Annotated in this window: 55 protein-coding genes (1 of these 55 cut by a window edge); 25 read left to right on the top strand and 30 right to left on the bottom strand. The window is 67.7% G+C overall.

The features are described 5' to 3' along the window. Nucleotides 1-216 carry the start of an NADPH-dependent 2,4-dienoyl-CoA reductase gene (locus tag QH276_RS12315; RefSeq protein WP_280398554.1) on the bottom strand. The gene continues 1,824 nt to the left of window position 1, outside the view, so 216 of the gene's 2,040 nt are visible here — the first part of the coding sequence; its start codon is at nt 214-216; its stop codon lies off the left edge, out of view. A 737-nt stretch (nt 217-953) separates the two neighbouring features. Here QH276_RS12315 and QH276_RS12310 point away from each other — a divergent pair. Continuing rightward, nucleotides 954-1,598, top strand: a complete 645-nt coding sequence (locus QH276_RS12310; RefSeq protein WP_280398555.1) for a transglycosylase SLT domain-containing protein — start codon at nt 954-956, stop codon at nt 1,596-1,598. Between the two features lie 304 nt (nt 1,599-1,902). Here the strand turns inward: QH276_RS12310 and QH276_RS12305 are convergent, their stop codons facing one another. From QH276_RS12305 to QH276_RS12280, 6 genes are all read right to left on the bottom strand, one after another. Further along, complete coding sequence (locus tag QH276_RS12305; RefSeq protein WP_280397175.1) at nt 1,903-2,328, bottom strand: GyrI-like domain-containing protein; 426 nt, start codon at nt 2,326-2,328, stop codon at nt 1,903-1,905. A gap of 7 nt (nt 2,329-2,335) precedes the next feature. Beyond that, nucleotides 2,336-2,797: a GyrI-like domain-containing protein gene (locus tag QH276_RS12300; protein WP_280397174.1), complete on the bottom strand. Its 462-nt coding sequence runs from the start codon at nt 2,795-2,797 to the stop codon at nt 2,336-2,338. Nucleotides 2,798-2,977: 180 nt separating this feature from the next. Continuing rightward, entirely contained in the window at nt 2,978-5,332 is a 2,355-nt protein-coding gene (locus QH276_RS12295; RefSeq protein ID WP_280397173.1) for a transglycosylase domain-containing protein, read from the bottom strand. Between the two features lie 62 nt (nt 5,333-5,394). Then, a complete protein-coding gene (locus tag QH276_RS12290; protein ID WP_280406732.1) occupies nt 5,395-6,282 on the bottom strand; it encodes a carbohydrate ABC transporter permease in 888 nt (295 codons plus the stop codon). Further along, complete coding sequence (locus QH276_RS12285) at nt 6,279-7,205, bottom strand: carbohydrate ABC transporter permease (protein ID WP_280397172.1); 927 nt, start codon at nt 7,203-7,205, stop codon at nt 6,279-6,281. The genes QH276_RS12290 and QH276_RS12285 overlap by 4 nt, the downstream gene beginning before the upstream one ends. A 148-nt stretch (nt 7,206-7,353) precedes the next feature. Next, nucleotides 7,354-8,637, bottom strand: coding sequence for an ABC transporter substrate-binding protein (locus tag QH276_RS12280; RefSeq protein ID WP_280397171.1), 1,284 nt, complete (start codon nt 8,635-8,637; stop codon nt 7,354-7,356). A gap of 260 nt (nt 8,638-8,897) precedes the next feature. Between QH276_RS12280 and QH276_RS12275 the strand changes: the two genes are divergently transcribed. Together QH276_RS12275 and QH276_RS12270 are read left to right on the top strand one after the other, a co-directional pair. Further along, nucleotides 8,898-9,767: a DUF2786 domain-containing protein gene (locus QH276_RS12275; RefSeq protein WP_280397170.1), complete on the top strand. Its 870-nt coding sequence runs from the start codon at nt 8,898-8,900 to the stop codon at nt 9,765-9,767. A gap of 268 nt (nt 9,768-10,035) precedes the next feature. After that, a complete protein-coding gene (locus tag QH276_RS12270; RefSeq protein WP_280397169.1) occupies nt 10,036-10,566 on the top strand; it encodes a TIGR04338 family metallohydrolase in 531 nt (176 codons plus the stop codon). Nucleotides 10,567-10,881: 315 nt separating this feature from the next. Here QH276_RS12270 and QH276_RS12265 read toward each other — a convergent pair whose 3' ends face one another. Continuing rightward, nucleotides 10,882-11,886, bottom strand: a complete 1,005-nt coding sequence (locus QH276_RS12265; RefSeq protein ID WP_432278558.1) for an o-succinylbenzoate synthase — start codon at nt 11,884-11,886, stop codon at nt 10,882-10,884. Nucleotides 11,887-12,011: 125 nt separating this feature from the next. Here QH276_RS12265 and QH276_RS12260 point away from each other — a divergent pair, with 125 nt between their 5' ends. Next, the gene (locus QH276_RS12260) at nt 12,012-13,283 is read left to right on the top strand and encodes an SGNH/GDSL hydrolase family protein (RefSeq protein WP_280397168.1); all 1,272 of its coding nucleotides are present in this window, start codon (nt 12,012-12,014) and stop codon (nt 13,281-13,283) included. Nucleotides 13,284-13,443: 160 nt separating this feature from the next. Here QH276_RS12260 and QH276_RS12255 read toward each other — a convergent pair whose 3' ends face one another. Beyond that, nucleotides 13,444-14,613, bottom strand: a complete 1,170-nt coding sequence (locus QH276_RS12255) for a thiolase family protein (protein WP_280397167.1) — start codon at nt 14,611-14,613, stop codon at nt 13,444-13,446. 105 nt (nt 14,614-14,718) lie between these two features. Between QH276_RS12255 and QH276_RS12250 the strand changes: the two genes are divergently transcribed. Next, on the top strand, nt 14,719-15,243 hold the full coding sequence (locus QH276_RS12250; RefSeq protein WP_280397166.1) for a winged helix-turn-helix transcriptional regulator: 525 nt from the start codon (nt 14,719-14,721) through the stop codon (nt 15,241-15,243). A gap of 100 nt (nt 15,244-15,343) precedes the next feature. Here QH276_RS12250 and QH276_RS12245 read toward each other — a convergent pair whose 3' ends face one another. Then, entirely contained in the window at nt 15,344-16,417 is a 1,074-nt protein-coding gene (locus tag QH276_RS12245) for an ABC transporter ATP-binding protein (protein ID WP_280397165.1), read from the bottom strand. 397 nt (nt 16,418-16,814) lie between these two features. Here QH276_RS12245 and QH276_RS12240 point away from each other — a divergent pair, with 397 nt between their 5' ends. Then, on the top strand, nt 16,815-17,882 hold the full coding sequence (locus tag QH276_RS12240) for an Rpn family recombination-promoting nuclease/putative transposase (protein WP_280397164.1): 1,068 nt from the start codon (nt 16,815-16,817) through the stop codon (nt 17,880-17,882). 177 nt (nt 17,883-18,059) lie between these two features. Then, the gene (locus tag QH276_RS12235) at nt 18,060-18,287 is read left to right on the top strand and encodes a DUF4351 domain-containing protein (RefSeq protein WP_280397163.1); all 228 of its coding nucleotides are present in this window, start codon (nt 18,060-18,062) and stop codon (nt 18,285-18,287) included. Here the strand turns inward: QH276_RS12235 and QH276_RS12230 are convergent. The 4 genes from QH276_RS12230 to QH276_RS12215 all read right to left on the bottom strand — a co-directional run bounded on the left by QH276_RS12230 (nt 18,259) and on the right by QH276_RS12215 (nt 20,565). Beyond that, nucleotides 18,259-18,582, bottom strand: a complete 324-nt coding sequence (locus QH276_RS12230) for a hypothetical protein (RefSeq protein ID WP_280397162.1) — start codon at nt 18,580-18,582, stop codon at nt 18,259-18,261. The genes QH276_RS12235 and QH276_RS12230 overlap by 29 nt on opposite strands. Next, complete coding sequence (locus tag QH276_RS12225; RefSeq protein ID WP_280397161.1) at nt 18,558-18,905, bottom strand: hypothetical protein; 348 nt, start codon at nt 18,903-18,905, stop codon at nt 18,558-18,560. The genes QH276_RS12230 and QH276_RS12225 overlap by 25 nt, the downstream gene beginning before the upstream one ends. A 116-nt stretch (nt 18,906-19,021) precedes the next feature. Next, on the bottom strand, nt 19,022-19,990 hold the full coding sequence (gene pip / locus QH276_RS12220; RefSeq protein ID WP_280397160.1) for a prolyl aminopeptidase: 969 nt from the start codon (nt 19,988-19,990) through the stop codon (nt 19,022-19,024). A 47-nt stretch (nt 19,991-20,037) separates the two neighbouring features. Continuing rightward, entirely contained in the window at nt 20,038-20,565 is a 528-nt protein-coding gene (locus QH276_RS12215) for a hypothetical protein (RefSeq protein ID WP_280397159.1), read from the bottom strand. Between the two features lie 756 nt (nt 20,566-21,321). Here QH276_RS12215 and QH276_RS12210 point away from each other — a divergent pair. Then, entirely contained in the window at nt 21,322-22,203 is an 882-nt protein-coding gene (locus tag QH276_RS12210; protein WP_280397158.1) for a hypothetical protein, read from the top strand. Nucleotides 22,204-22,324: 121 nt separating this feature from the next. On the opposite strand, the gene QH276_RS12205 is transcribed toward QH276_RS12210, so the two are convergent. The 4 genes from QH276_RS12205 to QH276_RS12190 are packed head-to-tail and all read right to left on the bottom strand — an operon-like array spanning nt 22,325 to nt 27,747. Further along, the gene (locus QH276_RS12205; RefSeq protein WP_280397157.1) at nt 22,325-23,629 is read right to left on the bottom strand and encodes an MFS transporter; all 1,305 of its coding nucleotides are present in this window, start codon (nt 23,627-23,629) and stop codon (nt 22,325-22,327) included. Nucleotides 23,630-23,660: 31 nt separating this feature from the next. Further along, entirely contained in the window at nt 23,661-24,869 is a 1,209-nt protein-coding gene (locus QH276_RS12200) for a CaiB/BaiF CoA transferase family protein (protein ID WP_348536595.1), read from the bottom strand. Nucleotides 24,870-24,880: 11 nt separating this feature from the next. Beyond that, entirely contained in the window at nt 24,881-26,341 is a 1,461-nt protein-coding gene (locus QH276_RS12195; RefSeq protein ID WP_280397155.1) for a dihydroorotase, read from the bottom strand. 38 nt (nt 26,342-26,379) lie between these two features. Beyond that, complete coding sequence (locus QH276_RS12190) at nt 26,380-27,747, bottom strand: FAD-dependent oxidoreductase (RefSeq protein ID WP_280397154.1); 1,368 nt, start codon at nt 27,745-27,747, stop codon at nt 26,380-26,382. A 272-nt stretch (nt 27,748-28,019) separates the two neighbouring features. Here QH276_RS12190 and QH276_RS12185 point away from each other — a divergent pair, with 272 nt between their 5' ends. The 4 genes from QH276_RS12185 (at nt 28,020) to QH276_RS12170 (ending at nt 32,232) form a co-directional block, all read left to right on the top strand. Beyond that, nucleotides 28,020-28,853 carry an IclR family transcriptional regulator gene (locus QH276_RS12185; protein ID WP_280397153.1) on the top strand — a complete coding sequence of 278 codons (834 nt, stop codon included), beginning with the start codon at nt 28,020-28,022 and terminating at the stop codon, nt 28,851-28,853. Then, nucleotides 28,850-29,689 (top strand): HpcH/HpaI aldolase/citrate lyase family protein, encoded by an 840-nt coding sequence (locus tag QH276_RS12180; protein WP_280397152.1) that lies wholly within the window; start codon nt 28,850-28,852, stop codon nt 29,687-29,689. The genes QH276_RS12185 and QH276_RS12180 overlap by 4 nt, the downstream gene beginning before the upstream one ends. Next, nucleotides 29,686-30,525 (top strand): cyclase family protein, encoded by an 840-nt coding sequence (locus QH276_RS12175; protein ID WP_280397151.1) that lies wholly within the window; start codon nt 29,686-29,688, stop codon nt 30,523-30,525. The genes QH276_RS12180 and QH276_RS12175 overlap by 4 nt, the downstream gene beginning before the upstream one ends. Nucleotides 30,526-30,795: 270 nt before the next feature. Further along, nucleotides 30,796-32,232, top strand: coding sequence for an MmgE/PrpD family protein (locus tag QH276_RS12170; RefSeq protein ID WP_280406731.1), 1,437 nt, complete (start codon nt 30,796-30,798; stop codon nt 32,230-32,232). An 88-nt stretch (nt 32,233-32,320) separates the two neighbouring features. On the opposite strand, the gene QH276_RS12165 is transcribed toward QH276_RS12170, so the two are convergent. From QH276_RS12165 to QH276_RS12150, 4 genes are all read right to left on the bottom strand, one after another. Next, entirely contained in the window at nt 32,321-33,850 is a 1,530-nt protein-coding gene (locus tag QH276_RS12165) for an ATP-binding protein (RefSeq protein ID WP_280399084.1), read from the bottom strand. A gap of 306 nt (nt 33,851-34,156) precedes the next feature. Then, entirely contained in the window at nt 34,157-34,984 is an 828-nt protein-coding gene (locus tag QH276_RS12160; RefSeq protein WP_280399085.1) for an alpha/beta fold hydrolase, read from the bottom strand. A 195-nt stretch (nt 34,985-35,179) separates the two neighbouring features. After that, a complete protein-coding gene (locus QH276_RS12155; RefSeq protein WP_280399086.1) occupies nt 35,180-35,392 on the bottom strand; it encodes a DUF397 domain-containing protein in 213 nt (70 codons plus the stop codon). After that, nucleotides 35,389-36,285, bottom strand: coding sequence for a helix-turn-helix domain-containing protein (locus QH276_RS12150; protein WP_280399087.1), 897 nt, complete (start codon nt 36,283-36,285; stop codon nt 35,389-35,391). Before QH276_RS12150 ends, QH276_RS12155 begins: the two co-directional genes overlap by 4 nt. A 368-nt stretch (nt 36,286-36,653) precedes the next feature. On the opposite strand from QH276_RS12150, the gene QH276_RS12145 reads away from it, so the two are divergent. The 3 genes from QH276_RS12145 (at nt 36,654) to QH276_RS12135 (ending at nt 38,310) form a co-directional block, all read left to right on the top strand. Next, a complete protein-coding gene (locus QH276_RS12145) occupies nt 36,654-37,013 on the top strand; it encodes a hypothetical protein (RefSeq protein ID WP_280399088.1) in 360 nt (119 codons plus the stop codon). Further along, nucleotides 37,010-37,390: a hypothetical protein gene (locus QH276_RS12140; protein ID WP_280399089.1), complete on the top strand. Its 381-nt coding sequence runs from the start codon at nt 37,010-37,012 to the stop codon at nt 37,388-37,390. Before QH276_RS12145 ends, QH276_RS12140 begins: the two co-directional genes overlap by 4 nt. A 125-nt stretch (nt 37,391-37,515) precedes the next feature. Then, the gene (locus tag QH276_RS12135; RefSeq protein ID WP_280399090.1) at nt 37,516-38,310 is read left to right on the top strand and encodes an LLM class F420-dependent oxidoreductase; all 795 of its coding nucleotides are present in this window, start codon (nt 37,516-37,518) and stop codon (nt 38,308-38,310) included. Between the two features lie 270 nt (nt 38,311-38,580). Here the strand turns inward: QH276_RS12135 and QH276_RS12130 are convergent, their stop codons facing one another. Further along, nucleotides 38,581-39,231, bottom strand: coding sequence for an ammonium transporter (locus QH276_RS12130; RefSeq protein ID WP_280399091.1), 651 nt, complete (start codon nt 39,229-39,231; stop codon nt 38,581-38,583). 471 nt (nt 39,232-39,702) lie between these two features. On the opposite strand from QH276_RS12130, the gene QH276_RS12125 reads away from it, so the two are divergent. Next, nucleotides 39,703-39,999 carry a hypothetical protein gene (locus QH276_RS12125; RefSeq protein ID WP_280399092.1) on the top strand — a complete coding sequence of 99 codons (297 nt, stop codon included), beginning with the start codon at nt 39,703-39,705 and terminating at the stop codon, nt 39,997-39,999. Nucleotides 40,000-40,242: 243 nt separating this feature from the next. On the opposite strand, the gene QH276_RS12120 is transcribed toward QH276_RS12125, so the two are convergent. Next, nucleotides 40,243-40,941 (bottom strand): SDR family oxidoreductase, encoded by a 699-nt coding sequence (locus QH276_RS12120; protein ID WP_280399093.1) that lies wholly within the window; start codon nt 40,939-40,941, stop codon nt 40,243-40,245. Nucleotides 40,942-41,196: 255 nt separating this feature from the next. Here QH276_RS12120 and ggh point away from each other — a divergent pair, with 255 nt between their 5' ends. Further along, nucleotides 41,197-42,537 (top strand): glucosylglycerate hydrolase, encoded by a 1,341-nt coding sequence (gene ggh, locus QH276_RS12115; RefSeq protein ID WP_280399094.1) that lies wholly within the window; start codon nt 41,197-41,199, stop codon nt 42,535-42,537. 4 nt (nt 42,538-42,541) lie between these two features. Here the strand turns inward: ggh and QH276_RS12110 are convergent, their stop codons facing one another. Next, the gene (locus tag QH276_RS12110) at nt 42,542-42,964 is read right to left on the bottom strand and encodes an SdpI family protein (protein WP_280399095.1); all 423 of its coding nucleotides are present in this window, start codon (nt 42,962-42,964) and stop codon (nt 42,542-42,544) included. Between the two features lie 115 nt (nt 42,965-43,079). Here QH276_RS12110 and leuS point away from each other — a divergent pair, with 115 nt between their 5' ends. From leuS to QH276_RS12095, 3 genes are all read left to right on the top strand, one after another. Further along, nucleotides 43,080-45,971 (top strand): leucine--tRNA ligase, encoded by a 2,892-nt coding sequence (gene leuS, locus QH276_RS12105; protein ID WP_280399096.1) that lies wholly within the window; start codon nt 43,080-43,082, stop codon nt 45,969-45,971. Between the two features lie 164 nt (nt 45,972-46,135). Further along, the gene (locus QH276_RS12100; protein ID WP_280399097.1) at nt 46,136-48,178 is read left to right on the top strand and encodes a PhoX family protein; all 2,043 of its coding nucleotides are present in this window, start codon (nt 46,136-46,138) and stop codon (nt 48,176-48,178) included. A gap of 157 nt (nt 48,179-48,335) precedes the next feature. Further along, on the top strand, nt 48,336-48,464 hold the full coding sequence (locus tag QH276_RS12095) for a hypothetical protein (protein ID WP_280401720.1): 129 nt from the start codon (nt 48,336-48,338) through the stop codon (nt 48,462-48,464). Between the two features lie 86 nt (nt 48,465-48,550). Here QH276_RS12095 and QH276_RS12090 read toward each other — a convergent pair whose 3' ends face one another. Then, nucleotides 48,551-49,243 (bottom strand): glycoside hydrolase family 25 protein, encoded by a 693-nt coding sequence (locus tag QH276_RS12090; RefSeq protein WP_280401721.1) that lies wholly within the window; start codon nt 49,241-49,243, stop codon nt 48,551-48,553. A 520-nt stretch (nt 49,244-49,763) separates the two neighbouring features. Between QH276_RS12090 and QH276_RS12085 the strand changes: the two genes are divergently transcribed. The 3 genes from QH276_RS12085 to QH276_RS12075 are packed head-to-tail and all read left to right on the top strand — an operon-like array spanning nt 49,764 to nt 51,913. Then, complete coding sequence (locus QH276_RS12085; protein ID WP_280399164.1) at nt 49,764-50,693, top strand: TIGR04222 domain-containing membrane protein; 930 nt, start codon at nt 49,764-49,766, stop codon at nt 50,691-50,693. A 3-nt stretch (nt 50,694-50,696) separates the two neighbouring features. Continuing rightward, on the top strand, nt 50,697-51,566 hold the full coding sequence (locus QH276_RS12080) for a DUF692 domain-containing protein (protein WP_280399165.1): 870 nt from the start codon (nt 50,697-50,699) through the stop codon (nt 51,564-51,566). Continuing rightward, on the top strand, nt 51,563-51,913 hold the full coding sequence (locus QH276_RS12075) for a hypothetical protein (RefSeq protein ID WP_280399166.1): 351 nt from the start codon (nt 51,563-51,565) through the stop codon (nt 51,911-51,913). Before QH276_RS12080 ends, QH276_RS12075 begins: the two co-directional genes overlap by 4 nt. Before the next feature lie 60 nt (nt 51,914-51,973). Here QH276_RS12075 and QH276_RS12070 read toward each other — a convergent pair whose 3' ends face one another. Beyond that, entirely contained in the window at nt 51,974-52,729 is a 756-nt protein-coding gene (locus QH276_RS12070; RefSeq protein WP_280399167.1) for an SDR family oxidoreductase, read from the bottom strand. 326 nt (nt 52,730-53,055) lie between these two features. Between QH276_RS12070 and QH276_RS12065 the strand changes: the two genes are divergently transcribed. After that, nucleotides 53,056-53,568, top strand: coding sequence for an EXLDI protein (locus QH276_RS12065; RefSeq protein WP_280399168.1), 513 nt, complete (start codon nt 53,056-53,058; stop codon nt 53,566-53,568). A 39-nt stretch (nt 53,569-53,607) separates the two neighbouring features. Here the strand turns inward: QH276_RS12065 and QH276_RS12060 are convergent, their stop codons facing one another. Beyond that, nucleotides 53,608-54,267, bottom strand: coding sequence for a YqgE/AlgH family protein (locus QH276_RS12060; RefSeq protein WP_280399169.1), 660 nt, complete (start codon nt 54,265-54,267; stop codon nt 53,608-53,610). A 180-nt stretch (nt 54,268-54,447) separates the two neighbouring features. Between QH276_RS12060 and QH276_RS12055 the strand changes: the two genes are divergently transcribed. Further along, on the top strand, nt 54,448-55,209 hold the full coding sequence (locus QH276_RS12055; protein WP_280399170.1) for a lysophospholipid acyltransferase family protein: 762 nt from the start codon (nt 54,448-54,450) through the stop codon (nt 55,207-55,209). Between the two features lie 55 nt (nt 55,210-55,264). Here QH276_RS12055 and QH276_RS12050 read toward each other — a convergent pair whose 3' ends face one another. Further along, nucleotides 55,265-55,576, bottom strand: coding sequence for a GNAT family N-acetyltransferase (locus QH276_RS12050; RefSeq protein WP_280399171.1), 312 nt, complete (start codon nt 55,574-55,576; stop codon nt 55,265-55,267). Nucleotides 55,577-55,659: 83 nt separating this feature from the next. After that, the gene (locus QH276_RS12045; protein WP_280399172.1) at nt 55,660-56,757 is read right to left on the bottom strand and encodes a zinc-binding dehydrogenase; all 1,098 of its coding nucleotides are present in this window, start codon (nt 56,755-56,757) and stop codon (nt 55,660-55,662) included. Nucleotides 56,758-57,025: the final 268 nt, after the last annotated feature.

Below are 57,025 nucleotides of genomic sequence, written 5' to 3'. Positions count from 1 at the left end.
TAACCACCCGGTACGGTTCGGCGCGTACCCGCCGGTGATGATCAGCCCGACCCCGCCGCGCGCTCGTTCGGCGAAGTAGGCGGCCAGCCGGTTCACATCCCAGGCCCGGTCCTCCAGGCCGGTATGCATCGATCCCATGACCACCCTGTTCCGCAGGGTGGTGCCCCCCACCTGGAGCGGGCTGAACAGCTGCGGATAACTCGTCGTCGAGTCCATCGCGGGCTCTCTTTCCGATATCGACCGGGCCCCGGCCCGGTCCTGGCCTGCAGGTCCTCATCTCACCATTCGGCGCAGGGCGATTTCCACCCCCGGTCACGGCCGGTGGAAACGGCCGGTCACGACCGCATTCGGGCGGCACCGCGAAAGGCCGGAAAACCCGCTCCCGCCATCACGGAACCGTCACGAAGAAGCTAAATCCAGGATTCGGCACGGAAAGTTTTGTGTCGTACACCACAGTAGGTTTAAAGGAATTTCCCCAGGTCATCGACATTATGGAACGCGTTCATTTCGGCGTTCAAGATCGCACTTAGGGTTTTCTCAGCCTTCGTTTACCTGCTGTTCACCTACTGTGACCATTCTGAGATCCGGTCGGAAACGACCTGAGGTTCGACTGCTCCGCGAGATTGTGAACGCCGGGTTGGAAACAACCGGCCGGAACAACCCGGCACAGCGCCGTAGATGAATACCGCACCAGGTATGGCGACGGCCGAACCCGAATTACAACTGTACTCCACCCGCGCGGTGGAGATCCGCCGGCGCGGCGGCCCGGGAAACCACCCGGCACCGCGGATGCGCCTTCCGGACCCGAACCGGCCTGCGTTCGGTGTCGACACAACAAAACCCGACAACAGCACAGCCATGTTTTCCGGTCGCGACCCACCGGTCGCCGCCGAAGATCCGTGCTGCCCGAACCGGGCCGGATCCCGAGACCGATCAAGGAACCGAATCCGCTCATGTCCAACCACCGTTTCTCCAGCCTGCGCCGTCGTACCAAGCGCGAAGCCATGGGCTTTGCACTGGCCACCGCCGGTATCGTCGCCGTCACCGCCTCCTCGGCGGTCTCCATGGCCGACGACAGCGCCCCCACCAAAATCGCCATGGTCGCCGAGCAGCAGCCCGCCGCGACCGTGAACACCGACGCGAAGGCCGCCGAAATCGCGGCCCCCGCCCCCGCGCCCGCCGCGGCGGCCCCGGCTCCCGCTCCGGCGCCTGCGCCCGCTCCGGCCCCGGCCCCGGCTCCTGCTCCGGCCCCCGCGCCGGCGCCCGCCCCCGCCTACCCCAACAACCTGGACGGCTGGATCCGCGAAGCGCTGGACATCATGCACAAGAACGGCATCCCCGGCAGCTACGAGGGCATCCACCGCAACATCCTGCGGGAATCCTCCGGCGACCCCGGCGCGATCAACCTGTGGGACTCCAACGCCATCATGGGCATCCCCTCCAAGGGCCTGCTGCAGGTGATCGACCCCACCTTCGCCGCATACCACGTGGCCGGCACCCCGTTCGACGTCTGGAACCCGGTCTCGAACATCGTCGCGGCCTGCAACTACGCCGCCCACCGGTACGGCTCCATGGACAACGTCAACAGCGCGTACTGAGTTTTTTTGGCGGCGCCTGCGGCGCCGCGGGTTTTGGCCCCCCTTGGTCCCGGCTGTCAGCACTCGACACTCGCGGCTGCGCCGCATCGCATCGAGCACTGACAGCCGGGACGGGCCAAAACCACTCAGGGCCTCGTAGGACTCGGCGCCGCCGCGGTTGCGTTCGGGTAGCTTCAGGGGCGCGTACGGCTCTCGGAGCCGGTGCCGGGTGCGCGTTCAGCCTGGGGTTACGTGCACCGGGGGCGTTGCTGACTCGGCGCTACGGCTGAACGCATCGGGCGGGAAGGGCGAACCGTTCCCGGCCTCAGTCGAGCGAGACGTAGACCTCGACCGAGGTCGGACCCGTGTAGCGTTCGAGTTCGGCGGTGTGCGAACGGGTTATCGTGCCCGCTTTTTCCGCTTCTCGGACTCGCGCCCAGGCGGTGCGGAGCAGATCGTAGGGCTTCTCGGTCACCACGAATTTCGCGTAGCGCCCGGCCGGGACCCGGGTGAGCACATCGCCGGGGTCGAGATCGGCCAGGCCGCCCACCTCGTAGCCGAGTACCGCCACCGCGTGATCGTCCTGTCCGATATAGGCGGCCACCCGGGGGACTTCCTTTTCCCGGCTCAGGTAGCGGTCCCAGGTGAAGTTGACCAGATCCAGATCGCGGGCGGTTACCTCACGGCCTGCCAGCGGTACGGTGAGCCCGGCGACCATACTCTCGTCGAGGGTGACAATTTCGAAATCCACAGCTTCCCTACCTGCCCGCCGAATCGTCTTCTGCCAGTGCCACGAATACCTCCACCGTGTGCTCGTCCGGATACCGTTCGTGGTCTCCGGTGTAGGAGCGCACCAACCGGCCGGCGGCTTCGGCGTCCCAGATGGCCCGCCACAGGGTGACGATCGTTTCGCCGAGATCCGCGCCGCTGAGAGTGAACCGGGCATAGCGCCCGGCCGGGATCCGGGCGAGCACATCGCCGGGTAGCAGGTCGTCGAGACTGCGGCAGCGGTAGCCGATGATATGGGTCAGGTAGGAATTGATCTCCGGGGCGTGGTCGACGAACGCGCTGGCCGGGGGGCCGGGTAAGGATCGCGACAGATTACGTTTCCAGGCCTGCTCCACCTTCCTGCGGCGCGGCCCTTCCACGGCAAGGGCCGGGCTGCGAAGCACCATTCCCGCCACCAGTGTTTCCGGGCGGTCAACGACATTGAATTCCACCGGCGTAGCCCCTATGTCTCGTCATCCGTCGTCGCTCCAGCGCATATCCTCCCGCACGCTCGTCCCGGCACGAGCGTGGGCCCGCTGCCGGTCGGTCGGATGGGCGACATCATCACTCTGGCCAACGATGCTGCCATGCCGGCCGTTCCTTCGGTGGGATCACGAGCGGAAATCCGTGGATCACGGCACCGGAACGGTAACGCCGGGCAGTATTTCGATTACCCGGGGCGGCGGCGGTGCCGGCGGAGGCGGCGGTGGCGCCGGAACCGGGGCCGGTCCCGGATCGTATTCGGGCTCGGGCTGGGGCACGTATTCCGGTTCCGGCTCGGGTACCGGTTCGGGCACATAGGGTTCGGAGGCCGGCGGGATCACGATGAACGGCTGCTGGGGTTGCGGCTGCGGCTGCGGCTGCGGTGGCGGGTTCAGAATGTCGTACGGCCCGCCGGAAGGCTGCTCGTTGCGTGCGGGAGGTGGTGGCGGTGCGGGGCCACCCGGCGGCGGGTTGCCGATCTGTTCCACGGGCGTATCGGCGAGGGCGCCGTCCATCGTCTGCTTCCAGATATCGGCGGGGAACCCGGACCCGTAGATGCGGCCGCCGCCGGCCGTCACGATCGGCAGGTTGAGTTCGGTGCCCACCCACACCGCGGTCGACAGCGAGGGCGTGAAACCGACCATCCAGGCGTCCTTGTTCTGGCCGGAATCACCCAGCTGGGTGGTGCCGGTTTTGGCGGCCGAGGGACGACCGCTCAGCCCGTGGCCGTTGGAGTAATCGGCGATCGGCAGCATCGCCTGGGCCGCGCGGGCCGCGATATCGGGCGATATGCGTTGCTCGGCGGGCGGCGGTTGCTCACCGACCTGCTGTTTCGGGTCGGCGGTGCGGTCCAGCAGCACCCGGCCGTCGCCGCGTACCACGCGCTGGACGAAATAGGGCTGATGGTAGCGGCCTTCGCCCGCGATGGTGGCGTAGGCGGAAGCCATATCCATGGGCCGGACCAGGTAGGTGCCGAGCACGATCGACGGCATCGGATCCTCGCCCATCTCGGTGAGCGACTTTCCCGGTACTCCCGGGATCTCGTGCGGTATCCCGGCCTGGTGGGCGGCGTCGGCAATCGCCTTCGGGCCGTTGTTCATGGCCAGGGTGAGCCGGTAGAAGCTGGTGTTGAGGGATCGTTTGAAAGCTTCCGAGATCGGGCAGGTGCCGCAGGACTCGTTCTCGACATTGCGTACCTCGACCCCGTTGACGTGCACCGGCGCACTGTCGAACGCCCGCGACAGCGGGATACCCTGCTGCAGCGCGGCGAGCACCGCGAAGGTTTTGAACGCCGACCCCGTCTGTACCGGGGCCTGCGCGAAATCGAAGCCGATACCGTCGGCGCCGCCGTAGTAGGCGCGTACCGCACCGGACCGCGGATCGATCGAAACCACCGCGGTCCGCAGTTCCGGCGGCTGCCCCTCCAACCGCTCGGTCGCGGCGGCCTGCGCCGCCTGCTGCGCCTTCGGGTCGATGGTGGTGACAATGTTCAGCGCGCCGGTGTCGATCTCCTTCTGTGAGATCCCGGCGGCGGACAACTCGCGCAGCACCTGGGCCTTGATATGACCTTCCGGTCCTCGTTCGACGATGTTCTCGTCGAATACCGGCGGCGGGATGGTGGCCGGGAAGGTCACCGCGTCGCGATCGCCGGGTGCCAGGTTGCCCATCGAGACCATGCCGTTGAGCACGTAGTTCCAGCGTTGCAGCAACTGCGGCAGCTGGTTCTGCGGGTCCAGGCCGGACGGGGTGCGGATGAGCGCGGCCAGCACCGCCCCCTCGGCCACGGTCAGCTGGTCGACCGGTTTGCCGAAATAGGCCTGCGCGGCGGCCTCGATCCCGTACGCGCCGCGGCCGAAGTAGATGGTGTTCAGGTAGGCGTGCAGGATCTCGTCTTTGTTCCATTCCCGCGACATCTTGGCCGAGATGATGAGTTCGTGCGCCTTACGGCTCACCGTGCGCTCGGATCCCAGGAAGGCGTTCTTGACGTACTGCTGGGTGATGGTGGACCCGCCGCCGGCGTCCGCCCGGCCCAGCGCGTTGTCCCGGAGCGCGCGCAGCAGGCCGGTGGGCGAGAAACCCGGGTTGGTGTAGAAGTTGCGGTCTTCGGCGGAGAGCACGGCCTCGCGAACGTGGACCGGCACCTTCTCCAGCGGGACAGGGGTGCGGTTGCCCTCGGGCGGGACCACCTTGGCCAGCACCGTGGTGCCGTCGGAGGCGGTGATGGTGGCGGTCTGATTCACCGGTACCGTGCCGGCCGCCGGGATCTCCGCGCTCCAGTACACCAGCGCCACCAGCAGCGCCGGGATGGCGATCAGGATGGTGAACAGCCACAGCAGCAGATGGCGGATGCGCTGGCCGCGGGTGCGGCGCGGGCGCGGGTAGCGCGGGGGCCGGGGCGGCCGGGGTCGCTCACCGGTGTCGAGCTGATTCCAACCGGCGAGCGAGGGATACTGCGGCGATCTGGGAGTGTGGCCACGCTGGGAACGGAACGAGCTCACGATCATCTCCTCCCGGAGCGTCGGAAAAACTCAGGCGCACCACCGCCAGACCACAGGATACCCAGTGATCAGCTTTTCACGCCGCCCGCCGTGAGTCCCGAGATGATGCGTCGCTGGAACACCAGTACCAGAATCACCAGCGGTACGGTCACCAGCGTGCCCGCCGCCATAATCGATGCATAGGGTTCTACCTGCGGATTGTTCCCGGAGAACCGGGCGATGGCGACGGTGACCGGTTCCGTGTCGCTCCCGGACAGCACCCGGGCGAGCAGGTACTCGTTGACCGCGGCGATGAACGCCAGGATCGCGGTGGTGAACACCGCCGGCGCCGCCAGCGGCAGCATCACGAGCCGGAACGCTTGCAGTTTGGTCGCGCCGTCGATCCGGGCCGCCTCCTCGAGTTCCCACGGGAGGTCGGCGAAGAACGACGCCAGGATGTAGACCGTCAGCGGCAGCACGAAGGAGATATTGGGCAGGATCAGCGCCTGGTATTTGCCGATCCAGCCGATATCGGTGAACAGCTGGAACAGCGGGGTCACCAGCACGACCACGGGGAACATCGAGGCGCTCAGGATCACCCCGGACACCAGATAGCGGCCCTTGAAGGTGAGGCGGGCCAGCGCGTACGCGGCCATCACGCCGATCACCAGCGCGATCGCGGTACTGGCCGCGCCGATGATCACACTGTTGAGCAGAGCCTTCCCGAAATCGTTACCGCGGCTCGTATCGAAGACATCGCGGAAGTTGTCGAGCGTCAGGTGCGTGGGCCACGGGGTGGTTTCGAAGGTGTAGGCGGGATCGCGGAACGCGGTCACCGCCATCCAATAGAACGGACCCATGCCCCAGAACAGCACGATCAGCGCGCCCACATAGATACGGGCCGAGCCGAGCCGGCGGCGCCAGGAGGTGCGGGGCCGGGGTGGGGTACCGGATTGCTGTGTTGTCACCGCGGTCATGCCTTCCGCTGCTCTTCCTGCGTACGCACCGCGTTCGCGCCCAAAACCTTCACGAGTACGAAGGCCGCCGCGAAGATCAGCAAGAAGGTGATCGTCGAGAGTGCCGCCGCGCTGTTGGGTCCCTGCCGGGTCTGCTCGACCACCAGCACCGACAAGGTCCGGGTGGCCGGCAGGTTATCGGTCATGATGGCGGGCAGGTCGTACATGCGCAGCGCGTCCATGGTGCGGAACAGCACCGCCACCAGCAGCGCCGGCTTCAGCAGCGGCATCGTCACCTGGGTGAACCGCTGCCAGGCCGAGGCCCCGTCCACGCGGGCCGCCTCGTACACATCGTTCGGGATCACCTGCAGACCCGCCAGCAGCAGCAGCGCGACGAACGGCGCCGTCTTCCACACATCGGCGGCGATCACCGCGAAGCGGGCGGGCCAGGCGTCGGAGGTCCACAGGATCTCGGTGCCGAAAATCGTGTTGACCAGGCCGTCGTACTGGAACATGAACTCCCAGAGCCGGGCCGTCACCGCGGTCGGGATGGCCCACGGGATCAGCACCGCCGCGCGTAGCAGCGCCCGGCCGCGGAAGGTTTTACCCATCACGATCGCCATCCCGAGCCCGATCACGACCTCGAGCGTCACCGTCACCACCGCGAAGAACAGGGTCACGCCCACGGCGCCCCAGAACTCGGCGCCCAGGTTGCCGGTGGGGCATTCGGTGACGCCGCCGGTGATCACCTGGCACTGGCCGGCCAGCCAGTGCAGGTAGTTGTAGAAGGTGCTTTCCCCGTTGTCGACGAACCGGCCGGTGACATCGTCGAGCTGGTCGTCGTAGTGGAACGACATCCACAGCGCCCGCAGCACCGGATAGCCGATCACCACGGCGAGCGCCAGCAGCACCGGCGCGACGAACAACCACGCCCTGCCCGACATGCGCAGATCATCGCGCAACCTGCCGAGCGTCCCGCCGGTACGCGCAGCGCCTGCGGGCTTATCTGTACGGACCGACGCCTGCGCGTGCGTTCCGGAAGGATCCGACACCGTTCTCTCTCCTGGCTCGCCGGGTCCGGTTGAACAGTAACTACGATCCGGCTGTCTCGATACCCTTCTGCATGCCGATGATCGCGTCGTTCACGGACTTGGTTCCGGTCAGGGCAGCATATGCGTTGTCCTGAATGGCTTTGGACACCGCCGGATAGAACGGGGTGACCGGTCGGGGCACCGCGTTGGCGATGGCTTCCTTGAGGGCGGGCAGGTACGGCATCTTGGCGATGAGCGCCGGATCGTCGTAGATGGAGGCCCGCACCGAAGGCAGTGCGCCGGAGGCGACGATATGCTGCGCCTCCTCGCTGATCAGGTACTTCAGGAAATCGAGTGCGGTGGCCTTGTTCTCGGAGTACGCGCTGATCGCGGCGTTGTAGCCGCCGAGTGTGGACGCCCCGACACCGGTGTCGCCGGGCAGGGGGGCCACGCCGAATTTGTCCTTCACGGCCGACGATTCCGAGGCGGCGTCACCGTAGGTGGAGGGCCAGCTGCGCAGGAACATGAGTCTGCCCTGGTTGAACGCGGCGCCGCTCTCCGGCTCCTGGAAGGTGACCGCTTCGCGCGGGATATCGCCGACTTTGTAGGCGTCCACCAACTGCTGGAGCCCCGCTCGTGATTCGGCACTGTTCACCGTCGGGGTGCGGCCGTCGGTGCCGACGAAGGTGCCGCCGAACGCGTTGATCACCTCGGCGGTGTTCACCGTCAAACCCTCGTACGGCGCGAACTGGCCCGCATAGCAACCGATCTGCTGCTCCCGCGCGATCGGGCAGCTGGCCAGCATCTCCGACCAGGTGCGCGGCGGGGTGGGAACCAGGTCTTTACGGTAGAACAGCAGGCCACCGTTGGTGTTACGGGGCGCGGCGTACAGGGTGCCGTTATAGGTGGCGCTGGCGACCGGCGGCGACAGCAGCGGTGCGGTATCGATCGCGAAGCTGCCCTCCAACGGCTGGATCCAGCCCTTGGCGGCGAACTCCGCGGTCCACGGGACGTCCAGGGCCACCACGTCGTAGTCCGGTGATTTCGCCCGCATATGTTCGACCAGGTCGTCGTATTGGGCGGAGGCGTCGTTGGACTGTTCCTTGTAGGTGACCTGCTCGTCGGGATGGGTGGCGTTCCAGCGGTCGATCAGCTGTTTCACCGCACCGGTTTCGGTGGTGTCCTTACCCTCCACGTAGGTGATCGGGCCGCGGCCGTCCTGGTTCTTGCTGAGCTGCTCATCGGTATCGCTGGTGTTGCACGCGGTGGCAAAGGTCGCGGTCAGCAGCGCGATCGGCGCAATAATGAGCGCGGCGCGTAGAGACGGCACCTTCTTGAAAGCCATCGCGGAACTCCAGGGTCGATACGTGAGCGGCAGCACAAGGCAACATACATGGTGTAACCGGCGCGTGTGGGGTACTCCTGTGGCGCATTGCAGCCCCGCCCGCTGTGCGGCGGCCGCCCGCCCGCTGCCCGGGGCGCGTAAGCACAGGTAGGCGACCCGCGCCAGGCTGGTGCGCTCCGGTTCACCCGGGTCGCACTTTTCCGCGGGCAACGACCCCGGCGCTGGGCTCCGGCCGCCCGGCCCGATTAGTCTGGGCCGCGATGTCCACCGCGAACGCCGTCTCCGATCGCCTGCTCACCAGGATCGGCGGACTCCTGCGCCAAGCGGAGTCCACCGATAACGAACACGAGGCCGAGGCGTTCATGGCCGCGGCCCAGCGGCTGGCCACCCGATCGTCGATCGATCTGGCGGTCGCCCGGACGCACACCCGGGACCGCGAACGGGGCGCGACGCTGATCCAGCGGATGATCCCGATCGGCGAACCGGGTCGCAAAGGACTGCGCACCTATGTCCAGCTGTTCGTGGCCATCGCCGACGCCAACGATGTGCGCTGCGATGTCGCCCGCACCTCCACCCAGGTCTACGCCTACGGCTTCGCCGCCGATATCGATGTCTGCGAGGCGCTGTACTCCAGCCTGCTGGTGCAGATGGTGCAAGCCTCGGACCGGTACATCAAATCCGGGGCCTACCGGTCGGCGACCATGGAGAGAGTCGTCGTCGAACGCCGCCGCGGCCGGCGGGTGCGCCGGGTGGTCCGGGTTCCGGTGGCCGGGGTGACGGCGCGGCTCAACTTCCAGATGGCGTTCGCGGCCCGTATCGGGGCGCGGCTGGCCGCGGCCAAGGCGGAGGTCCAGCGGGCGGCCACCACCCGCGACTTGCACGCGGCCGAGCCGATTTCCGAAGAACAGGCCGCCGGTACAGCACTCGCTTTGCGCGGCAAGGAGCTCGAGCTGGCCGATTTCTACAGCCGTAACTCCGAAGCCCGCGGCACTTGGCGGGGGCCCGGCACCTCCACCGGTTACGCGCCGGACGCGCGGCGCGCCGGTGATCGCGCCGGCCGGGTGGCGCGACTGGGCATGGCACCGGAACTGGATGCCGCGCGTGGCCGGCTCGACGGCCCGGGCGGATGAGAACGGTTCGAAGCCCTCGGCCCATCGGCAGCCGGTCGTGGGCATCGGCCGGTGATCGGGCCCAGCCGGGCGATGTTCATATCCGCCCGCCGATTACGTGCGTTGTGTACCGGGCAGGCGGCTTACCGGCTATCGGATGCCGCGCTGTTCGGGGCCGGTCCGGTGCTCCAGCTGCACGGGTCCCGCCCGGCCGCGTCGGCGAGCATGTCGCGGCGCAGACGGTCACCGTGCAGCTGTCCCGGCCCGGACCCGTCCCGCGAGGTGCGGGATGAGCCCGGTGCGGGACTCTCAGCGCGGAAAGGTGTATGACGCAGAACAATTGGTGCGCGCGGTGTTCGACCGGGCGGCCGAATTCGGGCAGCGTACGGTCGAGATACACGGTTCGCGGCTGACCCTGCCGCTCGAGCGGAAATTCGCCTCGGTGGAATCGGTGCAGGAGTATTGCGACCGGGTTCTCCACCTGAATTGGGTTGCCGCGAAGTGGGAACGGGCGGCGGCACCGATCCGGGTGCGGGCTCGCGCGGGAACAGTCGCGGCCCATTACGAATCCGGGCGCGATGTGCTTGCCGTCCCGGTCCACGGCAGGACTTCCGCACGAGGCGGTGCCCCATGGGCGTTGCGTGAACTGGTGCTGCTGCACGAAATCGCCCACCATCTCGAACCGCGGCCGGACGCCGTCGCCGCGCACGGCCCAGAATTCTGCGGGCGCTACGTGGATTTGGTCGAGGGGGTCATAGGTCCGGAAGCGGCTCTGCTGCTGCGAACAAGCCTCCACGATTGCGGCGCGCAACTGAGTTGACCGTGTACCGGTCCGCTGGCGACGTCGTGTCACCGATTGGTGGATGCCCTATCGGACCGGGTCCGGCCGAGGCGCGGCTTCGAACACGCGGATCAGTTGCCACCGGGCCTCTTCCCACCGGGCGATCCGTGCTGCGCTGCCCTTGTCCGGGTCGCCGGTGGCGGTCGCCGCGCGGTCGGCGGCGTTCGGCAAGGTCCGGCGGCAGGGCATCGGCACCGACCTCGAGCGCATGCGCACCGAAGTCGAGGGATGCATCCGCGGCCCAGCCCGGTCCGGCGGCTCTCAACAGTTCGGTGAGCACCGACGGAACAACGATCACGAGGCAGTCCACGGCGCCGGGCCCGGGGCCGCCAGGTGGGCGAGGACACGGTGGAATCGGTCGGTCCACCAGGCGGTGCGGGCGGGGTCGGGGTGGCGGTATTTCTCCAGTAGGACGGGGTCCGGTTCCGGGGCGGTGCGGGGGACCGGTAGATAGCCGTTCACGGGGCGTAGTGAATCCGCAACCAGATCGCCTTCGAACAGCGTCACCGTGCCCAGACCGCAGGCGTGGCCGAGTTCCGGTAGCGCGCCGGCCAGGGCGAGCTGGGCGGACAGGCCGATGCTGGTTTCCAGCGCCGAGGAGATCACGCACGGCAGCCCGGCCGCCTCCGCCACCGCGAGGGCGCGCCGCACGCCACCCAGCGGGGTGCATTTGATCACCGCGATATCCGCGGCGCCGGCCACGGCCACCCGCAGGGGGTCTTCCGCACGGCGGATCGATTCGTCGGCCGCGATCGGCACATCGACCTTCCGGCGCACCGCGGCGAGTTCCTCGACGGTCGGGCACGGTTGTTCGACGTATTCCAGTCCGGCTGCCGCCCGGTCTATTTCACGGATATTCCGGACGGCGGTGTCGACATCCCATACCGCGTTCGCGTCCACGCGAATCGCCCCGCCCGGACCCAGCGCCGAGCGCACGGCTTCCACCCGCGCCATATCTTCGGTCAGCGCCCCGGGATGATCGGCGACCTTGACTTTCGCGGTCCGGCAACCCGATCCGGCGACGAGTTCATAGGCGCGTTCCGGCGAAACCGCGGGGACCGTGCAGTTGATCGGCACCCGGTCCCGCACCGGCTCCGGCCACCCCGCTCCCACCTGTTCGAGGGTGGTCGCCAGCCAGTGCGCGGCCTCGCGGTCGTCATATTCCGGGAACGGACAGAACTCGCCCCACCCCCGCGGTCCACGCAGGACCATGCCCTCGCGCACGGTGATCCCCCGGAATTTCGACCGCATCGGTATCGCGTAGACAGTGAAGGAGTCGATCTCGGGCAGCTCGGTCACCGTCCTCACGTTAGTAGGGTGGCCGCCCGCTGTCCGGCGGCCGGCCGGAGCTGCGGATTGCGGGGACCGCAGCGGAGAGGATGTCGATATCGACCCAGGAACGGGAGTTCGAGAGGAAGATGGCGATGAGTATCCGGAAGGTTCGCACCACCGTGCTCTCGGCTCTGCTGGGCGTCCTGCTCACCGTCTCCGGTGCGGCGTTGTACGTCGGTGCCGCCGAGTCGAGGGGAACCGAGACCTGGCTCGACAGCTGGTCGGCTGCGCAGATCCCCGCCGGTGACGTGCTCGGGCCGAATTGGTCGGCGGCCGGCTTCGCCGGCCACACCATCCGCCAGACCGTACGCCCCACCCTCGCCGGGGAATCCGTACGGATCACCCTGTCCAACCTCTTCGGTGATCGGCCGCTGCCGATCACGGCGGCCACCATCGCACACACCGCCGACGGGGCAGCGGTCCGTTCGGGGACGGTGCGCCCGCTGTTCTTCGGTGGCGCGCCGGGCGCGGTGATCCCGCCGGGCGCCGAACTCACCGGCGACGCCATCGACTATCCCGTCAACGCCCGGCAATCGCTCACCGTCACGCTGTATCTCGGCCGGCCCACCGGCCCCGCGACCTTCCACTATCTCGGTAACACCACCACGTATCGGGCGATCGGTGATCACAGCGGCGATATCGACGGTGCGGCGTTCACCGAATCCAGCAGGTCGTGGTACTACCTGACCGGCGTCGAGGTCTCCGGTACGCCGAACCGCGACGGTGTGGTCGTCTTCGGCGATTCCCTCACCGACGGCGCCGGGGCATGGCCCGATATGGACAATCGCTACCCGGACGCGCTGGCCGACCGGCTCGCCGTGGCCGACCGGCCGCGCGCCGTGCTCAACACCGGCATCGGCGGGAATCGCGTGGTTTCCGATTCCGCGTATGTGGGCCAGCGCGCGGCCACCCGGTTCCGCCGGGATGTGCTCGACAAGGACGGGATCGGCACGGTGATCCTGCTTTCGGGCATCAACGATATCGGCGCAAGTGAACTGCACGAACCATGGATGCGCCCGAATCCCGAGGTCACCGCCGACCAGTTGATAGCCGAGTACCGTCTGCTGATCCGGATGGCGCGCGAGGGTGGTCTGCGGATCGTCGGCGGCACTTTGCTGCCGTTCCGGGGAGCTCCCTATTACAGCGAGCGCGGTGAAAAAGTCCGCGACGCGGTCAACTCGTGGATTCGCGGTTCCGGTGAATTCGATGCCGTCGTGGACTTCGAACGCGCGGTCGCCGACCCGGCGGACCCGGACGCACTCGCCGCGCGCTTCGACAGCGGAGACCACCTGCACCCCGGACCTGCCGGATATGCGGCTATGGCCGACGCGGCCGCGGGTGCCCTGACGGGGGCCGTCGACTAGGTGTGGGCCCGCAGGCAGAACCTCCGGAACAGCCTGGGTCGCACCGGTGCGGGTACCCACCGCCGTCGGCCGGTGGGGGCGCCGGAATGCCCGGCTGCCCCGAATCGAGGCGGCCGGGAATTCGGGCCGCTGAAGTGGCCTGCGCGGTGAACGCGGGTATTCAGAGGCGTTCGAGGATCGTGGCGTTGGCGAGTCCGCCGGCCTCGCACATGGTTTGCAACCCGTAGCGGGCGCCGCGGTCCTGCATGGCGTGGACGAGGGTGGTCATCAGCCGGGCTCCGGAGGCGCCGAGCGGGTGGCCGAGGGCGATCGCACCGCCGTTGACGTTCACGCGGTCCGGGTCGGCGCCGGTATCGCGGGTCCACGCCGACACCACGGACGCGAAGGCCTCGTTGATCTCGACCAGGTCGATATCGGCGATGGTGAGGCCGGCGCGGTCGAGGACCTTGCGGGTCGCGGGGATCACCGCGGTGAGCATGAGCAGGGGATCGTCGCCGGCCACCGCGAAACTGTGCAGCCGGGCCAGCGGGCGGAGGCCGAGTTCGCGGGCTCGTTCGCTGGTGGTGATCAGGACGGCGGCGCTGCCGTCGCTGATCTGGCTGGCGGAGGCGGCCGTGATATTCCAGCCGATCTGCGGGAAGCGTTCGGCCATCGCTTCGTCGTAGTAGGCCGGGCGCAGGGCAGCGAGCGTATCGAGGGTGGATCCGGTGCGGATACCCTCATCGGTTTCCAGCCCGGCCAGGGGTGCGAGTTCGGCCGTGAACTGGCCGTTCTTCGTGGCGCGGGCAGCTTTCTCATGACTGCCGAGGGAGAATTCGTCGAGTTCGGTGCGCGAAATCCCCCATTTCGCGGCGATGAGTTCGGCGCTGATGCCCTGCGGGACCAGCCCTTCCGGGTAGCGCTGTGCGAAACCCACGCCGGAGATGTCGTCGGCGCCGCGCGCGCTCGAGCCCATCGGCACCCGGCTCATGGATTCGACCCCGGTGGCGATCACCATGTCGTAGGCGCCGGCGATCACGCCCTGCGCCGCGAAATGCACCGCCTGCTGACTGCTGCCGCACTGCCGGTCGACGGTGGTGGCGGGTACCGATTCCGGGAAGCCGGCGGCCAGCGCGGCCCGGCGGGTCATGTTCACGCCCTGTTCGCCGACCTGGCTGACCACCCCGCCGATCACATCGTCGACCAGCGCGGGGTCTATCCCGGTGCGTTCGACGAGGGCGCGCAGGCTGTGCGCCATGAGGTCCACCGGATGGACCGAATGCAGAGCTCCGCTCGGTTTACCCCGCCCGATCGGGGTCCGGACCGCATCGACGATGACTGCGTCTCGCATGGTGATTCCTTCCGTCGCCAGAGCCTCCGCTCTGGCTAAAGTTATCTAAAGCCAGGGTAGGTGCTGACATGAGTTGAGGCAAGCCAGGGTCGATAGAATGAGTGGATGGCAGCCGTGATGGAAGGCCCCTTGGCCGATCTGAACTCGTGGAAACCGGACCAGTGCTCGATCGCGCTGGCCATGGATGTGGTGGGCACCCGTTCGGCGATCCTCATCCTGCGCGAGGCCTACTACGGCACCACCCGGTTCGACGGTTTCGCCGCCCGGATCGGTCTCACCGACGCGGCGGTCTCCGGGCAGCTACGCAAACTCACCGAAGCGGGCCTGTTCACCAAACAGCCCTACCGGGAGGAGGGTAAACGCACCCGCCACGAATACGTCCTCACCCGCAAGGGGCGTGATCTGCTCCCCGTGGTCCTCGCCCTCATGCAATGGGGCAACACCTACCTCCAGCCCGGCCCCCCACCGCTCGACCTGGTCGAGGCGGCCACCGGAGACCCGGTCCGAGTGCAGGTGCGCAGCGAATCGGGCCGGGAAATCGGCGTCGACGAACTGGGTGTACGCCTCAACGAGGAATGGCGCGCCCACCGGCGGAGCCGTCGTGCCGACCGGGCGAATCCGCCCGGCTGATTGGGCCGGCAACCCAGCGGCACGCCGTGGAACGGGCGCGCCGCCGCCGGTTGGCCTTGCGTGCTCCGGCCGGAGAATCGGTGCCGGGCAGGACGTTCGCCTAGTTCAGGCGACGGCCGTCGTCGGCGCCGAAGAAGTAGACGCTTTCGGGGCCGGGCGTGAGGCGCACGCGGGTGCCCTTGGCCGGTGGGGTGCGCCAATCGGTGCGCGCCACGATCGTGTCGACACCTTCGGTGTGGTCGGCGGGGCGGCCGTAGATGAACGCATCGGAGCCGAGCTCCTCGACCACGTCGACCTCGATCTCGATACCGGAATCACCGGTGTCGAGGTGCTCGGGGCGGATGCCGACCGTGACGGAATTACCCGCCTCCGCGGCGACCGACCGCGGCAGGGACAGGGCGTAGCCGCCGATCCGGACCGCGCCATCGGTCACCGGAAGGGTGTAGATGTTCATGGCCGGCGAACCCATGAACCCGGCGACGAAAACGTTCGCCGGGTCGCGGTAGAGATCACGCGGGGAAGCGCACTGCTGCAACAGGCCGTCGCGCATCACCGCCACCCGATCGCCCATGGTCATTGCCTCGACCTGGTCGTGGGTGACGTAGACGGTGGTGGTCGCCAGCCGGCGCTGCAACTGCGCGATCTGGGTGCGGGTTTGCACGCGCAGTTTCGCGTCCAGGTTGGACAGCGGTTCGTCCATCAGGAACACCTGCGGGTCACGCACGATCGCCCGCCCCATCGCGACCCGCTGCCGCTGCCCGCCGGACAGTGCCTTGGGCAGCCGGTCCAGGAACGGCTCCAGGTCGAGCAGGCGGGCCGCCTCGCGTACCCGGCGGTTCTTCTCGTCCTTGTTGACCTTGGCCAGTTTGAGCGCGAAGCCCATGTTCTCGGCCACCGTCATATGCGGGTACAGCGCGTAGTTCTGGAAAACCATCGCGATATCGCGATCCTTGGGATCTGTGCTCGTGACGTCCCGGTCACCGATGAGGATCCGCCCACCGGTTACCTCCTCGAGCCCGGCCAGCATCCGCAGCGACGTGGACTTCCCGCACCCCGACGGGCCGACCAGCACCAGGAACTCGCCATCGGCGATTTCCAGCTGCAGTTGGTCGACGGCGGGCGTCTTGGCACCCGGATACTGCCGGGTGGCGCGATCAAAGGTCACCGTGGCCACGGCTGTTCACTTCCCTTCACCGATTGGAACACGCGAAGTGGAGCGAATTCGCAACATGTGCGTGGTCATGGCGTCAGAGGCTACCGCCGGTGTTCTCGGGCTCCGCATGGTCTGTAGGTTTTCGGTGCAAATCGTGCCAGTGAACGGGGCCACTGTCCACCGGTTGCTCCGGCCGCTGTCGAGCGTGTAGCGCTCGATGGCCGGAACCCGGGCAGACCGCCGACACGGCGCAGCCGGAGACCGGGTACCCGAAGCTCGATGCCTCGGTGGTCCGCGGTCCACGGCTGTCCCGGGTCGCTGTCGTTCGGCGTGACGCACATAGGCCGTGGATGGCGTGCCTGCGTCGCGGCCGGTTTCCGATGCCGAATCTGTCGATGCCCGCAGCTAGTTTGGCCCGATGGCCGTCCAATCATCGACTCCTCATGATGGGCTGTTCAAGGGGGTCTACTCCCGCAAGGCCGAGATCGCGGGGATGTTGCGGGCCAACCTGCCGAAAGCGATCATCACCCGCCTCGACTTCGGCTGCCTGGAGTTGCAGCCGGGCAGTTACATCGAGCAGAATCTGCGCCCGCTCTACAGCGACCTACTGTTTCGTACCCGTCTGTCGGGTCACGAGGCCTACGTCTACATCCTCGTCGAGCACCAGTCCGGCCCGGACCGGTTCATGCCGATGCGGATGCTGCGCTACATGCTCGGGATTTGGACTCAGCACCTCGACGCCCACCCCAGGAGCAAGGCCCTGCCCGCGGTCATTCCGCTCGTCGTGTATTCCGGGCCCAAAGGTGAGCGGTGGAACTATCCGACCGAATTGGCCGAGCTGATCGATATCGACGACGAGGCCCGCACCGAGCTGGCCGAGCACCTGCCGAGTTTGGAAATTCTGCTCGATGACCTCTCCCGGGTCGATATCGCCGCCATCCAGGCCCGCGATCTCACCCCACCGGCGCGGCTGGTGCTGATCCTGCACAAGATCACCGCCAAGAACCCGAACCTCGGTCACGACCTGCAACCCTTCCTCGCCGACCTGAGCGCGCTGAGCGTGGATGACCTCTGGCGGGTGTTCGAGTACATTTTTCTCGAGGGCGACACCGGTCTCGAGGATCTGCAGGCCCTCTTGAACCAACTCGGTCCGCGAGCCAAGGAGGTAGCTGTGACCACAGCGGAACGACTCCGCGCCCAGGGCCGCGCCGAAGGTCGCGCTGAAGGTCGCGCTGAAGGCCTCGCCAAGGGTCTCGCCAAGGGCCGTGCTGAGGGCCGTGCCGAGGGGGAGGCCCGGCTACTGCTCACGCTGTTGGCGGCCAAGTTCGGCACGCTGCCGGCCGAGTTGGTCGACCTGGTGCGCTCGGCGGACACAGCCGAACTGGAGGTGTGGACGCCCCGCGTGCTCACCGCAACGACTCTGAACGACGTCTTCGGACTTGCCTGGTCCGATCGCAGCAGTGCAGATTTTCCCGCGGAGCAGTGACTTACGAACTCAGCTATGGCAGGGAAAACTTGATTACAAGGTCGACGACCATGTCGCGGCCCACCGTGTGATACCGCACGAGTCTCCGAGTGCACCGTCGAGCAATCTCGGCAGACTGATCACGCCGATGCGGCGGCGCTTCGTCGACGACCCGGTCCGCGAGCCGAGGAGGTAGCTGTGACCGCAGCAGAACGACTCCGCTCGGCAGGCTGGGCGGAAGGCCGCGCGGAAGGCCGCGTTGAAGGTGAGACCCGGATGCTGCTCCGATTGTTGGCCGCCGAGTTCGGTGTGTTGCCGGCCGAGACAGTCGAACGCGTGCGCTCCGCGGACACCGAGGAACTGGAGGTGTGGACGCTCCGCATGCTCACCGCGGCGACTATCGACGAGGTTTTCGGTCCTGCGTGACAGGAGCCCGGTGGATCGGTGTGAGGTCCACGTTCGGAGGTGGTCGCAGGCGGCGGAGGGTGCCGTCGAACGAGGTGGTGTACAGCGCATAGCCGGCACCGTCCGGCGCGATGCGGACCGAACTCGGGCCGGACCAGGCGACCGGCAATTCCGTGGTAACCGCGCACGTCGCGCCCGAATCCGGGTCGACGCGGTGGATGGTGCCGAGGAGGTGCGCGGCTACGTAGATATCGCCGGTGCCGCTCGTGGTGAGGTCGTCGAGTCCGGGGATCAGACCCGGCACGGTGGTGACCACGGACCAGCGATCCGGCGCGTCGAGCGGGATGCGGTGGTCAGGAAATCCCCGTCGGCCAGCCGCAGCAAGCCGTTGCCCGGGAAGTCGGCCAGCCAGGTGAACTCGCCGGTGGTGGTGTCGAGCCGCCACAATTTTCCGTCCTGCCGGGTGAGCACGTACAGGGTGGTTCCGTCGAGTTGCAGGCCACCCGGCGCGGCCAGGTTTTCCAGGACCGTGCGCACCTGCCCGGAACCGTCGACGTGGTAGACCTTCGTATCGCCGCGATCCATAGCGCGCGGAGCCGCCGACGATTTCTCCCCATTCCGGAACCTTACGACAGTCACTGCGGGATCAGTTCCAACCGGCCGCGTGAACGCCGCATGGTCGCGTGGCGCAGACCGCCACAGCAGGGCGAACCCATCACGGTGGGGAACCGCACGCGGTTGTGTCCGCTGATACGTCAACGGGCGAATCGGTCGACCGCTTCCAAAACAGCGGTCTTCATGGCGGGGCTGCCGGTGTGGCCGGAGTCGTCGATGACTCGGAGTTCGGCGTCCGGCCAGGCGCGGGCGAGTTCCCAGGCGGTCTGGAGAGGTGCGGACAGGTCGAGGCGGCCGTGGATGAGAACGCCCGGTATTCCGGCGAGCCGGTGTGCGTCGCGCAGTAGCCGGCCGTCTTCGAGCCACGCGGCGTGTGCGAAGTAATGGGTGCAGATGCGGACGAACGCCAACAATGCGGCGTCCGGCCGGGCGCTGTATTGACCTGGCGCACCGAGCTGTTCGTGTGCGATGACCGCGTCCTCCCAGGCGCACCATTCACGCGCGGCCTTCTCGCGGACCGCCGGGTCGCGGTGCTCCATCAGCCGGCGATACGCCTCCACCAGATTGCCGCCCCGATCCGCGGCGGGCGCGCCGTTGCGGAACCGCTCCCATTCGACCGGGAGCAGCAACCGGAGCCCGTGGTACAGCCAGTCGATCTCCTGCGGCCGCGTCATGGTGACGCCGACCAGCACGATCCCGCTGACCCGCTCGGGGTGACGCTCGGTGTAGGCGAGGATGAGGGTGGACGCCCACGACCCCCCGAAGAGCAGCCATTGTTCGATACCGAGCTGCTCGCGCAGCAATTCCATATCGGCCAGCAGGTGTTCGGTGGTGTTGTGCGCCATATCGACCGCGGGGTCGGATGCATGCGGCCGGCTCTCCCCGCATCCGCGCTGATCGAACAGCACGATCCGGAAAACGTCCGGGTCGAATGTCCGCCGCCCGCCCCGCCCGCCGCCGGCGCCGGGGCCGCCGTGCACCACCAGGGCAGGCCGGCCCTGTGGGTTCCCGCTGGTTTCCCAGTAGATCTGGTTGCCGTCACCGGCATCCAGCAGCCCGGACGCGTAGGGCTCGATTTCCGGGAACGGTTGCCGTGGCGATACAGACACATCCCCAACGGTACGTCGGGTGAACCCACGTCTACTCGTGCCGATCTCTATCCGGTGTGCTTCCGGGATGCCCGCTGCGCCATCCGGTCGTTGAACCGCTGAAGCACCGGGGTGGCCTTCTCGAACAGGGATTTCGTGCCGAAGCCGACGAGTAGGAACAGCAAGCCCGGAAGGCCCAGTACGAGGCAGCCGAATATCGATAGGAGCCCGGGCAGTACCGAAGCATGGTCGGTGTAGACGAATCTCATCTTCTCCGCCCCGAGATCGAGGAGCCGCGGGCGGGCGGTGACCACTTCGCCGGCGGTGACTCCGTACACGCCGACGATTCGGTCTTGCCCGAGCACGCGACCCTCACCCGGTTCGGTGCGCTTCGGCGAATTGGCGCCCGCACCTTCGATGACCTCGACCTGTATCTCCTCGCCGTGACCCAGGTAGTACGCGATCACGTTGATCGGGTCGGAAAGGAAGAACAGCGCGGCGAGTGTCAGCGCCAGTCCTGCACATCCCGCCACTCCGCGGATCAGGACGACCTTCAGAACCGCACGCCACCCGGGGCGTCCCCCTTGCCCGTTCACATCGCGATCGAACCACACCGAGCCGACGGCGGCATTCGGAAAGTGCTGTCGCGGAGATGATCGTGGCCGGCCGCGTGTCCCGGTGTGTGGGTTGGGGAGATACGGGTCCGGCGCCGCTCCCTGGAGGGGTGGCGGGAGCGGCGCCGGAGTTTCGGGACGTTCCGGGTAACCCCTCACCGGTTACGCGGTGCCGTCCGGACCGGCGAGCGGTGAGCACGCCGGCCATGGGGTATTTCGCCGGGGCGAGTTCACCTTCCGGGGCGGTACCGAGCGGTGCGCGCTCCGGTTCTTTGGTGAAGAACAGCATGGCGGCCGCGCCGATCAGGCAGAGGACCGTCATGAAGATGAACCCGCCGTTGTAGGTCCCCGTGCGACCCACGATGAAGCCCATCACCGAGGGGGCGATGATGCCGGAGAGCGCGAAGCAGGCGCCGGGGAGCAGGCAGCCCTGGTCCGCCCGGCGGGGCCGCACGCGCTGCCGGGGGATCCGGCCGATGTCCCGCGCCGAGTGTCGAGTTGTCGCCTCCTGCCAAGCTATGTGGCCGGGCAATTCCTTTCGAGCTGCTCTCCGGAACTGCGTCTCGTGCCGGTTGCGGCCCGGCGCGGCCATGTGGGGGTAGACCGTTACGGCCGCCGCTGCCGGTGTTGTAGTGAGTGGGTGATGGTGGGTACGGTGCGAGCACCAGCGGACACGGTGGCAGGTCGTGGTTCATTCTGGATGCGCGACCCCTGCCTTTCACTGTGATGGGGCTCTGGATGAGCAACGGCATCGGTAGGGCGGTTCTTCAAGCGGTCGAAGCGCTGAATCGAAACTTCAAGAACGCGACGGAATCGATAGCGAACGGTCTCTACCGCAGGCGAGCTGTCGAGCCGACCGTCGCGGTCACCGAACATGGGTCTGCGGCGGATGTTGCCGGCGCGACCGAGATCGACAGGACCCCCGGCGGGCTCGAATCGTCCGAGGCCGCCTTGGTTCGAGAGGTCCGAACACGCGCGGGACTGCCATCCGAATATCAGGGTGCCGATATCCGTGACGTGCGTTCCAGAGATAGGCGTCAAATCGACGATATCCATGAGAACCGCTATGGTTTGGGCAACCGGCCTCTGGGTACCGAGCGTGCCGACTTCACCGGGCGCCCGCTTCGCGGCAAACCGGCGACCGATTTGAATGCGCTGCTGGATCAGGCTCGTACCGCCGACGGTGGTGCCCGGCTTGTGGTGGGCGGCGGTCACAAGTACCGGCCTGCCGAGCCGGGAGAGATCTTCGCCAATGTCAATCCGGACACCAAGCCGGACGTGCTCGCGGATCTCCGTGATCTTTCGGTCTTTCCCGACTCGGTATTCGACGAGGTCAACCTCGAGCGTGTGCCGTTGTTGAACGCGCTGCAGGAGGGTGGCGCGGCCGAAATCCACCGGGTTCTGAAGAACGACGGCCGACTGATCATCGGAACGGGATTGGACAACGTCGTGCCTGCCACTGAACGAGCTGCCAATGTCCGTGCACTGGAAGCCGCAGGGTTTCGTGATATCGATGTCGTTGCGGCCAGGGACGACATGATGGATGCCGGTGAACGCTTCAGCGACTGGTACGAGATGGTCGCCACGAAGTCGGACCCGGACGGTACGTCGCCGAAGTAGCCTCGTCCATCACTCGCTGTCGGCGGCCGGCCACCGTGCGCCACCACACGAAACGCACCGCGTAACCCCTCATCGGGTTACGCGGTGCGTCGTCATGCTGTCGGACGACTCCGACTGGACCTCAGCTCGTGGTGGTGAGTTCGCCTTCGGGTTCTCCCGGACGGACCTGCGGGTTCGCCGGCCGCTCCGGTTCTTTGGTGAAGAACAGCATGGCGGCCGCGCCGATCAGGCAGAGGGCCGTCATCACGATGAACCCGCCGTTGTAGGTCCCCGTGCGACCCACGATGAAGCCCATCACCGAGGGGGCGATGATGCCGGAGAGCGCGAAACAGGCGTCCGCGAAACCGGCGGCGGTGCCGGGCTGCGAGGGTGCGGCGTCGATCGAGGCGACCCACCAGATACCGCCGGTGATGAAGCCGAAGCCGACGCCCGCGGAGATGCAGATGAGGGCGACGGTCAGGTTGCCGGGGAAGAACAGGATCGGGACGATCGAGGCGCCGGCCAGCAGCAGGGCCACACCGATGATGAGGAACCGCGACCGGATGCTCTGCGTGCGCTTGTACACGCGGTCGACCAGGATGCCGCCGAGCAGCGCACCGACCACACCGGACGCCCACGGCGCCACCGAGAACCCGCCGACTTCCTTGATGGAGAGCGCGAATTCGTGTTCCAGATACTGCGGGAGCCAGTACATGAAGGCCCAGAACATGAAGCCCCAGGCGAAGTAGCCGAGGCCGACCAGCCACAGGTTGCGGTTGCGCAGGATCTCGCCCCAGTCGGTGCTCGACTCGTGGCCGGTGTCCTCGCCCTCGAGCTGTCCGGACCGGATGTAGTCGAGTTCTTCCTTCGAGACGAACGACGCCTCGCTCGGTGAGTTCTTCAGGAACGGGTAGGCGACGACCACCCAGACGAGGCCGGCGACGGCCAGCACCCAGAACATGCCCTTCCAGCCGGTGAGCGCGATCAGCTGGGTGAGGATCGGCCCGCCGACGAGCAGGCTGCCCGATACCGCCACACCGCCGATGAGAGCCAGCGCCTTACCGCGTTCGTGTGCCGGTAGCCAGCGGCTGGCGACGCGGGTCGCCGCCGGGAAGCAGGGCGCTTCACCGGCCCCGAGGAGGATACGCAACAGGATCAGGCCGATGAACCCGCCCGCGAAGGGAGTCAGGGCGGTGGCGGCGGCCCAGATGAACATGCCCGCGATGAGCACGCGCCGCGAACCCCAGCGGTCGACCAGCGGCCCGGAGAGCAATGCGAACAGCATATAGCCGATCGAGAATGCGGAACTGATGATGCCGTATTGCCCGGGGGTGATCCCGAATTCGGCCTTCAGATCGGTGGCCGCGAACGAGATGGCACTGCGATCGACATAATTCACCACCACCAGGCCCAGAATGATGGCGATTGTCCACCAACGCGATTTCATAGCGAACTCCTCGGATGAAGCAGTAGCGGGGTCAGATGACCCCGCTAGCCCGCAGGTCGTCGATGTCCTCGGGCGTGCGCCCGAGGCGGGTGAGGACCTTGTCGGTATCGGCACCGGCGGGTCTACCGGTGTGACGGATCGCACCGGGGGATCGGGTCATGCGCCACATGACGTTCTGCATGCGCATGGGGCCGAGTTCGTCGTCGTCGACAGTGGTGACCATGTCGGTGGCGACGACCTGCGGATCTTTGAGCAGATCACTCGGCCGGTAGACCGGCGCCACGGCGGCGCCGGCTTCTTCGAAAACGCTGGTTACTTCGTCGCGGGTGCGTTCGGCGATCCAGCCGCCCACGTATTCGTCGAGCAGGTCCGCGTGTTCGGCGCGAGTGCGGCCGGTGGCGAACCAGTCCTCGTCGATGACTTCGGGATGTCCGACGATCCGCATCACCTTCTCGGCGATCGCCTGGGCGCTGGTGGAGATCGCCAGCCAGTGATCGTCGGCGGTGCGGTACAGGTTGCGCGGCGCGTTGTTCTGCGACCTGTTTCCGGTGCGCTGCTGATCGATCCCGAGCTGGTCGGCGTAGATCACGCCGGGGCCGACCGCGGTCATGATCGGGCTGAGCAGGTCGAGGTCGACAACCTGTCCGGTGCCGCCGTTGCGTTCCCGCTCGAACAGCGCCATCGACACCGCGGACGAACCGGCCACGCCGGCAATCGAATCGGCGAGACCGAAGGCCGGCAGGGTGGGTGGCCCGTCGGGCTGGCCGGTGAGGTGGGCGAATCCGCTCATCGATTCGACCAGGGTGCCGAACGCGGGACGTTTCGCATACGGCCCGTGCTGCCCGAACCCGGTGACCCGCAGCATGATCAGGCCCGGATTGCGCTCCGACAGTTCCGCATAGGAAAGGCCCCAGCGTTCGAAGGTGCCCGGCCGGAAGTTCTCGACCACCACATCGGCCTCGGCCGCCAGATCCCGGAAGATCGCCTGCCCGTCGGGGGTGCTGAGGTTCAGCGTGACGGTCTGCTTGTTCCGGCTGACCATCTTCCACCACAACGGCACACCGTCCTTGTCGAGACCGTGCCCGCGCATCCCGTCCGGTTTCTGCGGATGCTCGATCTTGATCACTTCGGCGCCGAAATCGCCCAGGATCTGCGCGGCCAGCGGTCCGGCCAGGATGGTGGAGGCATCCAGGACCTTGATTCCGCGCAGCGGGCCGGTCGGCTGTTTCTCGTCGGTCAACTGCACACCTCTCAGTACGGCCGGGAGAGGTAGCGGCCGGTGGGCTCACCGGTGACCACACCGTCGGCCAGTACCCGGTTACCGCGCACGAAGGTGTCGGTGACGGCGGCGCCGAGTTCGAATCCCTCGAAAGGCGTGTATTCCTGGGTGGATTCGGAATCCGCGGCGCGCACGGTCCAGGTGCGGTCGGGGTCGACGATCGCGATATCGGCGTCGACGCCTTCGGCGAGCCGGCCCTTGCCGGGCAGGCCGTAGCGGTCGGCCGGGTTCGAGGCGGTCAGCTGGGCGATCCGGCGCAGCGACAGACCGCGCTTACGGCCCTCGGTGATCAGGCCGGGCAGCAGGTATTCGGTGCCGCCGAAACCGGACTTGGCGGCGAAGACATCGTCGCGGTCCTCGCCGAATTTCACCTCGTCCTTGCAGCAGGCGTGGTCGGAGACGACCCAGTCGATATTGCCTGCGAGCAGATGCTCCCACAGCGCCTCGACGTCCTCGCGCGGGCGGATCGGCGGATTCACCTTGGCGCCCAGGCCGTTCGCGTTGTCGATATCGGTGAGCAGGTGCCCGATGGTGACCTCGCGGCGGAAGTTCACATGCGGGAACGCCTCGGCCATCTTCATGGCGGCCTTCAGCGCCTTGGCCGAGCTGAGGTGCAACAGGTTGATATTCGGCAGGCCGGTCTCGTCGGCGAGGAAGGACGCGATGGTCACCGCCAGGCCCTCGGAATGCTGCGGGCGGGAAGCGCTGTAGGCGGCGAGGCCGGTGAGCTTGCCTTCTTCCTCGACGAGCTTGGTGTAGGCGCTCATGATCTCGGCGGTTTCGCAGTGCAGCGACAGCGAGATATGCGGGGCGAGTTCGGGGAACTGCTCGCGGGCCTTCTGCACCCCGCGCATCACGAACTCGAAATGCGCGATGTCGTACCGCTCGTCCTCGGGGATCATGAGGAAATCGCTCTGCGAGGCGGAACGGCCGTGCAGACCGTGGCTGCCGTAGAACATGAAGATCTTGAACGAGGTGACGCCCTGATCCGACGCCAGTTCGGGAATCTCACCGATGTGCTGTTTGGACATCGGCGCCAGATGGAAGGCGTAGTCGATATAGCTGCGGCCGGCGGAGGCGTCCAGCACCTCGGGGAAGAAGTCGGCGTAGGCGCCACCCTTGTTCAGGTAGTACTGGCCGGTGCGCATATAGGTGAGCGCGGTGGTCACACCGCCCTGCGCGCTGGCGCGGGATTCGGTCTGCGTGTCCTCGGACAGCGGGTTGTAGATACCCCAGTGCTGATGTGCGTCGACCACCCCGGGGAAGACCAGTTTCCCTGTGGCGTCCACGATCTCGGCGCCCTCGGCGGTCAGATCCGGGCCGATGGCCGCGATCTTGCCGTCGACGATGAGGATATCGGCGGTCTCGCCCTCGGCCGGGGCCGAATCCTCGGTGCGCACGACGGTGCCGTTCTTGATCAGGTAGCTGGTCATTGGTTCTCCTGGCGAATAACTGGATATGTGTTCTGTTGTCACGCGGCGACGGTGCTGGTCACGTGCTCGGCGGCGAGGAACGCCAGGCCGAGGGCGGTGATCAGGCCGTTGCCCGCGAGGTAGCCGCCGGCACCGTGGCCGGAGATACCGATGGCGGCGCCGCCGGAGGCGTACAGGCCGGGGATGGGTGTCCCGCCGGCGAGTACTCGGGCGTGGTCGTCGACGACGAGTCCGCCCTGGGTGTGGAACAGGGCGGGGGTGATGGCGATCGCGATGTAGGGCGCGGTCAGCGGATGGCGGGTATCGGTGCGACCCTGCCGATCGGGCTCAGCCCCTGCGGCGGCGCGCTGGGCCGCGGCGAGTTCGTCCTCCAGTGCCGCCGCGGGGACCCCGATACTTTCCGCCAGTCCCGCCGCGGTGGCGGCGCGGATCAGCGAGCCGCTTTCGGCGACGGTGCGGAAATCATCGAAGACCGAGCACAGCTCTTCGATGTGTTCGTCGATGACGATCCAGCCCGCCCCGCCGGGCCGGCCGGCCAGAATGGCGGCGAATTCGGAGTAGCCGGTGGTTTCCGGTGCGAAGCGGCGGCCGGTGCTGTCGACGATGACCCCGCCGTGCACGACGGTGGCCCAGCCGATGAGCGTCTGGCTGCGCGACGACAGTGCCGCATGGCCCTGGTAGGCGTCGAGGAAACCGCTGTCGGCGCCCAGTTCGCGGCCGATGCGCAGCGCGTCGCCGCGACTGTACCGGCCGCCGTGGTAGTGCGCGTCGGCGATCTCCGGCAGATGGCGGCGGACGAGGTCGTGATCGGCGCCGAACCCGTTGGTCGCGAGCAGCACGGCCGGTGTGGTCAAGCGTTCGCTGTTGCCGTCCGGGGTGGCGATCTCGACACCCGTGACCCGCCCGTCGGTGGTGTGCACGTTGCGCAGGCTCATCGGCGCGATGAGCTCGATCCGGGGATGCGCCTGTGCACGCTGCACCAGATGGCGCAGCAGCTTCGAGCCGTGCCGCCCGGGGATGCTGTGGCAGCGGTCGGCGGTATGGCCGGGGTAGCGGAAATCGGTGACCAGTTCGAGTTCGAGTTCCTGATTGTCGGCCAGCCAGGTCACCAGCGCGGCGCTCGACGCGGCCAGCGCCCGGGCGACCCGGCGGTCGGCGGTACCTGCGGTTTTGCGGGCGATATCGTCGAGGAAACGGTCCGGGCTGTCCTGCACCCCCGCGGCTTCCTGCCAGCGGGTGCCGGCGGCCGGGATCATCGCGGTGCACATCGAGGTGTTGTTGCCGCGCTGGAAATGCTCGTCGGCGTCGATCACCAGGACGTTCGCGCCGAGTTCGGCGGCGCGCAGCGCAGCGACCAGCCCGCCGCCCGCACCGGCGACGACGAGATCGAAATCCTGACCGTCCACGCTTCCTCCTATCATGTTCCGGCCAGCGGAACGCAAGAATGTGGTCCCCTGCACTATGCACGTTCGGCAATCTGTACACAAGTGCCTGTTGAACGGATTAACTCGGCGGAAACAGGCGAATGGGTCGCTCAAGGCGTCTGGACAATCGTTTCGCTAAGCGGTACAACTTGTTCAGGCCTTGGCTGTTACGCCGTCCGGCGCGGCCGGTGGGGAACAGCCGAGCAAGGACGCGTCCCGACAGGTAGCGCGGCGTGCGCACGCAGGCTTTGCTGATGTCCGTGAACACACGGATCGACCCGGAGAACGGAGCCAGGATGGAGCCCTCGAGTGGCGGCACCACGTCGGCCGCGCGGGCAGCGGAGGTACTGCTCGAGTTCGGCCGCCGGTCGAGCGCGCTCGGCGTCTCGGAGATCGCCCGCTCGACTGGTATTTCCAAGGCCGTCGCCCACCGCATCCTCACGACCTTCGTGGAATGCGGTCTGCTGCTCTACGAGCCCGAGACCCGTCGCTACCTGCTCGGACCGGCCGCCGCGACACTCGGCGCGCGGGCGCTCGACGTCTCCCCGCTGCGCCGGGCGGCCCGCGAAGCGCTGGTGGAGCTGCAACGCGCCACTGGCGAGACGGCGACCGTCACTGGCCGCCTGCCCGGTGGGCGGGTGTACCTCGACCAGGTCGAGAGCACACAGGAAATCAAGATGACCGTGGAGCTGGGCCGCCGTTTCGACCTGCACAGCGGTTCGTCGGGCCGCGTCATCCTGGCCTTCCTCTCCGAGGAAGAACAGGAGGATGTGCTGTCCCGGCCGCTGCCGCGGCTCACCGGCGGCACCATCGTCGACCCGGACGCCCTGCGTGCGACACTGCGCGAGGCTCGCGAACGCGGCGTATGCCGGTCGACCGGGGAACGGCAGGAAGGTGCCGGTTCGATCGCGGCGCCCGTGTTCGGCGCCGACGGCGCGGTAATCGGCTCTGTTTCGGTGTGCGGACCGAGCTACCGCATGACCGAGGAAGCCTGCGACCGGCACGCGGACGCGCTCATCGAAGCGGCGCAGCGGGTTTCGCGGGCGCTCGGCTACCGCCCCGCGAGTTCGGCGGTGCCGGCGCGATGACACCACGGAGCTGGCTGTATGTCCCCGGTCATCGGGCCGACCGGATCGGTAAGGCCATCGACAGCGCAGCCGACGCCGTGGTGATCGATCTCGAGGACGCGGTACCGGTGCCCGCCAAGGACCGGGCGCTCGGCAACGCGCTCGATGTGCTGCGCACCGCCCCGCCGGGCCGCGAAATCTGGTTGCGGCTCAACGCTATCGGATCACCGTGGCTCGACCACGAACTCGCCGCGCTGGCCACCGGGCCGGCGCCCGCCGGGGTCCGGTTACCGAAATCCGATGACCCCGAATCGGTAGCGGCAACCGCGGAACGTCTCGACTGCCCCGTGCACGCCATCATCGAATCCGCCGCGGGCCTGCTGGCCGCGCCGCAGATCGCCCGCTGCCACCCCCGCGTCACCGGAATCGCGCTGGGCGAGGCGGATCTCGCCGCCGATCTGCGTGTCGAACCCGAGGGCCTGGCCTGGGCGCGCGGGTGGATCGTCACCGCCGCCCGCGCCGCCGGGTTGTCGTCGCCGGTGCAGAGCGTGTGGACGGCTGTGGATGATTCGGCGGGCCTGGCCGAAACGTCGCGGGCGGGACGTGCCCAGGGTTTCTTCGGCCGTTCCGTGATCCACCCGAATCAGATCGACATCGTCAATTCGGCCTATACGCCGACGGCGGAGGAACAGGACCGGGCGCGCCGCATCGTCGACCGCGCCGCCGAATCCATGGCGGCCGGTGAATCCGCCGTTCTCGACGAGAACGGCAGGTTCATCGACCCCGCCGTGGTCGCGAACGCCCGCGTGGTCCTCGACCGAGCACAGGCCACCGCAGCACGAGGAGTGAGAGCATGACCGGACAGACCGTTACCGCAGGCCCCGACGCACTGTTGAACGCCGTCGTGGGCAGCGAACTCGATATCGTCGAACTCGGCCATCCCTATACGACGGGTATGCCGTGTTCCCCCAACCATCCCGGCTTCCGGATGACCCTCATCCGCCGGCACGGCGATATGGTCCGCCCCGACGGCGGTTCGGCGTCCAACGAGATCATCGTGACCGGCGGTCATGTCGGCACTCACGTGGACGCTCTTTCGCACGTCAGCCACTGCGGCAAACTGCACGGCGATATCGACGCCGAGGAAGCGCAGCGCGGCGGCCGTCACTCGAAGCACGGCGCGGAGAACATCCCGTTCATGCTGCGCCGCGGGCTGCTGCTCGATATCCCGCGCGTGCGCGGTGTCGAGGCACTGGAAGCCGGCCAGGCCGTCACCGAACAAGACCTGCGCGATGCCGCCGAGGCCGCCGGCGTGACCCCGCGCCGCGGCGATGTGGTGCTCATCCGCACTGGCTGGGCCCGGCATTTCGAGGACGCTCAGCGGTATCTCGGCCAGCAGGACGGGGTTCCGGGTGCCGAGGTGGGCGCGGCGCAGTGGCTGGCCGACGCGGGTATCGTGGCGGCGGGCGCGGATACCACCGCGTTCGAGCACATTCCGCCGGGTAAGGGTCACAGTGTGCTCCCCGTGCACCGGATCCTCCTGGTGGAGAACGGTATCCACATCATCGAACACCTGAACCTCGAAGCCGCGAGCGCCCGCGGGCTCACCGAGTTCACCTTCGTCATGGCGCCGCTGCGCATCACCGGCGGCACCGGATCGCCGGTACGCCCGGTCGCAGTTGTCCCGGCATGAGCGGGCCGGGTCGGGAAGCGGTCGCGGAGCGTGACCACGGAGGGTTCTCGCTCATGCCGCATGGACACCGCATGGGTGAGTCGTGCCCGGAGGCGGTAGCGCAGCGTCACCCCACGGGGCCCTTGCTCATGCCGCATGGACACCGCATAGGCGAGTCGTGCCCGGAGGCGGTAGCGCAGTGTCACCACGCAAGGCCCTCGCTCGCGCCCCGTAGATACAGCGTGAGCGCGTCAGGCCCGGAAACGAAGCGTAACTACGGAGGAACCTGTCATGCCTGATCAGCCCAGCGCGAGTGCTCGCCACGACTTGGAGAACACCGTTGTCGGCCGGCTCGCGGCCTTGGCCGACCGGACCCGCGCCGAAGGGCTCTCCGCCGACCTCCGCAAGGACGTGGCCCGCCGCGTTCTCGACGTTCTCGGCAACTCCCTCGCGGCACACGCGCAGCCCTCGGCCCACGCCGTCACCGCGGTCGCCCGCGACTGGGCCGGCGCCCCCCGCGCCACCGGTATCGGCACCGGAGACAAATTCCCCGCCGCCACCGCCGCCCTGATCAACGGAACTCTCGCCCATTCGATGGATTCCGACGACACCCACCTCCCGTCGGTCCTGCACCCGTCGGCGTCCGTCGTCCCCGCCGCCCTCGCGGTCGGTGAAGCGACCGGGGCCATCGGCGCCGCCGTCCTCGACGCCGCGGGCGTGGGGATCGAAATCGCGGTGCGCCTCGGCATGGGTGGTTACGACGAAGAACTCGGCAATTCGGAATTCTTCGAACGCGGCCAGCACGCCACCTCCATCTGCGGCGCCGTCGGCTCGGCCGCCGCCGCGGCCATGCTCTACGACCTGGACGTCGAAGGTATCGCCGACGCCATGGGCATCGCCGCCAGCTTCGGCGCCGGCCTGCTCGAGGCCAACCGCACCGGCGGCACCGTCAAACGTGCCCACTGCGGCTGGGCCGCCCATTCCGGCGTCACCGCGGCGGAATTCGCGCGGCACGGCCTCACCGGCCCGCCCACTGTGATCGAGGGCCGCTTCGGTTTCCTGCATGCCTTCTGCGGCGACCGTGCCGATACCGCGAAAGTCCTCGACCGCCTCGGCGACCACTGGGAACTCCCCGGCATCTTCTTCAAGCCCTACCCCTGCAACCATTTCACCCACGCCGGTATCGACGCCGCTCGTATCCTGCGCCGCGATATCGACCCGGCCGATATCGTCGAAATCCAGCTCGGCGTCCCGAAACCGGTGCTTCGCACCATCGCCGAACCGCCCGCCGCCAAGGCGGCCCCCGAATCCGGCTACCACGCGGCCTTCTCGGGCCCGTACACGGTGGCCCGCGCGTTGCTCGGCGGTTCGGGCCTCGGTGTGGGGCACGCCGATTTCACCGACGAGGCGGCGCAGGATCCGGCGACGCTCGCCCTCGCCCGGCTGGTCACCGCGCACAGCGACGACCGCTGCGACGAGATCTACCCGCACCAGTTCCCGGCGGTACTGCGCGTCCGCACCCGCGACGGCGCCTGGCACCAAGCCCGTGTCGACCACAATCGCGGCGGCCCGGCCAACCCGCTCTCCGACGCCGAACTCACCATGAAATTCGACCTCAACGTCGAGGAGCGGCTGGCGCCGGACGCCGCCCGCGCGGTCGCCGGTCACGCACTCGCGCTCCCCTCGGCCGAATCACTGGACACCCTGATGAAGGCCGTCCGCGGCTGATTTCCCTACCGGCAGCGGCGCCGCGTTACGCGATACCAGCGCAACGCGGCGCCGACCAGCCCGTGGTGCTGATGGCTTCGACGGCGAATCAAGCGCGGAGCAAGGTAATCGTGCGGCCCTTCGGGGACATGATTTCGCTGAACGCGGTGCGGTCGGTGATCGGGGCCGCTTTCTTGCGGCGGTCGAATATCACCAGCACCCCGGTGGGGAGATCGAGGCGGTCGAGGTAGCCGTCCAACTGGTCGAGGCCTTGTTCCAGGGGGTCTGTCTGTTTGTCCGCCCAGACTTTGAGCTCGAGTGCTTCGCGTTGTTCGGCGCGGTGTCCGTCGGTGCCGGTGTAGGGCTGCCGAATAAGCAGGTCGATGCGGCCGCGGCCGACGCCGTACTCGCGGTCGATATAGCCGCCGCCGTTGACGATGCGGTGCAGGAAGGCCATGAGGACGAGTTGCGGGGCGACCTCGTGGTAGCGCTGGTCGCCGGCCAGTATTTCGCCGTTCTCTTTCCAGAAAGCGGCGAATTCGGTGAGCAGGCGATCGAAGTCGAGGCGTCCGTCGGGCAGCCGGAACTGTGCTGGGCCGGAAACGATGTTTGCTTCGATTCCAGAGCCCAGGACGCGGAGGATGACTTCGTTGTAGATGGGGTTGGCGATACGAATGGGGTTGTTGGGCGCAACGAGGCCGAGGTCGGCGGCGTAGGCGCGGGCGTCGGTGAACGCGGGGTCACTGTCCACGTTCTGCCCGGCGATCAGCGGTTCGATGATCTTCTGGATGCGGGGTTCGGTGAGTTTGTCGACCAGGGAGTCCAGGTGGGTGGCGCGGGCGACGATCAGTCGTTCTTTGGCCTGGTCGATATGGTCGTCGGTGATGGTGGATTCGATCCGCATCTCGTCGATGACTTCCGCGGCGAGGGCGTTGACCAGCCAGGGCTGGCCCTGGGTGTAGTGGAAGGCCAGATCCAGGGCGCGGGGGCTGAACTCCTGACCCGTCGCGGCGGTGTGCTGCCCATACAGCGCGTCGACTTCGTCGCGGGTGAAATCACCCATCCGGACCGATTTGACCTTGATGTTGAACGGACTGGCGCTACCGAGCCGGGAGGGATCGCCCCCAGCTGCGGCTTTGTAGTCGCGGACATCGCGGAGGCCACACAGCGCGATCGAGTGCACGAAGCCGGGCCTGTTGGTGGTGTAGCCATCGCGCAGCTGCCGAAGGATACTGATCAGGGCATCGTCGCGCAGGGAATCGATTTCATCGAAGAAGAGCACCAGCGGGCGCGGGCATTGTGCGACCCAGGTGGCCAGGCCGACCGTCAGTGCGGTGCCAGGCGGAGCGTCGGGCCACGGGGTGGGCGGCATCAGTTCGGGTGGGAGGTTGGCAGCCAGGCCGGCGGCGTAGATCCGGCCGAGCAGGGCCTGTTCGGTGGCGCCGATATCGTGGGCGAAGGTACTCGCGGCCTCGCAGGAGAAATGCAGGGCGAGGTAGTTTCCATCAGCGGTGAGCTGGCGCGCCAGGTTGGCCAGGCTGGTGGTCTTTCCGGTTTGCCGGGGGGCGTGCAGTACGAAGTACTGGCCGCGCTCGACCATGCGGTGGGCGTCGGGCAGGCGTTCGACTGCGGGCAGCATGTAGTGCATCTGTGGGTAACACGGCCCAGCCGTATTGAAATACTTCACGACCCTCCCCAGCCTCGTCTCCGGCCGCCCCACGCGACCGTGCTCTCGGCAGCCTACGGTAATGGGATCGCAGCATCGGCCGAGACGCCGCTATAGACCAAGTCCGACCGCTTGCGCCGGCCACCCGCCCACACTGCGGCAGACACCTGCCCACCGCCGATTCGCTCGGCACGATGTCTGCGGCCGTCCTCAGCGGTTCCTGACCTGCGAAGGATCGCGTTACCCGAGCGCCGGGCAACGCGATCCTCGGGTGGGCGCTCAGCGGTCGAGGAACTCCAGCAGGTCGGCGTTGAAGCGTTCCTTGTCGCCGGGAACCAGCGCGATACCGTGCGAACCGCCCTCGTAAACCTTCAGCGTCGCGTCGGCGATGATCTCCGCTGATTTGCGGCCGGTGGCGTCGATGGGCACGACCTGATCGTCGTCACCGTGCACAACCAGTGTGGGTATATCGAATTTCCGGAGGTCTTCGGTGAAATCCGTATACGCGAACGCATCGACGCATTTCACTCCCGCTTCGATGCTTTCGTGCATCGCCATGAACCAGAACGCATCCCGATTTCCTTGGGTTGCCTTGGTGCCCGGACGGTTCGCGCTGAAAAATCCCTCGGAAGTATCCTTCCAAAATTGCGACCGCTCACCGAGTATCCCGGATTTGATCTCCTCGAAAACCTTTTCCGGAACACCCTCCGGATTGTTTTCGGTTTTGATCATGAGTGGCGGAATCGCCGAGAGCAGCACCGCCGACTGGATTCGGCCGGTACCGTGCCGGCCGATATAGCGGGCGAGTTCACCCCCGCCCATGCTGTGCGCCACCAGCGTCACATCGTGGAGATCGAGGCTGGTCAGCAGGTCGTTCAGATCGTCGGCGAAGGTGTCGAAGTCGTAGCCCTTCCACGGCTGATCCGATCGCCCGTGACCCCGCCGATCGTGCGCGATACCGCGGTAGCCATGATCGGCGACGCATTTCATCTGGTCGTCCCAGGCGTCCGCATTCAGCGGCCAGCCGTGGATGAAGACGACGGGGCGGCCGGTTCCCCAATCCTTGTAATAGATGTTCACATTGTCGCGAGTCGAGCACACAGGCATGAGCGAACTCCTCCTTCTGTGCGTATTCGCCGACCCGCCGAAGGCCGTGACAACGAGACGCGCCCGAAATGCTACCGCCGGAAACCGCCCGGAAACCGGCTGTACCCATCCGTTACGAAACCCATGCAGGACCGTCGCCGGGACGGGTCTCGCCCAACGGCGTCACTCCGCCGGCCACGCCGTTGAGAGCGATCGCTATCGGACCGTTGACGCGAAGCGGCCGCTCCGGATCGCGGTCGCGAAGGAATCCCAGCCTTCGGGAGCGAAGACAAGCGCAGGTCCGGACGGGTTCTTCGAGTCGCGCACACCAACCCGACCGCCGGCCAGCCAGGCCACCTCGACGCAGTCGGTACGGCCGCCACTGCGGCTGCTCTTGAACCACTCCGCCCCGGATAGATCAGTAGTCATGCTGTGTAACTCCTAGCTGCCCGCCTGAGCAGGTCTCGCGATTGTGTCTCGTCCAGTGCTGCACTCCGAATGGACGAAGCAAGTTCATGGTAGCTACGAACGTCATCGGCGCTTTCGAGATACAAGTCCGGTCGCATCGCTCCTTCGAGATACACCACTGGAGGTTCCGCGGGCCTACCTTTGGCATCGGTTCCGAAGTCCAGGATCACGAAAGGTCCATGGCACAGTCCGGTCGCGCACCCATCAGCGAATGGATGAATTCGCAGGGAGATGTTCGGACGTTTGCTGATTTCGGCCAGATGCCGCATTTGTTCCGCCATCACCTTGGGACCGCCGACGACCCTCCGCAGCGCTGATTCGTGCAGTAACAGTTCGAGCCGAACGGGATCGGCCTTGCGGGTCACGATCGATTGGCGTTTCATCCGCAGCTCCACCCGGCGTTCGATATCTTCCGAGTTGTCCTCCCGGTAGAAGCTGCCGATCAATGCGCGTGCGTAGTCGGGTGTTTGAAGGAGCCCGAGCACGATCTCGTGATACGAGATCAGTTGCCGTGCCGACGCGGACAACTCGACGTACATATTGAACGTCGGATCGCTGTAGAGCCCGGCGAACGCCGTGTACCACGAAGTCACCTTCGCCTGTTCCGCCAGATCGAGCGCCCGTGCAGTCTCCTCGGGGGTGACCTCGTACAGCTCGCACAGCGCCCGCACATCCACCGTCCGCACCTTCTTGGTCTTCGCCGATTCGATGCGCTGTAGCGCGGCCTGGCTCAATTCCACCAAGGCGGCGGCTTTGGCGAAGGTGAGCCCGGTGGCTTCCCGGTGCTCGCGCAGAAACCTTCCCAGCTGCCGCCGCGGGAGGGTCGACGGTTCGGCGCCGTCGTCACTGGTCATAGCTGTCCTCCGTTCGGAAAAACGAATGAAATAGCACCCCGAAATCGAATCAGCCGCCGACAGGGTTCGAATCTCGCTCTGGCACAGCGCAGCAGTCTCGTTCGAGCCGGTCGATTCGGCTGGGACCAGCGTATCCCTCGTGTTCTCCTAGGTCAGGCGTTCGGGCAGTCCCGCGGTCCGGAGCGCGGCGAGCGCCACAGTGCTTGTGTTCCAGAGCTTTCCGTCGCGGAATCGGCCGTTCCGCCACGGAATGTGGTCGGACGTTGTCCGGCCTTACCGCAATGCCGTTTGTATCCCGCTGTCGAGGCATGTGCCGGTGCGGACCGACGTCGCCGGCCCTTCCTTCATCGACCGATTCCGGAGTACCAATGCCGTATCCCTCTGCGCCGCCACCCGGCTACCTGCCGACCGCGATCGGATTCGTCCGTGTCGACCTCTCCGCGCACCACGCCGACCGATATGCCCGCGAAATCCAGCGTCACGCTCGGGAATCCGGGTACCGCTACCTCTACACCGTGCGCCCACCGGCCGATGATCCCGACCCGCTCACCTACGTCCGCGCACTCGCCACCGAACTTTCCGCGGCGGTGATCATCGCGTTCGATCTCGGCCAGGTCGACAACCAGCCCACCCGGATCTGCGATCTCGGCTACCGGCTGGAAACCGTGTGCCCGCCCATGGTGTGGACACCCAGCACACCACTCGGCTCCGGCGAGGTCCCGGTATGAACCTGTGGAACATCCTGTCCACGATCGCTGTCACCTTGGCCGTCTGCGGTGTCGCGGTCGTCGCGCTCGGATGCATCTGGCCCGCCGACCCGCCGCTGTACCCCCGCACCCACACCTACCGGGTGCCGACTCCCACCGCATGGACCTGCGGCCTACCCGGCACCCCGCTGAGCCTCGACGACGCCCACAACGCCCTCCACCACCACCGCAACCACGACTGCCCCCGCGAACACGCCGCCCACGCGACCCTCGTCGCCTACGACCGCATCCCACCCGGCCCGGTGCCCCGGCAGGCTCCGGCGGTACGGGATCGAGCCGACTGCTCGTACCCGCGAGGTCAGTGGATCATTTCCGCAGCGGGCGCCCGCGACCGATAGCCGTGGCGTGAGCTGTCGGCTTCGGCCGAGGCTGTCCTCGGGCGGTCGTGTACGCGGGGAGATGGCCCGGGAAACGCAGTAGCCTCGGGGGCGGGAGATCAACCCGACGACGAGGAGTCATGCAGATGAGCCGACCGGTTCGGATCGGAATTCAGCTCCAGCCCCAGCACGCCCCCGATTACGGACTCATTCGCGACGCGGTGTTGCGGGCCGAGGACGCGGGCGTGGATATCGTGTTCAACTGGGATCATTTCTATCCGCTCTACGGCGACCCCGACGGCGCCCATTTCGAATGCTGGACCATGCTCGGGGCGTTCGCCGAGCAGACCGAACGGGTCGAGATCGGGGCGCTGGTCACCGGGGGTGGCTACCGGAACCCCGATCTGCTCGCCGATATGGCCCGGACCGTCGACCACATCAGTGGTGGCCGGCTGATCCTGGGCATCGGATCGGGATGGTTCGAGAAGGATTACGACGAGTACGGCTACGAGTTCGGTACCGCGGGTAGCCGGCTGGACCTGCTCAAGGAGTACATGCCGCGGATCACCGCCCGGCTGGGCAAGCTCAATCCGCAGCCGGTGCGCGAGATCCCGATCCTGATCGGTGGTGGCGGCGAGAAGAAGACGCTGCGGCTGGTCGCGGAATACGCGCATATCTGGCACAGCTTCGGCGAACTCGATGTGTTCACGCGCAAGAGCGGGATCCTCGAAGAGCATTGTGCGCGGGTGGGTACCGAACCGGCGAAGATCGAACGGTCGGTGGCCTGGCCCGGGACCGAAGCCGCCCCGGCGTACCACGCCGCGGGTGCGACGCTGTTCACGGTGGGGATCAACGGTCCCGATTACGACCTGACGCAGGTGCGGGAAGCGCTTGCCTGGCGGGATCAGATCAACCCGGAACCGGTTGCCGGGCTCGCCTGAGTAGCGGATCAGCGATTCGAGATCCGGGCGCAACGAACCCTATCGATTCGAATCACTGGTGCCGGTGCTGCTGGTTCTCATCGAGCGGGCGCGCCGCTGCGGAAATAACACCGGTGTCGAGATGAGTGTGCGCGGGTGTACACAGATTTGGGAACGGGCCCGCGACAGCAGATCGGCACCGGCTATGGCGTCCGTTCCAATTCGCTGACACGGCAAGTCCCCGGTGCTGGACGCAGTTGCGCCCGGCGCCGGGGACTCGAGATGTGTGGGTCAGTTCTCCGAAACGGTCTTCTTCGGCGCCCACTGGGTGGTGCCGGGGGCCGCGTTCAAAGTGTTGATCAGGTCGACTGCTGCGATGACCAGCGTGGGTCCGCCGACGGCGATCGTCCCGAGGATTCCGCCGATGGTTGCGCCCGTGATGATCCCGGCCGGTACACCGACCCCGGTCGGCAGGGTGGCGACCAGACCGATTACTGCACCGATGGCAGTACCGACGAAACCGCCGATAGCCGTGGCAAGTCCGAACTGCGACGCAAAATTGTTTTGCGCCGCCAGGTTTTCTTGCGGAGAAGCTACGAACTCCGCTGCGGGGCGCGCCTTTGCCGGGTCTTTGACCGCGGTGAGTTCCAGTACCCGGCCGTCTTCGCGGATCGCGTGGGGCAGCGGGTATTCGGTGGTTCCCTCACGGACCGCGAGCGGCAGGGTGACCACGGTGGCACCGGATTCGTCGAGGATATCGACGGTTTCGCCGTCGATCTCGAACTTCCCGTGCGTCAGGGTGGTTACGACGTTCTTGCCGACGAGTTCGGTGCGGTAACCGATATCGGGGGTGGGTGTGGGGTTTGCGTGGGCGGCCGCCGAGCCGAAGGTCGCGGTGGCAAGCAGCGGCACGACGGCCGCGGCAATCTTGCGGATCCTCATGGGTTCACATGTCCGATCTGATCACGATGTCGCCAAGGGTGGTTTACAGCTGGGACGAGCACGCTGTCCGAGTTCCGCCGGACCGAATCGCCTGTGTCCCGGCGGTTTCGAACATTTGAGACATTACGCTGTGGAGGGTGCCGAAGCCTAGGAATTTTTAGGAAATTCCTAGAATCAAGTTTAGAGATCGGATGATTCGGTAACTCCAGCCGCCCTCCTGTCCCTACCGGCCGGCTCCGGGTCCGGGCGTCGCGGCGATAGATACAAGCCGTGCCGCAGCGGAAAAATTTCCCTGTCGCCCGCGTAGTTGCTGCGGTATCGAACATCATCGGGTGTGAACTGCCCCGGTAGGGTCGGCCGCACTGTATAACGCTTGATCGGTGAATGTCCAGCTATCTGCAGTGATGCGCACTTGCTAATGTAACTCTGTGCGTAGTTCCAGCTGACCGCTTCGAGGAAGAAGGAACACCGATGCAAACGGCACACGCTCAGCACACCGAACACCAGCATGTCCACGGCCCGGATTGCGGGCACGTCGCCGTGCCGCACGGCGATCATGTGGATTATGTCCACGACGGACATCTGCACCGCGAGCACGCGGGCCACTACGACGAATGCGAACCCGAGGGCCACCACGAACACGGCTCACACGAGCACGTGCACGGCGAGGGTTGCGGGCATGTAGCGGTACCGCACGGCGACCACGTCGACTACATCCACGACGGACACCGCCACGCCCCGCACAACGGCCACTACGACGAACACTGACCGGGTCTGGCCGCAGGGGGCCCGGTACAAGCCTGGGTAGGCAGGGTCCGGTCCTGCCACGCCGTCCCGCCGGCGCGTCGGCGGCGGGCGGTACCGGGCGCATATTCCGGCTCGTGACGCCGTCGCAGTGCCTTGACGCCCGCCTCGGTGGGTAACGGCGTGGCGGGGCGCCGCGGCCGCCGTATCCGGGCGATCGCAGCGCCACCGGACCGTGGCGGCCCGTCATAACCAGCTGTGTGCCGTTCAGCGGGGTCGCAGCACGATCTCCGTGGGATGGCCGTCAGGAGGTGTGTCGATGGCCGTGCGGACAGCACGCGCGACGGTTTCCGGGCGCAGGAATTCGGCCGGGTCATAGGCCCGGCCCTCCCCGGCCACGATGTCACGCTGCATATCGGTGTCGATACGACCCGGATGTATCGAGGTCACCCGGATCGAGCGTTCCTCCAGCCGCAGCGCGTCACCGAACGCCCGTAACCCGAACTTGCTCGCCGCGTAGGACGCCCAGCCGGCGTTCGCCCGGAGGCCGGCGCCGGAGTTGATCAGCACCACATGACCGTGCGCCGCGCGCAGGGCGGGCAGCAGCAGCCGGGTGAGTTCGGCCACGGCGATCAGATTGGCCTCGAGGGTGTCGCGCCACTGGCGCACCGAGGATTCGGCGATTGGGCCGAGGTCGGCGATACCGGCGTTGTGGACCAGCACGTCCAGCCGGTCGATCGGGCGTACCGCCTCGGCCACCGCGCTGTAATCGGTGAGCTCTACCGGCCAGCCGCTCGCGCCGGGAAGTTCGGCGAGGATCTTCTCCAGTCCGGCCGCCGTGCGCCCGCCCAGCAGCAGGGCGTGGTCGGGGGCGAGTTCCCGGGCGATCGCCGCACCGAGCCCCCGCCCCCCTCCGGTGATCAACGCCACCGGCCGTGCATCACCCGGCGAGTCAGCTCTCTGCACAGCACCATCTCCTCGTTCGGTCGTCGCGTGTGGGCGCGGATCGGAGGTCTCCCCGACTGTATTCCGTTCGCTATCCCGCCTGTCGTGGCCGCACCCCGCTGCCCTATCGCTGCCCCGGCCCGCGGCGCCGCGGATGGCCATTCAACACGTACGCAATCCGATGCTCATTCCCGCGAAACCGTAGCTGGGTAGATATTGCGATCACCCCTTCACCGAACCGGGCGTGCGGCCCGGCCGAACAAGCAAGATATAGAGATGGCACATCCCGGCTTCACCCCCACGCAGCTCGCGGCCCGTGCGGCGTATCTGCTGCGCGGCAACGATTTGGGAACCATGACCAGCGCCGCCCCGCGGCTCTACCCGCATATGTGGAGCTGGGACGCGGCGTTCGTGGCGGTGGGGCTGGCGCCGTTGAGCGTGGAACGCGCGGTGGTGGAACTCGACACCCTGCTCTCGGCGCAGTGGAAGAACGGGATGATCCCGCACATCGTGTTCGCCAACGGGGTGGACGGTTATTTCCCCGGCCCGGCCCGCTGGGAATGCCGGTTGCTGGCGGCCCAGGCGCCCGACGGCCCGGATACCTCCGGGATCACCCAGCCGCCGGTGCACGCCATCGCGGTGCAGCGCATCCTGGACCATTCCCGCCGGCACGGCCGCAGTACCCGGGCGGTGGCCGAGGAATTCCTGAACCGCCGCTGGCCCGATCTGGTGCGCTGGCATCGCTGGCTCGCGCACGCCCGCGACCCGCTGGGCAGCGGCCGGATCACGCTCTACCACGGCTGGGAATCGGGGATGGACAACTCGCCGCGGTGGGATCGCGCCTACGAGAACGTGCTGCCCGGCCCGGACCTGCCCGCCTACCGGCGTGAGGACGTACTCGTCATCGACGACCCCACCCAGCGCCCCACCGACCGCGAATACGACCGCTACCTGTGGCTGGTGGAGCAGATGCGGCGCGCCCGCTACGACGACGCCGTACTGAGCACGGTGATGAATTTCGCCGTCGAGGATGTGTTCGTCACCGCGATCTTTTCCCTGGCCTGCGAGGTGCTGGGGCAGATCGGTGAGGAATACCACCAGCCGAAGGCCGATACCCGGGAACTGTTCGGCTGGGCCGACCGGTTCCGCGCCGGCGTGATCGCCACCACCGACGCCCGCACCGGGGCTGCCCGCGACTACGACACCCGGCTGCGGCGCTGGATCACCACCGAAACCCTGGCCATGTTCGCGCCGCTCATCTGCGGCGGCTTGCCCCGGGCCACCGAACGCAGCCTGCTCCGGATCTTCGAGGGGCCGAGATTCTGTGGACACCCGGATCTGCGGTACGCGCTGCCGCCCTCCACCTCGCCGGTATCGAAGGATTTCCGCCCCCGCGAATATTGGCGCGGCCCGGTGTGGCCGGTGATGAGCTGGCTGTTCTCCTGGGTTTTCGCCCACCGCGGCTGGGCGGAACGCTCCTTCATGTTGCGTGCCGAAGCGTTGCGGCAGGCCAGCGACGGCAGTTTCGCGGAGTACTACGAACCGTTCACCGGGGAGCCGCTGGGCAGCATGCAGCAGTCGTGGACGGCCGCTTCGGTACTCGACTGGCTGGGGTGACGGGTCAGACCGGCTGCGATTCGGCGGCCGGTTCGCAGGTGCTCTTCAGCGAACAACCCCCGCAGGCCCCGCCGCATCCACCGGTCTCCGTCGGCGGGGCGATGGCCTCGGCGGCCCGGGCCCCGGCATTGGCGCCCGCGCCCAGGGTGAACAGGGCGATCACCAGCACGCCCGCGGTCACGACAAGACCGGTGAGCGTGCCGGCGGCCAGCACCACCAGCCCGCCCGCGGCGAGGAGCGCGCCGGAAACCAGGGAGGTGGGGGCCGCGATCCGGTTCGCGGTGCGGAACGCGGTCTCGTCGCGCAGCGCCGCCTCGGTGTGCACCCCGATGTAGCGGTTGCCGGGCAGCCGGCCGATAAGGCCGAGCACGCCCGTCGCCAGGGCAATCAGGGCCAGGACGAACAGCAGAATCGCGACGGCAAACACCTGGTGAGAATACCGCAGTGAATTTCGCGCCCACCTTTTTGGGCTTGTCAGGGGGCACGTCTTAGGCTGTTCGACGACGGATTTCTCCCCATCAGCAGCTAGAGAAGGCAGGACCGTGCAGGACTCCCGCGCAACCGAGACGGCCGGGCAGAGCTCGGTAGACACCGGCGCCCCGGGCCGGGCCGACGATACGCCCGCCCATCGGTACACCGCCGCGCTCGCCGGGGAGATCGAGCGCCGGTGGCAGCAGCGCTGGGCCGAGCGTGGCACCTTCCATGCCCCGAACCCGGTGGGCCCGCTGGCGGGGGAGGTACCCGCGGACAAGCTGTTCGTGCAGGACATGTTCCCGTACCCGTCGGGCGCCGGCCTGCACGTGGGGCATCCGCTGGGTTATATCGCCACCGATGTGTTCGCGCGGTACCACCGGATGCACGGACGCAATGTGCTGCACGCGCTGGGGTACGACGCGTTCGGCCTGCCCGCCGAGCAGTACGCCGTGCAGACCGGTGCGCATCCGCGCGACACCACCGAGGCCAATATCGCGACCATGCAGCGCCAGCTGGACCGGCTGGGCCTGGGGCACGATCGGCGGCGGTCGTTCGCGACCACCGACCCCGAGTACTACAAGTGGACGCAGTGGATCTTCCTGCGTATCTACAACGCCTGGTACGACCAGGAGGCCGGCCGGGCCCGCCCGATCGAGGAGCTGGAGCGGCAGTTCGCCGTCGGCGCCCGCGCGGTGCCCGACGATAAGGACTGGGCGAGTATGTCCGCCGCCGAGCGGCGGGCGCTGATCGACTCGTACCGGCTGGTCTACCAGACCGATTCGATGGTCAACTGGTGCCCGGGCCTGGGCACCGTGCTGTCCAACGAGGAGGTCACCGCCGACGGGCGCAGTGAGCGCGGCAATTTCCCGGTGTTCCGGAAACGTCTGTGGCAGTGGATGATGCGTATCACCGCCTACGCCGACCGGCTGATCGACGATCTGGACCATGTGGACTGGCCGGAGAACGTCAAGGCCATGCAGCGCAACTGGATCGGGCGTTCGCGCGGTGCCCGGGTCGAGTTCGCGACCCCGGCCGGTGATGTGGAGGTGTTCACCACCCGCCCCGATACCCTGTTCGGCGCGACCTACATGGTGCTGGCCCCGGAACACGAGATGGTCGACGCGCTGACCGCGGCCGCCTGGCCGGCCGATACCGACGCCCGCTGGACCGGCGGCAGCGCGACCCCGGCCGAGGCGGTCGCCGCCTACCGCCGGGCCATCGCCGCGAAATCGGATCTGGAGCGGCAGGAGAACAAGGACAAGACCGGCGTCTTCCTGGGCACCTACGCCACCAACCCGGTGAACGGCGCGCGGATCCCGGTCTTCATCGCCGACTATGTGCTGAGCGGTTACGGCACCGGCGCCATCATGGCCGTCCCCGGCCAGGACCAGCGCGACTGGGATTTCGCGACCGCGTTCGGCCTGCCGATCATCCGGACCGTCGAACCGCCCGAGGGCTTCGACGGCGAGGCCTACACCGGTGACGGTCCCGCCATCAACTCTGATTACCTGAACGGCCTGACCATCGCCGACGCCAAGGCCACGGTGATCGCGCGGCTGGAAGCCGACGGCCGCGGCGCGGGCACCGTGCAATACAAACTGCGCGACTGGCTGTTCGCGCGGCAGCGGTACTGGGGCGAACCGTTCCCGATCGTCTACGACGAGACCGGCGCCCCGCACGCCTTGCCGGAATCGATGCTGCCGGTGCGGCTGCCCGAACTGGACGATTTCGCGCCCGTCACTTTCGACCCCGACGACGCCGATTCCGAACCCTCCCCGCCGCTGGCCAAGGCCACCGACTGGGTGGAGGTGGAACTGGACCTGGGCGACGGCCCGCGCACCTACCGCCGCGATACCAACGTCATGCCCAACTGGGCGGGCAGCTCCTGGTACCAGCTGCGCTACGCCGACCCGACCAACGCGGCGGAGTTCTGCGCGAAGGAGAACGAGAACTACTGGCTGGGCCCGCGCCCGGCCGAGCACGGTGCCGCCGATCCGGGCGGTGTGGACCTGTACGTCGGCGGTGTGGAACACGCCGTCCTGCATCTGCTGTACGCCCGTTTCTGGCAGAAAGTGCTGTTCGACCTGGGTGATGTGAGCGGCAGCGAACCGTACCGCCGCCTGTTCAACCAGGGCTATATCCAGGCCTTCGCCTACACCGACGAGCGGGGCGCCTACGTACCCGCCGCCGAGGTGACCGAACGCGACGGCAAGTTCTACTGGACCGACGCCACCGGCACCGAGATCGAGGTGAACCAGGAATACGGCAAGATCGGCAAATCGCTGAAGAACGCCATCGCGCCCGACGAGATCTGCGATCTGTACGGGGCCGATACGTTCCGCTTCTACGAGATGTCGATGGGCCCGCTGGACACCTCCCGGCCGTGGGCCACCAAGGACGTCATCGGCGCGCACCGGTTCCTGCAGCGCGTGTGGCGGCTGGTGGTGGACGAGGAGACCGGCGCGACCCGGGTCACCGAGGACAACCCGTCCGACGAGACGCTGCGGTTGCTGCACCGGACGATCGCCGGGGTGGACGAGGACCTGGCGGCCATGCGCGACAACACCGCCGGCGCCAAACTGATCGAACTGACCAACCACCTGACCAAGGCCTATCCGAAGGGCGCACCCCGTTCGGCGGTGGAGCCGGTGGTGCTGATGCTGGCGCCGCTGGCCCCGCATATGACCGAGGAGCTGTGGGAACGTCTGGGTCACAGCCATTCGCTGGCGCACGGCCCGTTCCCGGTGGCCGATCCGGCGCTGCTGACCGCGGAGACCGTCGAGTACCCGATCCAGGTGAACGGGAAGGTCCGCAGCCGGATCCAGGTGGATCCGGAGGCCGATCAGGCAGCGATCGAGGCGGCCGCGCTGGCCGACGAGAAGATTGCCGCGCTGCTGGACGGAAAAGCGCCACGCAAACTGATCGTGGTGCCGGGCCGCCTGGTCAATATCGTCGCCTGAGCGCGTCAGGCCCGGAGGCGGTACAGCTTGATCTGTACCGCCCGGCACGATTGCCCGGGCAATTTCCGGGCAACCGTGTTGGCCGGTAGTTAATCTGTGCGACTCCTCGGACTTGCCTGGGTCGGCTAGCGTGCGGGCGTTCAGCCCGGAACAGGAGTCCCACTGTGAAACCTCTTGCGCTCTTCGTCGCCCATCAGCCGGCAGGCTCGCGATCGCGCGTGACCTGCCAGTACAAATGCGGTAATGCCTGCTTCCACGAGGTGCCCAACACCTCGTCGAACACCTACTTCGGGGATATCGTGGCCGGGATCTCCCGGCGCCGGGTACTGCAGGGCGGCGCGGCCGCCGTGGTCGCGATCGGCGCCGTCGGCACACTCGCGGCCTGTGGTGACGATGCCGGCGCCGGCAGCGCCGAGAGCGGCCAGGGAATGGGCACCGGGTTCACCCCGGTCGCGCCCAACACCGAGGACGCCGTCGTCATCCCGGACGGTTACGAGCAGCAAGTGGTGATCCGCTGGGGTGATCCGCTGTTCGAGGACGCGCCCGAATTCGATTTCTACGCGCAGACCCCGGCCGCACAGGCCAAGCAGTTCGGTTACAACAACGATTTCGCCGGCCTGCTGCCGATCGAGGGCCAGGCCGGTAAGTACCTGCTGGTGGTGAACCACGAATACACCACCGAGGTGTTCATGTTCCCCGGCTACAAGCCTGAGGCCATCACCAAGGAGCAGGTCGATATCGCGATGGCCGCGCACGGCCTGACGGTGGTCGAGGTGCACGGCGAATCCGGGACCGGCCGGCTGAAGCCGGTCTTCGGTAAGTACAACCGGCGTATCACCGCGACCACCGAGTTCAAGCTCACCGGCCCCGCCGCCGGGAGCGCGCTGCTGAAAACCACCGCCGACCCCACCGGCACGAAGGTGCTGGGCACGATCAACAACTGCTCCGGCGGTGTGACCCCCTGGGGCACGGTGCTTTCCGGTGAAGAGAACTTCAACGCCTACTTCATCGGCAAATCCGCCGACCCGGTGACCGCCGAACGGCTGGAGCGTTACGGCATCGGTGAATCCGATTCCCCGCACTTCTGGGAGAAGTTCGACAAGCGTTTCGACGTGGCCGCCGAACCCAACGAAGCCAACCGGTTCGGCTGGGTGGTCGAGGTGGATCCGTGGGATCCGAAGTCCACGCCGGTCAAGCACACCGCGCTCGGCCGGTTCAAGCACGAGGCCGCGAATATCCACGTCACCTCCGACGGCACCGTGGTGGCCTACAGCGGCGACGACGAACGCTTCGACTACATGTACAAGTTCGTCTCCTCGCGCAAGATCGAACCCGGCACCGGCGCGGCCAGCCGCCGCCACAACCTGACCATCCTGGACGCGGGCACCCTCTACGTCGCCAAACTCACCGGCGACCACCCCGACCGGATCGACGGTTCGGGCACGGTGCCCTCGGATCAGGGCTTCACCGGTAAGGGCCAGTGGATCCCGATCCTGCGCACCGCCGAGGACGGCCGCGGCGAATCGCTGGTGGAGGGTATGTCGGCGGAAGAGGTCGCGGTGTTCACCCGCCTGGCCGGTGACAAGGTGGGCGCCACCAAGATGGACCGTCCCGAGGATTTCGAGGCCAACCCGAAGACCGGCAAGGTGTACGTGGCGCTGACCAACAACAGCAAACGCGGTACCGACGGCGAGGCCGCCGCCGACGAGGCCAATCCGCGCAACGAGAACAAGAATGGCCAGGTCCTGGAGATCACCGACGATCACGCGGGTACCGAATTCACCTGGTCGCTGCTGCTGGTGTGCGGTGATCCGGCGGCCGCCGACACCTACTTCGCCGGCTACGACAAAACCAAGGTCAGCCCGATCTCCTGCCCGGACAACCTGGCGTTCGATCCGTACGGCAACCTGTGGATCAGCACCGACGGTAACGCGCTCGACGCCAACGACGGGCTGTTCGCGGTGGTGCTCGACGGCGACCGGCGCGGCGAGACCAAACAGTTCCTCTCGGTTCCCGCGGGCGGCGAAACCTGCGGTCCGGTGATCACCGAGGAGCGGGTCGTCGTGTGTGTCCAGCATCCGGGTGAAACCGACGATGCCTCGGTGGAGAACCCGGCGTCGCACTGGCCCGACGGCGGTACCTCGCAGCCGCGGCCCGCGGTGGTCGCGGTCTGGAAGGCCGGTGGCGGCCGGATCGGCGTCGAGTAACGATCCGGCCCATGGATTCCGGCCCGGACCCCTTGGGCCGGGCCGGAATCCGCTGGGCGTGGCGCGGACCGATTCCCGCGCCGGGCCGGCCCTCGCTCAGCGGAAGTCGCCGGCGTGATCTCGGGCCCACTGCTCGAAGGTCCGGGCGGGCTGCCCGGTGACCTACGAACTCACCGCGCTCGGCCAGGGTCTCGCCGCATCGCTGGGGCAGTTCCCGGACTGGATCCGGGCGCATACGGCAGAGGTCGTCGCCGCCCAGAAAAGGCACGACCGGCGACCGGGCTGAACCCGCCGAGCCCATCGCTGACGGCGGCGGCCCACGCCCGGCCCAGTGGCATCCGGCACGTTGCGGCGCAACCCGGCCGGACGTCTCTACCCGCTGCCGGTGAGGCCGCCCATCCGGGCGAAGCGGTTGAAATCGCCTTGGGCGCCGCTGTAGACGTTCACATCGGTCGGGCCGTGGATACCGGGGATGGATCCGGAATCGGTCTGCTGCCAGAACGTCCACGCCGGCCAGCGGCCGGGGACCTCCGGTTGCGGGCGGTCGCGGTAGTCGGCGATCCACAGCGGGTAGCGGTGGAACTGGTCGCTGTCGGCCATCGCGGTTTTCCAGAACGTCGGATAGGTGTAGACGATCGGGATGCGGCCGGTCAGCGCCTGCACGGTGTTGAGGTAGCGGTGGGTCCAGTCGATCAGCGCGGCCGGCGGGAGTCCGCCGGAATGCTCGATATCCAGCACGGGCGGCAGATCGAGCGGACCGTTCTGGCCGAGCACGACCGCGGCGTACAGCGCGGCCTGCGGTTCCGGCGGCAGCTCCGGGCGCGCGTAGTGGTAGGTGCCGCGCGCCATCCCGGCGACCCGCATATGCAGGCTGTCCTGCACGAAGTACGGGTTGACGTAGTTCAACCCCTCGGTGGCCTTCACCATGGCGAATCGGTGCCCGGCGGCGCGCACCGCGAACCAGTCGATGGGGCGTCCGCTGTCGTGCTGCCAGGACGACACGTCGGGTCCGGTGGGGTCGGCGGTGGCGGCGGGGAAGGCACCGAAACCGGCCGCGCACACCAGTGCGCCGCCCGCCGCGGCTTTCCGGAGCAGGAACCGGATCGTGCCGTGTCCGGCCCCGCCCCGGTCGTGCGGCTGGTTGCGATGGTGGTCGCGGGCGAAACCGCCCGGGCTCCGGGTTCCCGCGCGACCGGTGCCGCTCCGGTGAGGGGTACGTGGGTAGCAGGGTTCGTGGTCCGGGGCGCTCGCCCCGCGCCGCGGGAGGCGGCGCAACAGTGCAGTCGGTCTCCAACGGTCAGCTTCCATGGACACCGACCCTATGCACCGACAGGGTCGTCACCTGGTAGGACCGCGCCGTGAATCGGCACCGTAATCGGGGCGCGATTGCACCACACCTCATACGCCGCGCGGCGGACGGATACCCCGGGACGGGGGCGGACCCGGTCCCGAGTGGCCGGCCACGGATCCGGGCTCGGGGCGGTTGATCAGCGATTACACCCGAACTGCCATATGTGGTTCACGGATCTGCCACCGAAGTGTCGTGGCGTGGTCGGGATTTCGTCCGGATACTGGTTCCAACATCGTGCACGAGCCGGAGGTCGATATGCGCGCGGTTCAGTGGTCGGCGGAGTCTGCGCTCGCCGCGGGTGAGACCTGGGGTATCTCCAGCACCGGTTTCCTGCAGTTGTACATACCGATCGCGATTTTCGCGGTGGCGGTGGCGTTCTGGCTGCGGCACCGGATCGTGAGCGCGCCCGCCGATGCCCCCGCGGCGGAACTCACCGCGCCCGAACTCGGGTTGCTCACCAGCGATCACCGGGCGGTGATGGCCGCGGTGGCACTGCTGCGCGCCCATGATGTGATCGACGCCCGAGGACGTGCGAGCGGGTCACGGACCGCCACCACGCTCGACCCGTTCACCGTCGCCGTATCGGGCCATCTCGGCAAACCGCAGCAGAGCATCACCGAGGTGACCCGCCGGATGCGTCCGGACCTGGACCGGCTGCGCGATTCCCTCATCGAACGCGGGTACCTGACCGGTCCGCGTTTCTCGAAGGAGTTACGCGAGGCGGCGTTGCCGATCGTGGTCGTCGGACTCTTCGGGCTGGCCCGGCTGATCGCCGGACTGGTCAACGGCAATCCGGTGATCTTCCTGGTGATCGTGCTGCTGCTACTCGGCCTGGCCGGGTCGCAGGTGGTGCGTGCGGTCCGGGTCACCCCGCTGGGCAAGACCGCGCTGCACGAGGCCACCACCGGGAACTTCCATTTGCGCCCCTCGGCCCTCCCGGCGTACCCGTCCTATGGCCCCGCGGCCGCCGGTTTGGCGGTCGCACTGTTCGGCGTACAGGCACTGGTGCTCATCGACCCCGAGTTGAACACCGCGATGTCGGGGTACGCCGCCGAACCCGCCGGTGGTAGCGGTGACGGCAGCAGTGGCGGCGATGGTGGCGGAGACGGTGGCGGTGGCGGCGGCGGCGGAGGGTGCGGCGGCTGTGGTGGATGCGGTGGCTGACCGGTGAGCGGCCCCCTTCCCGAATTCGCCCTCGGCATCGGCTGGCGCCCACCGATCTGCGGGCTGATCGCGCAGCTCGACGGCCTCGATTTCTGCGAGGTCGTCGCGGAATCGCTGCCCGTCACCGGTGCGCCCGGAGCGTATGAGGTCGTGGTCCCGCGGGAACTCGTCGCGCTGCGCGACCGCGGCACCCAGGTGGTACCGCACGGCGTCTCGCTCTCGCTCGGCGGCGCCGAACCGGTGAACCGGGCGCGCGTCGAACGCTTGGCCCGGTGCGCCGAAACGCTGGGGGCGCCGCTGGTGAGTGAACATATCGCGTTCGTCCGGGCCGGCGGGCTGGAGGCCGGGCATCTGCTGCCGGTGCCGCGCACCGCGGAAGCCCTCGCCGTACTCGTCGCGAATATCACCCGGACCCAGGACGGAATCGGTGTTCCGCTGGCGGTCGAGAATATCGCCGCGTTGTTCGAATGGCCCGACAACGAGATGACGCAGTCGGAATTCCTCACCGAGATCGTCGAGCGCACCGGGGTGTATCTGCTGCTCGATATCGCGAACGTCTACGCCGACGCGCGGAATCGGGGTCGCGACCCGCATACCGAACTGCGCCGCCTGCCCACCGAGCGAATCGCCTACTGCCATATCGCCGGTGGTATGGAATCCGGCGGGCGATACCACGACACCCATCGCCATCCGATACCCGCGCCGGTTCTGGAACTCGTCGCCGAATTCGTCCGCGACCATCCCGTCCCGCTGATGCTGGAACGCGACGGCGACTATCCGCCGGACGACGAACTGCTCGACGAACTCGACGCGATCAGCAACGCCGCCGCCCGCGCCCCGATCACCGCCACGGCGCGGGCGGTCCTGCGATGACCGATCCCGCGCCCGGCCTGGCCGAGCGGCAGGCCGCCCTGGTGCGCGCCCTGGTCGCCGACGACGCCGTCCCGCCCGGTTTCGATCCGGCGGCCGTACGCGCCGCCGCCGACGCGATTCTGCGCAAACGGGCCCGGGAGATCGCGGCGCACTACCCCGCGCTCGTGCGCGCCACCGGCCCCGAATTCACCGCGCGATATATCGCCTGGGCCCGCGGCCGGCCGAAAGGCACTACCGCGGCCGACGCGCTCGGGTTCGCCCGCGACCACGATGTCCCGTGGCCGCCGCGGCCACCGGCAGCGCCGAACCGCTTCGCCGGATTGCTGCGGTTACGCCGGTCGCGGTGAGCCACCGATCCGTCTCGCGGGACGGAACCTTCCGCCTGACGGGAGCGGTTGTGGCGCAGGCTAACCCGTCTCCGCGCCGGCGTGGGCGCGCAGCCAATCCCGGTAGTGGGTTCCGGCCAGGCGTGCGTCCGGTCCCGCGGTCAGGACATCACCGTTCACCGCCGCGAACATTCCGGCAGTGTCGTCGGTGACGACCATCCGGTCGTCGTGCCGCGCCGCCAGGGTGATCCGGCCGAGATCGTCGAGCCCGAACACCTCGGGACCGGCGATATTGCGGATTCGCTGCAGCGGGGTGCGAGTGGCGACCTCCACCACCGCGTCGGCGACATCGGCGGCCGCCATGGGTTGCAGGGGCGTACTGGGCAGACGGACGGTGTCCCCGTCGGCGGTCCACGACAGGACCGATTCCATGAATTCGAAGAATTGCGTGGCGCGCACGATGGAGAACGGTGTGGGGCCGCGGCGCAGCAACTGCTCCTGCAGCGTTTTGGCCCGGTAGTAGTCCAGTTGCGGGACCTGGTCCACCCCGACGATGGAAAGGACGATCTGGTGTTTCACTCCGGCGCGCTCACCCGCCGCCAGCAGGTTGTCCATGGCGGCGGCGAAGAAATCCGCCGACGATTCGTCGAAGGCCGGGGAGTTCGCCAGATTGGTCACCACCTCGGCGCCCTCGAGCGCTTCGTCCAGACCCTCGCCGGTGACGAGGTCGACACCGGTGGACGGTGCCGCGGGAACGGCTTCGTGGCCGGCCTCGGTCAGCTTCCGCACCACCTGCGAGCCGATACGTCCGGTACCGCCGACGACTACGTGTTTCATCGTTCCGCCTTTCACGGCGTGCCGCCCCGGCTCCGCCGGGGATTCACGGAAGTCGAATGCTCTGGTCTCCGGTGTTGCGCACGGGCGGCCGGAGCGGGCGCCGCCGTGCCGCGGTGGCCCGTTCCGGCCACCGTGTTGCGGGGTCCAGGAAACCAGGCCGAGGCCCCGGTCGGGGATCACCCGGTTAGGGTGAGGTTCGGAGAGCTCGCCGGATCCGGTGCTCGCCCGGTCGACGACCGGCGGACGTCACCGCTGGTGAGAGCGTATTTCGGTGGGATTGACCGGCAGGCCTTGTTTATACGTATACTTCTACGTATAGTAGTGGTATGCCGAACAAGACGATCTACGTCGCCGACGACGATCTGCCCCTGTTCCAGCGCGCGCAGGAACTCGTCGGCGGCAATCTGTCCGGCGCGGTGGCCACCGCGTTGCGGCGGTTCATCGAACTCGAGGAAGGCAGGCTCGAGGGGTTCGACGAGGTGGTGTTGCGGGTCGGGCACAACGGGGTCCGGCAAGTGCGGTTCCAGGGATCGCTGCTCGGTGAACACCGCGATGTCAACGACGAGCGGATGGAACATCTGCGCGTATACCGCGGGCGCAAGGGAAAATTCGCGCTGCACGCGCAGTACTCGAACTGGTCGGACTACCCCGAATCGCAGAATTGGCTGCGCGATCTGAAGAACTGGCGCCGCATGCTCGGAATCGAACACGACTGGGGCGATTACCAGCTCACCATCACCGACACGCTGGCGGAACTGAAGGACAAAATGCCCGGGGAGTTGTACCGGCGAATCGCCGATATCGCCGACCGCCCCCCGGTGGAAGAACTCGATATCTGATTCCCGGGCAGCGCCCGCAGTCCCACCGTCCCGGCGGTGCTAGTTGCGTTCCACCTCGATCGGGTGGGTGGCCAGCAGCGAGAGCGGCAGTGGTTGCCGGCGCAGCACGTCGGCCCACATATCGGAGCGGCGGCTGGTGATCGGGTCGCTGGGCAGCGCCGACACCACGATCCAGTCGTCGTTGTCCAATTCGCTGTCCAGCTGACCGAAGGTCCAGCCCGCGTATCCGGCGAAAATCCGGACGCCCTCGACCAGCCGGCCGATCCGCTCCGGATCGGCGTCCAGATCCACCAGCACCACCCGGCCGTCGACGCGCCGCACCCCGGGCACACCGTCGATCGAAGCGCCCACCCGCACGGTCCCCAGGCACAGCGCGGCGTCCCGTTTGACCGGGCCACCGACGAACAGGGTGCGCGGCTGCGCGCAAACGTCGTTCCACTGCGGTAGGACATCGTGCACCGCGGTTTCGCTGGGCCGGTTCAGCACCACCCCCAGCGTCCCGGCATCGTTGTGCTCGATGATGTAGACGACCGTCCGGCGGAAGGTGGGCTCGGCCAGGTCGGTCGAGGAAACCAGCAGCGTACCGGCCCGTACGACCTGTTCACCCTGCCGGTTACCGCGACGACCAGGGTCGGGCTCGTGCCCGCCACCGCGGCCGCCCCGGGTCTTGCGATCATCGGGGTCATCTGCCTGCGCCACCAGGCCATCATCGCAGTTATTGCCCGATCGCGCCCCTCTGATCCCCCGTTCGCTTCGCATTCGCCTCCTGCCTCGGGGCGCTCAAGCGCTGTTTCTATGGGGCATGAGCGCGGGGCCTCCGTGGTTACGCTCCGCTTCCTCCTCCGGCCCTGACGCGCTCATGCTCGTAGAGTCAGCCGTATGCGACCCCCAGAGGTGCTTCTCGGCAACAGTGATGACGTGTACGACTTCTACCGCGCGCACCGGCAGAACCGGCTCCAGGCGATGGGGGCCTATGCCCTGCTCGGGCGTCGTTACCGGCCGCGGGTGAGTTATGCCGACGGGGCCCGGGCCGCGATCCGGGAGCTGATCCGGACCCGGACGCCGCTGCTGATCGCGGTCAACCATCTCTCCCGGCTGGATCCCTACACGCTGGCCGCGGCCGCCTGGCGCAGCGAACTGCGCCCGATCATCGGGCGTACCCGGGTGCTGGCCAAGGACGAACTGTTCGAGGAGGAGAAACTGCGCCGCCGGATCGACATGATGGGCGGTATCCCGGTCTTCCGCGGCACCGACCACGGTTTGCGCGCGGTGAACGCGGCCGGGCAGCGGATGATGGATATCTGCGCCGAACGCCTGGCCGAGGGTGACAGCCTGGCAATCTTTCCGGAAGGTACCTGCAACGACGTGGATCCGGCGCAGGTGCAGCCGATCGGCACCGGCATCGGGCATATCGCCTTCCGGACCGCCAAACTGGGCGTCCGGCCCGCGCTGCTTTCCCTGGGTCTCAGCTACGGCCCTCGGGCCGATCCCGCCGTCGAGCCGACCAAGGAGGAGGCGAAATCGGCGAGCTTCCATTTCGGCTTGCCCCGCACCGAACTCCCGGAGCGGCCCGCCGAGATCACCCGGGTGGCCCGCGCGGATCTCCAGCGGGCACTGGACGGTGCGGTCGCCGCCTATTGAGGTCGTGATCGACCGGTGGCTCGCCCTGCCGGCCGCGTGCCGGGGCGGGGCGAGCTCATTGGGGCAGGCCGAGCCGGTCGCGGGCCCAGTGCGGGACCATCGTCAGGTACTGCGGCCGGGTCTCGATGAAACGCCCGACCACCGGGCACATCGGCAGCGCCCCGAGCCCCTCGGCGCCGGTGGCGTGCAAGGCGGCTTCGACCAGGTCGCGGGCGTAACCCTGCCCGTCGAAACGCGGGTCGATCTCGGTGTGGACGAACGCACGTTCACCGGCGGTGTCCTGGTATTCGATATAGCCCGCGACCTCGCCGTCGATGGTGATCTCGAAGCGTTCCAGTGCGGTGTTGTTGCGGACCTCCGTCGGCATGGCTCGACGCTACTCGGTCGGTCGCGAAAATTCGCCTCGATCGAGTAGGTGGCGCGGCGCGTCGTGCCGATGTGCCCGGCGGGTCAGGTCATTTCGATGATCGCGCGCCCGACGATCTCGCCGCGAGCCAGCGCCCGGTAGGCCTCGTCGGCGCGATCCAGCGGATAGCGGCGGGTGATGACCTCCTGCGGCCGCACCGTATCCGCGGCCACCATCCGCAGCAGCGCCGGCATATCGGTGCGGGCCTTGGCCCCGTAGGAACCCAGGACCTGGAGTTTGCGCCGGACCAGCCGGGCCAGGTCGATACTGCCGGTCGAACCCGCGGGCGCGATACCCACCACCACGGCCCGGCCGCCGTCGTCGAGGATATCCAGCGCGGTCGCGAAGGTGGCGGGGCTGCCGAGCGCCTCGAACGCCACATCCACGCCGTGCCCGCCGGTGAGTTCCCGGACCCGGGCGGCGGCGTCCTCGGTGCGCGAGTTGACGGTATGGGTGGCCCCGAGTTTCGCCACCGCGGAAAGCTTCTCGTCGCTGATGTCGATGGCGACGATCTGCGCGACCCCCGCGGCCGCCGCGAACTGCACGATCGAGGAGCCGACACCACCCGCCGCGACCACCGCGATCCGGTCGCCGAGGGCGAGCCCGGCGGTGTGGATGGCGCCGAGTGCGGTGAACGAGCTGCACCCCAGGATCGACACCGCGTCGAGGCCGACCTCGGCGGGGACGGTGAAGACATCGGAGGCGGGGACGACACAGTATTCGGCGAGGCCGCCCATCGAATACATGGCCAGCGGTGTGCCGTCGGCCCGGGCGAGGCGGCTGGTGCCGTCGTAGAGGGTGCCGTTGAGGCGGTTGTGCGCGAAGAATTTCTCGCACAGATCCTCGGCCCCGCGCACACAATGGCGGCAATCCCCGCACGGCATGATGAAACTGCACACCACGCTGTCGCCCACCGCCACATTCCCGACACCCGCGCCGAGCTGCTCCACCACCCCGGACACCTCGTGCCCGAGCACCGCGGGCGCCGGGAACTTCACCTCGGATTTGAGCACGTGCAGGTCGGTATGGCAGACCCCGCATGCTGTCACCCGCAACAGCACCTCACCCCGTTGCGGCACCGGCACCGGGATGTCCTCGACGACCAGCCGGGGTTCGCCTCCGTTGAAAACTGCGGCCCGCACGTCACACTCCTCCACCACGTACTCGCTGCACACCGGCGGAAACCGGCGCCTGGAACCACCGTCCCAGAAATCCATGCTTTGCGGACCCGGTTCGCCGACCTCGTCCCGAATTTTCGCGGTGCACCTCTGGGGCCGGATTGCGCCCGAGCCCAGAGCCTGACCGGCCCACCTCCGTGGGTGGGGGGCCGGCGGGGGGGGGGGGGGGGGGGCGGGGGGGGGGGGGGGGGGGGGGGGGGGGGGTTGATGGAGGCGGCCGGGGGGGCCGCGC

The sequence above is a fragment of the Nocardia carnea genome, from assembly GCF_029869215.1.
GTDB lineage: Bacteria > Actinomycetota > Actinomycetes > Mycobacteriales > Mycobacteriaceae > Nocardia > Nocardia carnea_B.
The sequence above is the reverse complement of the archived record's forward strand: the minus strand, read 5'-3'. Positions and strand labels throughout refer to the sequence as shown.

What these genes read in the sequence shown, in the direction of transcription:
- QH276_RS12310 (WP_280398555.1), top strand. Translation starts at nt 954, where the DNA reads ATGTCCAACCACCGTTTCTCCAGCCTGCGCCGTCGTACCAAGCGCGAA.
- QH276_RS12295 (WP_280397173.1), bottom strand. Translation starts at nt 5,332, where the DNA reads ATGATCGTGAGCTCGTTCCGTTCCCAGCGTGGCCACACTCCCAGATCG.
- QH276_RS12290 (WP_280406732.1), bottom strand. Translation starts at nt 6,282, where the DNA reads ATGACCGCGGTGACAACACAGCAATCCGGTACCCCACCCCGGCCCCGC.
- QH276_RS12285 (WP_280397172.1), bottom strand. Translation starts at nt 7,205, where the DNA reads ATGTCGGGCAGGGCGTGGTTGTTCGTCGCGCCGGTGCTGCTGGCGCTC.
- QH276_RS12280 (WP_280397171.1), bottom strand. Translation starts at nt 8,637, where the DNA reads ATGGCTTTCAAGAAGGTGCCGTCTCTACGCGCCGCGCTCATTATTGCG.
- QH276_RS12275 (WP_280397170.1), top strand. Translation starts at nt 8,898, where the DNA reads ATGTCCACCGCGAACGCCGTCTCCGATCGCCTGCTCACCAGGATCGGC.
- QH276_RS12270 (WP_280397169.1), top strand. Translation starts at nt 10,036, where the DNA reads ATGAGCCCGGTGCGGGACTCTCAGCGCGGAAAGGTGTATGACGCAGAA.
- QH276_RS12260 (WP_280397168.1), top strand. Translation starts at nt 12,012, where the DNA reads ATGAGTATCCGGAAGGTTCGCACCACCGTGCTCTCGGCTCTGCTGGGC.
- QH276_RS12255 (WP_280397167.1), bottom strand. Translation starts at nt 14,613, where the DNA reads ATGCGAGACGCAGTCATCGTCGATGCGGTCCGGACCCCGATCGGGCGG.
- QH276_RS12250 (WP_280397166.1), top strand. Translation starts at nt 14,719, where the DNA reads ATGGCAGCCGTGATGGAAGGCCCCTTGGCCGATCTGAACTCGTGGAAA.
- QH276_RS12240 (WP_280397164.1), top strand. Translation starts at nt 16,815, where the DNA reads ATGGCCGTCCAATCATCGACTCCTCATGATGGGCTGTTCAAGGGGGTC.
- QH276_RS12210 (WP_280397158.1), top strand. Translation starts at nt 21,322, where the DNA reads ATGAGCAACGGCATCGGTAGGGCGGTTCTTCAAGCGGTCGAAGCGCTG.
- QH276_RS12205 (WP_280397157.1), bottom strand. Translation starts at nt 23,629, where the DNA reads ATGAAATCGCGTTGGTGGACAATCGCCATCATTCTGGGCCTGGTGGTG.
- QH276_RS12195 (WP_280397155.1), bottom strand. Translation starts at nt 26,341, where the DNA reads ATGACCAGCTACCTGATCAAGAACGGCACCGTCGTGCGCACCGAGGAT.
- QH276_RS12185 (WP_280397153.1), top strand. Translation starts at nt 28,020, where the DNA reads ATGTCCGTGAACACACGGATCGACCCGGAGAACGGAGCCAGGATGGAG.
- QH276_RS12180 (WP_280397152.1), top strand. Translation starts at nt 28,850, where the DNA reads ATGACACCACGGAGCTGGCTGTATGTCCCCGGTCATCGGGCCGACCGG.
- QH276_RS12175 (WP_280397151.1), top strand. Translation starts at nt 29,686, where the DNA reads ATGACCGGACAGACCGTTACCGCAGGCCCCGACGCACTGTTGAACGCC.
- QH276_RS12170 (WP_280406731.1), top strand. Translation starts at nt 30,796, where the DNA reads ATGCCTGATCAGCCCAGCGCGAGTGCTCGCCACGACTTGGAGAACACC.
- QH276_RS12165 (WP_280399084.1), bottom strand. Translation starts at nt 33,850, where the DNA reads ATGCTGCCCGCAGTCGAACGCCTGCCCGACGCCCACCGCATGGTCGAG.
- QH276_RS12160 (WP_280399085.1), bottom strand. Translation starts at nt 34,984, where the DNA reads ATGCCTGTGTGCTCGACTCGCGACAATGTGAACATCTATTACAAGGAT.
- QH276_RS12155 (WP_280399086.1), bottom strand. Translation starts at nt 35,392, where the DNA reads ATGACTACTGATCTATCCGGGGCGGAGTGGTTCAAGAGCAGCCGCAGT.
- QH276_RS12150 (WP_280399087.1), bottom strand. Translation starts at nt 36,285, where the DNA reads ATGACCAGTGACGACGGCGCCGAACCGTCGACCCTCCCGCGGCGGCAG.
- QH276_RS12145 (WP_280399088.1), top strand. Translation starts at nt 36,654, where the DNA reads ATGCCGTATCCCTCTGCGCCGCCACCCGGCTACCTGCCGACCGCGATC.
- QH276_RS12140 (WP_280399089.1), top strand. Translation starts at nt 37,010, where the DNA reads ATGAACCTGTGGAACATCCTGTCCACGATCGCTGTCACCTTGGCCGTC.
- QH276_RS12135 (WP_280399090.1), top strand. Translation starts at nt 37,516, where the DNA reads ATGAGCCGACCGGTTCGGATCGGAATTCAGCTCCAGCCCCAGCACGCC.
- QH276_RS12130 (WP_280399091.1), bottom strand. Translation starts at nt 39,231, where the DNA reads ATGAGGATCCGCAAGATTGCCGCGGCCGTCGTGCCGCTGCTTGCCACC.
- QH276_RS12125 (WP_280399092.1), top strand. Translation starts at nt 39,703, where the DNA reads ATGCAAACGGCACACGCTCAGCACACCGAACACCAGCATGTCCACGGC.
- ggh (WP_280399094.1), top strand. Translation starts at nt 41,197, where the DNA reads ATGGCACATCCCGGCTTCACCCCCACGCAGCTCGCGGCCCGTGCGGCG.
- QH276_RS12075 (WP_280399166.1), top strand. Translation starts at nt 51,563, where the DNA reads ATGACCGATCCCGCGCCCGGCCTGGCCGAGCGGCAGGCCGCCCTGGTG.
- QH276_RS12070 (WP_280399167.1), bottom strand. Translation starts at nt 52,729, where the DNA reads ATGAAACACGTAGTCGTCGGCGGTACCGGACGTATCGGCTCGCAGGTG.
- QH276_RS12065 (WP_280399168.1), top strand. Translation starts at nt 53,056, where the DNA reads ATGCCGAACAAGACGATCTACGTCGCCGACGACGATCTGCCCCTGTTC.
- QH276_RS12055 (WP_280399170.1), top strand. Translation starts at nt 54,448, where the DNA reads ATGCGACCCCCAGAGGTGCTTCTCGGCAACAGTGATGACGTGTACGAC.
- QH276_RS12050 (WP_280399171.1), bottom strand. Translation starts at nt 55,576, where the DNA reads ATGCCGACGGAGGTCCGCAACAACACCGCACTGGAACGCTTCGAGATC.